Source organism: Acinetobacter sp. YH12096 (genome assembly GCF_013419215.1).
In the GTDB taxonomy this organism is placed as follows: Bacteria; Pseudomonadota; Gammaproteobacteria; order Pseudomonadales; family Moraxellaceae; genus Acinetobacter; species Acinetobacter amyesii.
On the sequence record NZ_VPAM01000011.1, the window covers coordinates 1 to 57,671 of the forward strand.

The window sequence follows — 57,671 nt, forward strand, 5'->3', positions numbered from 1 at the left end:
TGAGGATCAGAAAGCTTGTTTGAATCGATGTATTTCATCCGCAGATTATGCACGAATGCTAAGAAATCCGGAGTGCAAATATTAACCAAAAAGAAGATCGTTTTTTGATTTATGAAAGAGATCTAATGATGAAGAAAAAGCGAAACAATGGTTCAAACTTGCAAATTTCAATGGCGTGAAAGAAGCTAAAGTGGCACTTGACGAGTTGGCTAAAAGTTGAATTTAGTTTTAGCAATTATTATAAAAATAAATTCAACTTTTAAAAAAGCTCCTCAGGGCTTTTTTTAATATAAATTAAGTCATCTAGGGAAATGGGAACACAAAGTGCATTTTTGGCTTCTCAGTCTCGCTTGCATATTGAGACTCTTGTTATGAAAATTAATGGAAAGATATGCGTTGGCCAATTTCATCGTGTTTTATTACAACAGAATGAATATGTAGTTTGTGTTGCGAAAAAAATTGAAGAAAATGTTTATGAGTTATTTTCTGTTCTTAGCCCTTCAACAGGCATCCTACACATGCAAGTTGGAATGGGGCCTCGATAACAAATTTTAAAAAATCCACAAAAAAGGGGGGGTATGGTTTACAATAACTTGTGTTATTGCGTTCATTTTTATAATTGTACTCCCTCAAAATTTTGATCTAGTAAATTTTTTAATATTCTTTTCTGCGATTTTTACTTTTTATTTTTTATTTATGTATATTATTAAAAGTTCCGCAGCTTCGTTAATATATCTCAGTGAAAACTCTGAACAAGTTTTTGATCTGTATGGCTTTAAAAATCCTCAAGAAATATATCTATTTACTGCACGACATGAAGATACATCAGAGAAATTAATTTTAGAGTCTATTTACGATTATCGAAAAGTTATTAAAGATGATCCTTATCCTGAGGATTATTCTGATAAGAAATGAAAAAGTCTATTTTATCTTTAATTGCATATTTTGCCCAAGATAATGATATCCAAAAATGGATTCGTAAATGTTTACTATCTACAGATCGGAGTATATCTAGATTCCAAACGATTGGAGAACAAATGTTAGGCCTTAAGTTAGTATATAGTTAATATGAAAAGTAAAGTTAAAAAACACGTCTTTGGTTATGATGTTTTTGAGCAGAATATTTCTTTTTCTCATTTAGATGAAGGGGATATTCTACTCAAGGTTGATAATGATTCTAAAAAAAATCATAATTGGTCATTCTTAAAAATGAATGATGATTATATTGAATTAATCGATCAATCTTATGCGAGGTTGGGAAAAGGAGTAAGTATTTTAATTTTACTTCTTCCTATCTTTTTAATCTCTTTTTATTTTATATATTTTATTTTTACTACAGGAGAGGGTGATTTAGGATTTTCCATTTTTTTTATGTTCTTAATTTTGGGAATTCTTGCTTTTCCACTTATAGGATTTTTAAATCCTTACTTTAAATATGATCATAAACAGCCTATTTGTAAACCTATTCTTTTTAACCGAAAAACAGGCAAGGTATTTTTCTATATCAATGATCAAGAATATATAGAAAAAAAATGGACGGATGTAGTTTATATTATGGGCAGTAGTTTTGGGCTGTCAGGTATTCCACTACGTGAACTTCGGGCACATATCGTTGAAGACGGCATATTGAAACATACCTTTGTGATTGGCTTTCCAATGATTGGAATATTCCGCACCCAAGGTTTATGGGCTTTTATTTGTCATTTTATGATGAAAGGACCAGAAGAGCTTTATCCGAAACCGCATCCTATGTATGGTACCATCGATCCGTTTACCCAACTAACCTATTGTCAAAAGGTCGTGGGTGCAAAAGAAAGTTGGAGAGATACATGGAAATCATTTCGAATCATTTATCATTATAATTGGGTTCCAGCTTTATTTGCTTATCCATTTGATGTGTGTAATTTCATCGCAAGAAGAATCTTACTTCATATCAAACCATTACCTGTTTGGCATGAAGATGTAATTAAGAAAAACAAGATGGATCAGGAGCGCCCAGAGGAAATCAGCGCAAAAGATAATTTTGAATTTACGATGTTTAAAATGATGGATAAATAAAAAGCCCTTTCGGGCTTTTTTATATGTAAAGGGTTTAAGGCAATTGCTTAATCGGACTTCCACCCAAAGCTTGCATTAACGTCACATAAGCATTGTATTGACTCTGCTTGGTCTGAACCAAAGACAATCGAGCATTACGTGTAGTTTCCTGTGCATCTAACAAGTTTTTCAACGCAATTGCACCATTACGATAACGAACTTCAGTCAAACGCTCAGTCTTTTCTGCAAGCTGTACATTACGCTCTTGCAAAGCAACTTGTTGACTTAACTCAGTGCGGTTGGATAGCGCATTTTCCACATCGGCAAAAGCCTGATACAAGGTCTGACGATATTGAATAATAGATTTTTCATAATCTAAATCACTAATCGCAAGGTCTTTCTTCATATCGTTATATTGCAAGAAAGGTAAACTTAAACTTGCACCCAAAGCCAAAGCAGGGTTTTGTAATAAATTACTCAAAGAGGTACTACTCGAGCCTAAACTGCCAGTCAAACTAATTGAAGGGTAGTAACTCGCTTTCGTTGCATCTTTATTTGCCAAAGCTTTACGTAATCTTAACTCGCTTGCTTGTAAATCTGGACGGCGAGACAACAACTCGGCTGGTAAACCCGCTGCAATCGTCGGTAATGCAATTCGAGGTAAACGCTGCGGCTCTGAAATATTCAGTTGTTGCACAGGTTGATGTAATAACACAGCCAATGCAGTACGTGTTTCCACTTTTTGTTGGGCAATTTGGCTTAAGGTTGCTTTTTGACTTTGTACAGATTGTTCCGCTTGCGTTAGATCTAAACCTGACACAGCACCGGCTTTATATTGCACCTTGACCAAGTCATAGGTTTTTTGCGTACTGGCCAAATTTTGCTGCGCAATACTGTAGCGCTCATTTAAATAGCCAAGTTGCCAATATAGGTTTGCTGTTGTTGCAATCAAGCTTTGGGCCGTGGCTTGCAGGTCTTGTTCAGTCGCTAAAGCTTCCCACTTTGCTGCCTCAGTTTGGCTGGCCAAGCGACCAAATAAATCTACTTCATAACTAACGCCACCGCTGAGTGATACACCTTTTGATGAGTCATCACCTGAGTTAAGGTCAAAGTTATGTCCAGTTGAAACACTTGAACTCACGCGTGGCCCTTGTTTATTTTCAGCTAAACCTGCTTGTAGTCGAGCTTGCTGTAAATTAATACCTGCAACAGCGAGGTCTGTATTCGCAGCTAAAACTTGATTCACTAACTGGTTTAATTGAGCATCATTAAACAATGTCCACCATTGGTCAGCATACGTATCTGCATGAACTTGCTGACTCATGGCTTTCGCATTTTGAAATTGCGTCGGGATTTGTGTTGCAGGAGCTTCATACGGCGTCTTAACCACAGCGGCACAGCCGACTAAGCTACTTCCAAGAATGAAGGCACTTGCAAGTTTAGTTAAGGTCATTTGCATCATTATTTCCTTATTCGCGAGAAAGCGCATCGACAGGGTTCAGCTGTGCGGCATTACGTGCAGGAATAAAGCCAAACACAATACCAATCATACTTGAGCAGACAAATGCAGCAACGATAGACGTTGTTGAATAGGCCATTTGGAATGTTCCACCGGCAAAATGACTAATCAATTGTCCAATACCTAAAGATAATAAAACCCCAAGCACACCGCCTAAGATACACACCAACACCGCCTCAATCAGGAACTGTTGCAAAATATCACTTTGACGGGCACCCACGGCCATACGCACACCAATTTCTTGAGTACGCTCAGTCACAGAAACCAACATAATGTTCATGACCCCAATACCACCGACGATCAATGAAATCACCGCAATCGCAGATACCAATAAAGTCATTGTTGCAGTGGTTTGTTGAATGGTTTCACGGATACTATCGGAGTTCTGTGTAAAGACATCTTGCGCGCCATGACGTTGCACCAATAAGTTTAATATGGCGTTCTCAGCAGCAGCACTTGGGTATTCATCTTTCACTCGGACAATAATGCTGCGCACATTCGACTGACCTAGCATACGACTCATGACCGTTGAATAAGGCAAATACACATTCAGGCTATCTGAGTTGCCCATCATGCTTTTTTGTTCTTCGATCACGCCAATGATACGGCTCGGCACACTGCCTAATAAAATCACTTGACCCACAGGGTTGGTGCCATCGGCAAAGAAGGTATTTTTAGTATTACTATCAATCACCACATCTTGCGCTTGCTCATTCACACTTTCTTTATCAAAAGGCTGACCCGAAGCGAAGTTCATTCCTTTGACATAGAAGAAATCTTCACTCACGCCATTCACTGTGGTCGACGCTTCTGTGTCTTTAAAACGTGCTGTGACAGATGAATTGACCGAAGGACTAACGCCATCGACATAAGGCTGCTCAGCAAGGGCCGTCGCATCGGCTGGAACCAATGTTTTTACTTGGGAGGATCTGGAATTATCACCAAAGCCTCGACCTTGATACACCGTGATGGTATTGGTACCTAAACTGCTGATATTTTCTAAAATTTGCTTTTGTGAACCATTCCCAAGAGCCACAACAGAAACCACAGAAGCGATACCAATAATGATCCCGAGCATGGTTAAAAATGTTCGCATACGGTGAGCATTCATGGCTAAAATCGCCATACGGAAGGCTTCACCTAAACGGTCAACGGCAGAGCGCCAGCTTGAGGTTTTTTTCTGTGTGTTTGGAACGAGTTGTTGTTTTTCTAAAGGTTCATCATCTGTTTCAGGTACATTGGGCTGATCTGAAATGATGTTACCATCTGAAATTTCAATAATTCGAGTCGCATTTTTTGCAACATTATGGTCGTGCGTGACCAAAATAATGGTATGACCTTTGGCATTGAGTTCGCGCAAAATCCGCATCACTTCAATACCACTATTCTTATCTAGTGCACCGGTCGGTTCATCGGCAAGAATAACATCGCCACCATTCATGAGGGCACGCGCAATCGACACACGTTGTTGCTGACCACCCGAGAGTTGGCTCGGACGGTTTTGGGTTTTTTCACCCAGTCCAAGATCGGTTAGTAGTTGCTTGGCACGTGCATTGCGTTCGGTTGCATCTGCACCGGCATAGATTGCAGGAACTTCGACGTTACCAGCAGCATTCAAATCACCGAGTAAGTGATAGCGCTGGAAAATAAAGCCAAAATATTCACGGCGTAACTGTGCCAGTTCATCTGGTTCAAGTTCACGAGTTTCACGCCCTTTGACTTTGTAGCTGCCATTGGTTGGCTTATCTAAACACCCCAAAATGTTCATTAGGGTTGATTTACCAGAACCGGACTGACCTACAATCGCCACCAGTTCACCTGGGTAAATCTCAAGATTGACCCCTTTTAGAATCTGGACTGTGCTTTCACCAGCAGGGAATTCACGAGTCAGATTCTTGACCTCGAGTAGAGGCGTCTGATTTCGACTCATCATTACATTCTCATTGGGCCGCCAGCACCACCACGGTTGCTGCGTTTCGCTGAATCATTAGAGGTATCTGAACCGTCGGCAATCACGACTTTGTCACCCTGTTTTAAGCCACGGATCACTTGTGCGGTCACACGGTTATTTAAACCGAGTAATACCTGTTGTGGTTGAGCTGAACCATCGGCTTGTAGTACACGAACCATCGCAACACTGGCTTTACCTTGTTTGACCAATGCTTTTTCAGCTTCAGTCAGTTCTAAACGTTTAGGACGGTTTGGATTGTCTTTGTTCGATCTAGCTTCTGCGCTGGCTTTTTTATCAGCAGATTCACCATTTGCAGATGCATTATTACGGCTACGTTGTGGACGGTTCGAGGTTTGAACGGCTGCGGCAGGTACAGTCAAGACATTCTTGGCTTCATCTAAAATGATATACACCTGAGCAGTCATATCGATACGCAATTTACCGTCTTCATTTGGGACATCAAATAACGCATTGTAGTAAACCGCAGTACTTGAAGGCGAAGAGGTGTTGTTGTTACTTTCGGTGTTAATTGAGTTTGGCGCAGGTTCAACTTGGCGCAGGGTAGCATAGTGTTTTGTTTCACTGTCGCCCAAGGTTGTAAAATAAACGTTTTGACCTTCTTGGACTTTCATCACATCTGCTTCAGAAATTTCAGCTTTAATGGTCATGGTGTCGAGTTTTGCCAATTTCACAATGGTTGGCGCACTTTGGTTGGCATTTACGGTTTGGCCTTCTTCAGTCACAATCGCCACGATGGTTCCATCCATAGGTGCAACAATTTGTGTATAGCCTAAGTCTTCTTTTGCAGTCGCTAAAGTTAAACGTGATTGTTCAATTTGTGCATTAATGGCTGCAATATCAGCTTGCGCAGTTTTATAACTTGCTAGCGCAGATTCAAGTTCTGCACGACTAGTCGCGTCTTGAGCGTACATTGCTTGTTGACGATTATATTCAGCTTGGACTTTTGCAAGATTTGCTTGTTTAACTGCCAATTGCGCTTGTTGGTTTTTGATGCTAGCTTCTGCAGTTTTTAAATCATTTTCCTGACGTACCGAGTCAATACGGGCAATCAGCTGACCTTGTTTAACTTCATCGCCGAGCTGCACATACATCTTTTTCACCTGACCAGAAACCTGTGCACCAACACTCACCATTTTGGTTGCTTCAAGTACACCTGTTGCAAGCACAGAGTTTTCAATGTCACCACGACTCACTTCAGCAGTAATATATTGCGGCTGAGTTTCTTTAGGTTTTAGGAAATGCCATGCAGTGACAGCGATTGCCAAAGCAACGATGATGGCTACGATCAATTTTGCTGGTTTTATTTTTGGCATGATTGGCAGTTAAAAGTTTATAAAGATGATTGAATTATAAGATTTAAATACGGATAAATTGTGAACTTTTTGAACAAACAGTAATGATAATTATTCTTTTATACTGGAATGCAAGTTATTACAGCCTTTTATTAGACTAGAAGAGTCTGCGCCCACACAAGCTGGCAATAGCTTGTTGTACCAAGTGCTCAGGATTTTCATGACCTAAACCTTTTATTGACGCGTCTAAACGAAGTAATAGGGCAGGCCAAGTCAAAAAATCGTTGGCATTTAAACGGCGTAACGCTTGTTGATACAGCCCGACTTTGGTTTTCCAAATACCGATTTGCAAGGCATTTTGTGGCTGCTCAAACAGTTGCATCAGCAAACGCATTTCCTTACTGATACTCCATAAAATCAGCGACATCGGCTCGCCTGAAGCGATTAAGTATTGAAAAATTTTAATTGATTGCGCCAAATTGCCTTGCAGCATGGCATCATTTAAATCATAGGTGGTGTAGCGTGACTGATCTTGTAAGCAAGAGTACAGATGATCAATCTGAATCATTTCAGCTTCAGGAAAAGTATCTGCAACACGCATTAAACTATTTTTTGCAGCCAGTAAGTTGTGCTCATGATGCTGTTCTAGCCATTGCCAAGCATCATTGGCGAGTTGAATGCCGAGCTTTTGTGCTTCAACGGCCAAAATTTGCTGACGATCTTTAGGGTAGTTTGCAGTCAGTGCAACATTGACTCCATTGGCATCAATCGTTTGGAAAAAACTGGTCTTTAAACTCGCACTGTCTTGCTTTGGCATGACCACGAGCAGCAAGTTGCTTTCATTTTGCTGCAAATAGCTTTTTAACAGTTTTAGTCCATTGGCATCGGGTTTAATGCTGCCATGTGCCTCAATTGCCAGTTGACTGGAAAATAATGACAAGCTATTTAAAGCATTAAAGACATTTTTCCAATCAGCAGCAGAGCTAATGTCATACCGTTGACGCTCGACTTCTCGAGTGTTCCAACTCTTACGAAATGCATTCAGGAGATTTTGTTCAAGTAATGGCTCTTGACCATGTAGCACCCAGGCACCTTGCGCTTCATCTACACGTTTTAATGCCTGAAGATAGTCAAGTTTCATAAATCAAAATTACTCAGCTTTGGTTGGTGCAGTTAGTGGGTTCGCTTTTGGTAAGCGGTTTGATGAAATTTGGCGCACGATCTGTTGTGCAATGTCATCAATAATCACTTGTTTTAAATATTTTTCTTCTTGGTCATCAGTGTTCACGGTTGCTACGTCGTATTGGTAGCTACGTGTTGCCATCAATGTACGTGGTTCTGTCACAGGGTTACCTTGAGCATCTTCAATTTGGAACGTCACATTCAGGCGCAGTAAAGTTTCAACCAATTTACCATTGAGTTCTAAACGTCGCGGAGTGTAATCCAACACATGTAAGACATAGGCATTTTGATTATTGCTCAATTGCACGCCTGCAGAACCTAAATAAATCGCTAACTTTTCATGTAAGTCATCCGTATCTTCAGGAAGTGCCAATCGCATATTGGAATAGGCTACAGGTACAGCAGCAGGGTTGGTGCCTTTTAAATGAAAACCACAACCGACCATGCCTGCGCTCAGGCCCATAGTTAATACAATTGCAGCAACACGTTGAACCAAGTGCATAAAGTGTCCTCTGTTTCCCGAAGGGATAATGTTGAAATCCTGTGTGGATTGTAAAGTCAAAGCCCGTTGACTCGCAACGGGCTTTGTTTGGGAATTGTGAAATCCTTTTGTTCCCTCTCCTCATAGGAGAGGGTTAGGGAGAGGTTAATTACCCTCATCCCAACCTTCTCCCAAAGGGAGAAGGAAATATAAGGAATTTAAACCACCAAATTCACTAATTTATTCGGCACCACAATTTCTTTCTTGGTTGGACCAGTCAAGAATTGCTGAACTTCAGGTAATGCTTTTGCTTGTGCCAAAATGTCATCTTTAGAGGCATCGACAGACACTTCTAATTTGCCACGAAGTTTACCGTTCACTTGCACTACAATCGTTTGTGTATTGCGAGTCAGCGCAGATTCATCTACCGCAGGGAAGCGTGCTGATGTTAATTCGATACCAAACTCAGCCAATAAGGTTTGGCTTAAATGTGGTGCAAACGGAGCAAGTAAAGTTAGAAGGGTAATGATTGATTCACGTGCAACAGCGGCATCGTTATCATCTTTTACTTCAAACTTATTGTTTGCGTTTAGAAGTTCCATCATCGCTGCAATAGCAGTGTTGAAGGCATGACGACGTGCAATGTCATCACCCACTTTTTGAATGGTTTCGTGTGTTTTACGACGTAAGTCTTGTGCAGCGGTAGATAGTGCCGCTTTGTCGATGTTTGCAGCAGAGTTGCCTTGTTCAAGGAAACCAGTTGCTAGGCGCCATACACGTTTTAAGAAACGGTTTGCACCTTCAACACCTGCATCTGACCATTCAAGTGATTGATCTGGTGGAGCTGCGAACATCATGAATACACGTGCAGTATCTGCACCGTATTGGTCAATAATCGCTTGCGGGTCGATACCGTTATTTTTCGATTTCGACATTTTTTCTTGACCACCCACCACGACGTCTTGACCATCACCTTGATATTTCGCAGAAATGATGCGGCCTTTTTCATCACGTTCTAAGTCGATGTCGGCAGGGTTAAACCATGTTTTCTTGCCTGACTCAGATTCACGGTAGTAAGTATCCGCAAGCACCATACCTTGAGTTAAAAGGTTAGTGAATGGTTCGTTACCTTGAACGACGCCTTCATCACGCATCAATTTGTGGAAGAAGCGTGCATAAAGTAAATGAAGAATTGCGTGTTCAACACCACCGATGTATTGGTTCACAGGTAACCAAGTTTGACCCGCTTCAGGTTTCACCATACCGTCAGTGAAATCTGGAGATGCATAGCGTGCATAGTACCAAGATGATTCTACAAAGGTATCCAAAGTATCTGTTTCACGACGAGCATCGCCACCACAGCATGGGCAAGTGGTTTCATAGAACTCAGGCATTTTGTTGAGTGGATTGCCTGAACCGTCTGGAACCACGTCCGTTGGCAATACAACTGGAAGTTGTTCTTCAGGTACTGGAACCTGACCACATTTTTCACAGTTGATCATAGGAATTGGACAACCCCAATAACGCTGACGAGAAACACCCCAGTCACGTAAACGGAATTGAACTTTTACATTTGCAAGCTTTTGAGGCTCAAGTTTTGCAAGGAATGCATCGAATGCGCCTTGGAAATCTAAACCGTCAAATTCGCCTGAATTCACCAGTTTGCCTTCTTTAGAACCGTACCATTCTTGCCAAGTGGTTGCGTCAAAGTCTGCATCGTCTGCACCTTTGGCATCAATCACTTGCTTGATGGTTAAGCCATATTTGTTGGCAAATTCGAAGTCACGTTCATCGTGTGAAGGCACTGCCATCACCGCACCTGAACCGTAAGACATCAAGACGTAGTTTGCGATCCAAACAGGAACTTCTTCACCTGTAACTGGGTGCTTCACAGAAAGACCAGTTGCCATGCCTTTCTTTTCAGCAGTCGCAAGATCAGCTTCTGCAACAGAACCCATACGGCACTCTTCGATAAATGCAGCAAGCTCAGGATTGCTTTCCGCAGCTTTAAGTGCCATCGGATGTTCTGCTGCAACCGCAACATAAGTCACACCCATGAGTGTGTCAGCACGAGTGGTAAATACAGTTAAACCATCTGCATAAACGTCTGGATTCGCTGAAGGGAAGGTAATTTCCATACCCTGTGAGCGACCAATCCAGTTACGTTGCATGGTTAAAACTTGCTGTGGCCAGCCGTCTTTTAATGTTTCTAAATCGTCAAGTAATTCTTGCGCATAGTCAGTGATGCGGAAGTAGTACATTGGAATATCACGTTTTTCGACCAATGCACCAGAACGCCAGCCACGACCATTTTCAACTTGTTCGTTTGCTAAAACAGTTTGGTCTACTGGGTCCCAGTTCACTGTTGAAAGCTTACGGTAAATTAAACCTTTTTTATAAAGCTGTACGAATAACCATTGTTCCCAGCGGTAGTATTCAGGTGTGCAAGTTGCAAATTCACGATCCCAATCTACAGAAAGACCTAACTTTTTAAGCTGATTACGCATGTAATCAATGTTTTCAAAAGTCCATTTTGCAGGAGCGACTTGATGGGCAATTGCCGCGTTTTCAGCAGGCAAACCGAAAGCATCCCAACCCATTGGTTGTAGTACAGTTTCACCTTGTAATCGGTGGAAACGGCTGATCACGTCACCAATGGTGTAGTTACGCACATGACCCATATGCAGTTTGCCACTTGGATAAGGGAACATAGAGAGGATATAACGACGTGGTCCTTCTACTTGGTCGGCAACTTTAAAGGCTTTGCGATTTTCCCAGTCTTGTTGGACTGTAGGTTCAATCGCACTGGCTTGATATTCAGGGTCAATGTGAGTAGTCATAAACGTAAATAGAAATAACGGTTAAAAAGTTTGTGCTACAGCATAGCGCAAAATACGCCTAGAGTGAATTTTGCGATGCTGTGTAGATGTAAATAATTTAAGTCAAAATTGAAGGCTTTGGCGTAAATTATTGTGGTGCGGAGGCTACGGCTTGACCTTGGCGGAGCGCTGCATTGGCTTCGCGTTGTTGTTCTGCCAGTTGCTCATTTTGCTCATTCGACTTTTCGGCTTCACGTGAAACCTCTTCTTGGTTTTTTGCTGGAGTTGATTGCGTAGTCGTTGTTGCACCATAGGTATTCACTTTACCTTTACGCTGCGCATTTTTTGGCGGTGGCGTGGTGGTGTAATGCGTTGAACCTTTTGCATCCACCCACTTGTAATATTCTTTCGCTGAAAGGTCCAAACTGGTCAGGCAAAATGCCATGCTAGATAAAATACAGGCAGTGCGAGCAATCGTCTTCTTCATCATAAATTCAGTCCCATAGTTAGAGTGATCATGCAAAATTATGCTGAAAATTTTGCGCTTTTTTGACAGTAGAATCTATGCATTTTTTAGCACAAAGGATAAAAGGGACATCGCGTGGGATGAATAACTTTGTGAATGATGAATTGTGGAATTAATAAGCAATCAAAATATTGTGTTTTTATCATTTAATCCATGCCTTAAGTTGAAAGTGAGGCAATTGAATTAAAAACCCACAGCAATTTATTTAATTTATTTATTAGATTTATAAAAGTATTTTATTAAATACATGCTAACTGGTTATAAATAAACAAACTACAAAGAATGCAAAGAACGGGAGTGTGCTTAAAAAACAAACGGTCTGTAAGTAATCAGAAAAAAGCCCATTTTTAAACTTGACTTTAATGGTTGAAACTACAAAAATGCTGTCTTTAGTTTTATATGCCTTAGATCGATCACCCTTCGAATGAGTGCATTTTAGCAATGGACTTCTTCTCTAGCCGAGAGGTTGAACAAAGCCAACAAAATATGTTTATCCCAACATGTTTTAGACCCCATATTGCTCAAACAGCAAGCAGGTCAGATTTTTTTCTTATTGCTATGAAAACTATGAAATTTGTGTGCTATAACAGAGCACACAGTTAATGAATTAACCACGACAAATGCCCTCCATTTGTGCGTGAAAAAAGATTAGGGTGAATCACGTTGGAACTTTTATCTGGTGGTGAAATGCTCGTACGCGCTTTAGCGGACGAAGGCGTTGAACATGTTTTTGGATACCCAGGCGGCGCAGTACTGCATATTTATGATGCGCTATTTCAACAAGAAAAAATCAATCATTACCTAGTGCGCCACGAGCAAGCTGCTGGTCATATGGCTGATGCTTACTCACGTGTCACAGGTAAAACAGGTGTCGTATTGGTGACATCTGGTCCTGGTGCAACAAATACCGTAACTCCAATTGCAACTGCCTATATGGACTCAATCCCAATGGTGATTTTGTCAGGTCAGGTTGCAAGCCATCTTATCGGTGAGGATGCGTTCCAAGAAACGGATATGGTCGGTATTTCGCGCCCAATCGTAAAACACAGCTTCCAAGTACGTCATGCAAGCGAAATCCCTTCGATTATTAAGAAGGCATTTTATATCGCTTCAAGTGGTCGTCCGGGTCCTGTTGTCGTTGATATTCCAAAGGATGCGACGAATCCTGCAGAGAAATTTGCTTACGAATATCCTGAAAAAGTGAAAATGCGTTCGTATCAACCGCCGCATCGTGGTCACTCAGGTCAAATTCGTAAAGCAATTGATGAATTGATTCATGCTAAACGCCCAATTATTTATTCAGGCGGTGGTGTGGTTCAAGGCAACGCTTCTGCACAGTTGACAGAACTTGCACATTTATTGGGTTATCCAGTAACCAGTACTTTAATGGGTCTTGGTGCGTATCCGGGCAATGATGAACAATTCATTGGTATGTTGGGTATGCATGGTACTTATGAAGCCAATATGACGATGCACAATGCAGATGTGATTTTGTGTGTAGGTGCGCGCTTCGATGACCGTGTAACCAATAACCCAGCGAAATTCTGTCCAAATGCGAAAGTCATTCATATTGATATTGACCCAGCAACGATTTCAAAAACAATTATGGCGCACATCCCAATTGTGGGTGCAGTAGAGCCTGTATTGACTGAAATGTTGGCGCAATTAAAACAATTGAATGTGTCTAAACCAAATCCTGAAGATATCGGGGCTTGGTGGAAACAAATCAATGAATGGCGCCAAGTTCATGGTTTGAACTATGACAAACCAACTGATGGTTCGATGAAGCCACAGCAAGTTGTTGAAGCGTTGGATAAAATTACCAATAGTCAAGCCATTATTACTTCAGACGTTGGTCAACACCAAATGTTTGGTGCGCTTTACTACAAATACACACGTCCACGTCAATGGATCAACTCAGGTGGTCTAGGAACCATGGGTGTAGGTTTGCCATATGCTATGGCAGCTAAACTTGCCTTCCCAGATCAACAAGTAGTGTGTATTACTGGCGAAGCATCGATTCAGATGTGTATCCAAGAACTATCTACATGTAAGCAATATGGCTTGAATGTAAAAATTCTATGCTTGAATAACCGTGCATTAGGTATGGTTAAGCAATGGCAAGACATGAACTACGAAGGTCGTCACTCAAGCTCGTATGTTGAGTCACTTCCAGACTTCCCTAAATTAATGGAGGCGTATGGTCATGTAGGTATTCAAATTGACCATGCAGATGAACTCGAGTCGAAGCTTGCTGAAGCGATGGCGATCAATGACAAGTGCGTGTTTATTAACGTGATGGTTGACCGTTCAGAGCATGTATATCCAATGTTGGTTGCTGGCCAGTCAATGAAAGATATGTGGTTAGGCAAAGGAGAGCGCACACAATGAGACATATTATCTCTGTACTTGTAGAAAACGAAGCAGGTGCGCTTTCACGTTTGGTAGGTTTATTCTCTCAGCGTGGTTATAACATTGAGACATTAAACGTAGCGCCAACAGAAGATCCGACGCTTTCGCGTTTGACTTTAACCACGTATGGCGATGAGCATAAAATTGAACAAATCACCAAACAACTCAACAAGCTTGTCGAAGTTGTTAAAGTTGTTGATTTGTCTGAAGGTGCTCATATTGAACGTGAATTGATGTTAATTAAAGTCAAAGCACTTGGTTCAGCGCGCGCAGAAATTAAACGTACTGCGGATATTTTCCGTGGACAAATCGTAGACGTAACACCAACGACATATACCATTCAAATCGCAGGTACAACTGAAAAGATAGATGGTTTTATTGATGCCTTAGCTGAAAATACAATTCTAGAAGTTGTACGTTCAGGTGTTTCAGGTATCGCACGTGGCGAAAAAGTTTTAACTATCTAATTTTATATATTCACCTCACTCCTATGGGTGAGGTACTTGAAACGTGAATAATCAAACAGAATCACGGTATCAAGTTAAAGGAAACAAAAGCATTTTAGCGGAGACAGCAATGCAAATTTTTTACGATAAAGACACAGACTTATCTATCATCCAAGGCAAAAAAGTAGCAATCATTGGTTATGGTTCACAAGGCCATGCTCATGCGCTTAACCTTAAAGATTCAGGCGTTGACGTAACTGTAGGTCTACGTGCTGGTTCTACTTCTTGGAAAAAAGCTGAAAATGCTGGTCTTAAAGTTTCAGAAGTTCCTGCTGCTGTAGCTCAAGCTGACTTAGTTATGATTTTGACTCCAGATGAGTTCCAATCACAACTTTACCGTGACGTAATTGAGCCAAACATCAAGCAAGGTGCAACGCTAGCATTTGCTCATGGTTTCTCTGTTCTTTATAACCAAGTTGTTCCACGTGCTGACCTTGACGTAATCATGGTTGCTCCAAAAGCGCCTGGTCATACTGTACGTTCAGAATTCCAACGTGGTTCAGGTGTACCTGATCTTATCGCTGTTCACCAAGATGCTTCTGGTAATGCACGTAACGTTGCGCTTTCTTACGCTTCAGGTGTGGGTGGTGGTCGTACTGGTATTATCGAAACTTCATTCCGTGAAGAAACTGAAACTGACCTTTTCGGTGAGCAAGCAGTTCTTTGTGGTGGTGCTGTTGAATTGGTTAAAATGGGCTTCGAAACTTTGGTTGAAGCTGGTTATGCACCAGAAATGGCTTACTTCGAATGTCTACACGAACTTAAATTGATCGTTGACTTAATGTTCGAAGGCGGTATCGCGGACATGAACTACTCAGTATCAAACAATGCTGAATATGGCGAATACGTAACTGGTGTTGAAGTAATCAACGAACAGTCTCGTGAAGCTATGCGTAATGCGCTTAAACGTATTCAATCTGGTGAATACGCGAAGATGTTCATCCAAGAAGGTGCGTTGAACTACCCATCTATGACTGCTCGTCGTCGTCAAAACGCGGCGCATGGTATCGAAGTAACTGGTAACAAGTTACGTGCGATGATGCCTTGGATCCAAGCGAACAAAATCGTTGATAAAGAGAAAAACTAATTTCTTGAATCAATTGATTTGAATACGAAGACCCACTCATTTTGAGTGGGTTTTTTAATATCTAAAGTTACTTGCCTTAAAAATAGAAAAGTAGTGCTCTCATTCCTTACGCGTCACTCAAAACAGTGTGCTGCCTCGTTGTACTTCGTACAAAACAATGTTTTGTACTCGTTCATACTTTGGATCCAAGCGAACAAAATCGTAAGCAAAGAAAAGAATTTATTTAATTATCTTTTGAGTTTTATGCTACAAGGAACCCAATATTAGCGTGGGTTAGAATAATGATTTTATATAAATATGTGAGTTTTGAAGCTGCTTTAACGATTTTAAAAACAAAATCTCTAGGTTTTTCACATTTAGAAGATTTTAATGACCCATTTGAATGCACTGGTTTTGGTTTTTATGATTTGGATGTACCGACATCGGTAGCAGTAGGGCATTCCGAAATCAGTTTTCTAGAAAATATGTGATTTTAAGTTTGACTAGAACTGCTTTAAATCTACTCATCTGGCCACATTATGGGGATAGTTAAAAAAGGTGTCGTGATCGGAATAGACACATGCAAAGCAGGTTTTGAAGATGGTGATCAATTTATTATTTCTTCAACAAAAGGAGAGTTGAGATATTTAAAAACAGCGCCGAAGCAGGCCAATGTGGCAAGTGTTGAAAAATTAATGTCTGTAGGAAATTCAAATATTTTAAATTGGGATAATGAAGAAGTTTTAATAAAGCATGGTTTGCTTTATAAAATGCAGGAATGGGCATACGAAGAGGAAGTACGTATTGTAAAGAATATTAGCGATACTCAATTCGGGTATCACTTTTCTGCAAAAACACATGCATATATCAATGACCAACTTTGGCAAAGAGTACAATTGCAAACGCGTCCAATTTATACGTTAAAATTGCCTGAAGAAGCCTTTTTTGAAGTATATGTTGGGAAAAATGCATATATTGATCTTAGAAGAAAGCAAGAGCTTGTGAAGCCAGTAATTGATCATAAGAGATCAGTGTGAATTGCTGAAAGATCTATGTGTTGAATCTAATATTAGTTTGAAATGCATTTCATTAGATTTGGAAACATGGTCTTTAAAAGTGAATCAAATTTAATTTGATGGTTTTGAGTCATGGGTGGTTTCAAAACTCCTATATTTGTGTCAGCTGAGTTGAATTTAGGTTGTGATAGAGTAGGCATTATTCATGCTGCATGGAGTGTGTAATTGCAATGAAAATATCAAAACTCTCTCTTACTCGCTCTTTGTCTACCTGTGGTGAGTTTTGCACAAGTTTCAGATATAGCACAGTCTGAGTTAAAGCCTTTACCTGATGTTCGGATATCCATGCAGCGGATGCTTCGCTCTACTGAAGGGCGTTATTTCTTAGATTTGTATGCTGGCATATGGAATCCGCACGGGACTTTGACTGATTTGCAAGAGCCCAAACAAATTAACTTTAAAGGGACTCAAAAAGCAGATTTTATTGACTTGAACTCAGTCAATGTTGGGACGGAACAAAATGCGGTAACAGCTTATCGATTGGCAGGAACATTGAATGCAAATACAGGATCGTTTAAAGCTGAACTGACGGAACAAACGGCACCACCATCTACAAGTTATCTACAGTTTGAGCCTGCGTTTAAAGCTGTAGATAAACCTATCCTGCTGTTTAAGTTCTATGGGGTGCAATCCGCAGACCAACCTTATGGGAAGTCTCTAAAACGCGTAGATGTCATTAATAAGTCAAATGACAAAGTCTTGCAGTCATTACAAGGCTTTAGTGCATTTGGTAATAGTATGGGATTCTTAGATGTAAACTTTGATGGATACTATGATGTTGTACTTTCAGATACCTCTGATGGTCGAAAAATAGAAGATAAGCGATTTATTTATTGGATGTACAATCCTAAAACGAAGAATTTTCAACGCTCACCACAATTGGAAAAAATTGCTGGCTTCCCAAAATTAAAAGGAGAGTTGCAGCAGATCGACTTTGGATCAGGTCAAATCTTTCGAGTCGATCAAGGATTGCTTTATCCAGTCAGTGAGTAAGTTAAATTTTAAAAAGCCCCATAACTTGGGGCTTTTTTTATTTATAGAATTTTCTAAAGATGAATGTAGATACTTTTAAATGAGGTAGTCAGTATTTTGAATAAAAAATCAAAGTAAAAAGAGGGTTGAAAGAGAGGGACTGAATTTTAACATACATGATATTTCATGTAATAAATGAGATTCTAAAAATTTGAAAAACAAAAAACTGAAATTTAAAGAAAGAAAATATGATTTACAAAAGCTTAACATTGGAAACTAAGACGTGTTTCAAAACCTGTAATTTAATACAAAGGCTCAGTATTTGGTGACGTAATTCTTGTATTGCGTTTCAAAAGACATACCTGAAAGTAGTGATTATACATTCGAGATTCTATTTAAAAATAAAATTTAATCGGCCTTTACTATTAATATAGTTGAATATTCAAATATTATTGGTTTGTTTGAAAATTATTTTGAACTATTTCACAAATATTTGGTGAAATATGTAACAGCCTATATTATTTTTAATGTTACTAAATTTAATAAAAACAATAAGATATGTTATACCAAAAAATAGGGATATGAAAAAAATCCCCAAAATTTGGGATAAAGAGAAAAATTAAATAAAAATATAAAAATTAAAAATATTTAATATATTACAACCACATAATTTAAATATTCGTAAAAAATAATATTACATGAATATTCGTGTGAATATTCCGCATTAGGTTCTTTTTTTCTCCACATGATTAAGAATGAATCAGCACCTAGGGAAAGTAAGATTAATTAGTTTTTCTTAATAAATATCCTTTGATGCACATACTAATAAATCTCATATGAGAATGGAGAAGTGAAATGTCTACATCTAAAATTTTAACCGCAGTACTATCTGCAACATTGTTCGTAGCACTTCCAGCAACATCTGCAATCGCTGGTGGTAAAAAAGAATCTAAACAATGTGGCGGTGCGCCGTGTGAAGGCGAAATCGACATAAAGTTACAGATTCTTAAAGCATGTGAGCTTTTGGTAGGTAAAGACATCAAACTCGTTGAAGACAGTTATACGGGTGCTAGTGGCTTTACAGTTACAACGAACACTCCATATACATTAAATCTATCTACGCTAAACGCGGGTTCAAGTGCAGATACTTTTGTAAAACATGAAACCACTAGTGATAAAGTATTTACAAAAATCACGACTTCAAAAGGTGGTGTGAATTATCCAATCGGTTCTACACCTGTAGCTGGTATGAGCGTTGATAACTTTGCTGTATCTGTAGCTCCAAAAAATACAATTTCAGGTACTCAACGTGCTGGTACATACAAAGATACTTTATATATCAAAGTAGCTTACTAATCCAAATTTAGGGAGTTGATTCTACACAGTTAGGGTCAACTTCTTTTTATTTTTGAATTGATAATAATATTTAAATGTACTGGGGTGGGTATATGAAAAGTTTATTCAAAGTCGTTTCATTTAGTTTAATAACTTGCTTATTGAGTCCTCAAATATTTGCAGGTATTTCAATTAGCCCTGTGCAGTTATATTTAACCGATAAATCTAAACAACGCAGTGCGACATTTACTTTGGAATCGAAAGGGGATGATGAGACACCACGTATTTTTGAAGCTCAAGCATTTAAATGGACTCAAAATGCCGCAGGGGAAGATGTTCTTTCACCTGAATCCAATATTATTATCAATCCGAAAAACTTTATTTTAAAACCAAATTCAAAACAAATGGTTCGTGTGGGTTTTACTCAATCTGTAGAAAGTATGAATCTACAACAAGAAGAAGCATGGCGTATTATTTATACTGAGCTACCACAAGTGACGAACTCTGAATCGAAAATTGCACTGTTATTAAGTATTAATGTGCCATTTTTTGTCGGCAAACAAGAACCCGCTTATTTGAAATTTATTGCCAAAAAAACGAATGGTCGCACCATTATTCAGGTTGAAAATTTAGCAAAATCACACATTCAAATCCAAAAACTTTATGTCATCGATAAAAGCAAAAAAACAGTCGCTGAATCTTCCGATATGAAATATTTATTGGCATTAGGTAAAAACCAATACGACATCGGGAATGTTTCTTTACAAGGCGCTAGTAATTATAAAGTCGTTGTGGAAACAGATAAAGGTGACACTCCTTTGGAGTTTAATTTAGTTGAGTAGTGGCTATGAACAGAATTACATTGCTTCTATATTGTATTTTATGTGCTAATTCTGCTCATGCAGAAGCCGTTGATATGCCTGATGATTTATTTCCAACCAGTATTTGGGTAAACGAAGTAGACCGCAAGAGCGAAGTATTATTACTGACTGAAAATAACAAGTTTTATATAGAATGCGCAGATCTTGATAAGCTGCAAATCAAAGTAGAAATTCTGAAACGACATGCAACTAAAAATTCATTTTGTTTGGTAACGGATCAAGATATTCAGTCTGGATTTGATCCTCAATTGCAAGCCGTCAAAATTAATCTTCCATCAAAATATTTCTTTGGGCTAGAAACTGATACCTTAATCAGCCAGCCGATGCCTGCAAATTTTGGTGCATTTCTTAATTATGAAATGCATTTTGAAAATAATACTCAACATAATAATTTTGGTATGCTACCTGAACTGGGCGTGTTTAAAGACAATTGGATTTTAAGAAATAATGCCTTTTATCGAAATAATAAAGGTGATGATTATCGTGAAGAAAAATTCGTCAGGTTAAATAGTAGTCTTGAGTTTGATTTTTCTAAAAGTGCGACCAAACTGGTTATTGGTGATACGACCTCTGCATATAGTGCATTAATTCATGGTGTGCGATTTGGTGGTTTGAGTTTTGGTACAGACTATACGTCACGCCCAGATTTCGTGTATTGGAATATTCCAAGTCTAAAAGGCAGTGCGGTTTTACCTTCGACTGTTGATTTATATATTGATGGCGTAAATATTTATCAGAAAAAGATTTCACCTGGAGATTATAACTTACAAACAGGTGCCAATATTGAAAGTGCCGGTACAGCGCAAATGGTTGTACAAGATGTATTGGGGAATACCACTGTTCGAAGCTTCCCGGTATTAATTAGTAGTAAATTGCTCAAAGAAAATTTAAATGATTACAACATATCATTAGGGAAACTACGCTTCAGTTATGACGAAGAAAATAGCGATTATCGCGATTTTTTCAGTTCAGCCTATTGGCGTAGAGGTGTCACCAGTCGTACCACGTTGGGTGCAAGTGCTACCTATAGTGACAAAGTAAAAAATGCAGGACTGCTATGGACGCAAGCGGTCAATCGATGGTTTGTTTTAGACAGTATTTTTTTAGGCAGTAAAACCGATAATGACGATGGCTATTCTGCAGGTTTGGCTATCAGTCGTAATTTCGGGAAACTTAATTTTGGTGTGAGTTCACGCTACGCTACAAATGATTATCGGGCGTTAGGTTATGAAGATAATCATATTTTTCCAAAATTTGAAAATATGGCGTATTTGAGTTTTGCTAATTTTCCATTCTTTCAAAATTTAAATCTGAACTATATCGAACAAACCCAGTATGAATCTAATGATCCTTTATTTGAGTTAGAGGATCGCAAAATGCTCACTGTGGGTGTGAGTCGCGAAATTACACCGAATTTAATGTATACCGCCAACTATTTCCAAGAATTTGGAGATAGCGATGACTCAGGTGCCTTTATTACATTTTCTTATAATTTTGGTGGTGGTAAGCGTATTCAGGCTGATGCGGGTACCAATAAATCCGGCGGTGTCCGTTTCATTCAAAATGCATTCGGTGAATATGGTGCAAATTATGCGCTCGGTGTGGATTATCGTAATGATGAAACGGTATTAAATGCCTATGGTGGTTTGTCCACTGATGTTGGTGATTTAACCTTAAGTCATCTCTATAGTGAAAATGATTCAACAACACAGGTTGGCTACCGTGGCGCTATGGTGTGGTTGGGTGGTCAATACGCATTGACCAGTTTTGTCGATAATGCCTTTGCTTTAGTGAATGTTGGTGGTCGTGAAGATATTGATGTCATGCGTTCAATGTCTCCAGTCGCGAAAACCAATAAAAAAGGCTATGCCTTTGTACACGATATCGTTCCTTATATTAATTACGATATTTCATTTGATGAAAATCAATTACCGATCGAAAGCAAAGTTCCAAATGCTGCACATCGTTTAGTCGCATTAAGACAGCGTGGTTATAACATTAATTTTTCAGTATTTGATACACAACAAATATTGGTCAAAATATTGGATGAACAAGGTCATCAATTTGTTGCAGGAAGTGAAGTTGCAATTGATACCCCAGAAGCTGATGTTTATCCAGTGGGTTCAGATGGCACGGTAATGTTATATGGTTTGGTTGAAGGTTACTACAAGTTGACGGTGAGGACCAGTGGTGGTCGATCTTGCCAAACAGCATTAACAGTGCCGAAAAAGGTAGAAAACCAAACTCCTGAATTAATTACATTGCAGTGTAAATAAAGGAGTATTTCCAATGAAAAGTATTTTACTCATCTCAGCAACGTTATTTAGTTCAATAACATTTGCTGCACCGAGTCGTTGTGAAATGGGACGAATCAGTGAAACCAATATGCGCTTGGCGAATTACTATAATAGTCAAGCGGCGAGTTCATTTAGTGTCGATTGTTCCGGTAAATACCGCATACGCTTTAATAGCCGTAATTTGCAGGATACTTCGGGCAGTAGTTTTGTGACGAATGGCCCGATTAAGCTCAAAACACGAATGACTGTTTCAGGTGCGATGGAAAATCTGTGGAATGTTTCTACAGAGCAAGGCGCTGGCAAAAATAACTATGTGATTGCTGTGCGTTTGGTGGAGCGAGTGAATGCAACGACACCTGCAGGAATCTACCGCGATACAGTCTTTGTAAATATGGTGTTTTGAGAGGCTTAGCGAGTGATTTTATTTCATGGTTAAGGTGATTATATGCAGAGTGCTAAGTTCATGTCGCTAGATTGAAGCTTGAGTATAGATATTTAGGTGAATCTTGGGCTTCAATCTAAGAAGCTTAATTTTCTGTTATGCGTATAAAGTCAGAAATGAAGGAAATTTGATTTCAGCATATGCTTCCCCGATAACAACCTTGGGTGTGGCGATTATTTTTGCACTACGCTTGACTAAAAGTGTGAGACGAATTGAAAAGTTTAATCAAACGTTGGCAACAACGGTCACTCAAGTAAAGGAAGAGTTGACGCATACCCTACAAAATCATTATCAGTTAGAAATGGAAAATACCCGCTTGCAAGAGCGTATTCAAATTGCACATGAGCTACATGATGGCTTAGGTGGCTCCTTGGTTCGTTCAATGGCATCGGTTGAGCAGAGTTCCAAAGATCTGACCAATTCGCAATTTTTATCGATGTTGAAAATTTTAAGAGATGATTTACGACATATCATTGATAGCGGTTCAAGTTTAGGCACCAAACTGCCTGAAACCCCATTGTTATGGATGGCACCCTTTAGGCACCGTTTTAATCAGTTATTTGATTAGCTCGATATACACGCTAAATGGTCAGTTCCTGCAAAATGGGAAGTGGATGTTACTCCAATGGAATGTTTAACCCTACAGCGTGTAGCCGAAGAAGCATTAACCAATATTGTGAAGCATAGTCATGCGACCGTGGTGCAGATTCGGATTTATTATGAAAACTCGGCATTGATAATGGAAGTAGAAGACAATGGTGTGGGGTTTGATGTGAATTTGGTCAATCAAGCCGGTTTGAGTGTGGGGCTTCGTAGTATGAGTGGGCATTTAGAGCGGATGAACGCAGATATGCAAATCACTTCTCGTGCGGGTCAGACGATTTTAAAAGTGATTAAAAATTACGGATAAATCATGATTTTGTAGAAGAAATTAGTCAATTTTTTTCAATAAACTGTCATCAAATAATCATCAAAATGCAAAAAACTGCTGCTTAAACTGTGACTATACATTTATAAGAAGCATGTAAGATCATGACAGAATCGGCTATTAATTTAGGGCGTATGCAGGATGAACCTGCGCGATTTCAGTTCCAATTTAAGCATATGCAATCACGAATGGATGTGCAAACGGTCTCAACATTAATCCGTCCAGGTCTAAAAATCGCCATTGTTACAGATACGTGGGCGCCAGAAATTAATGGTGTTGCACATTCTTTATTACAGCTGTGTAAGGGCTTGCAGCAACAAGGCAACTCAATATTTTTAATACGTCCTGAACAGTCCGAAAGTTGTCAGGATTTCAAACCTGATCAAGAGTGTTTGGTTCGAGCGCAGTCGATTCCTAGATATTCAGGTTTACAATTTGGCTGGCCGCAATTGATCAAGCTGAGTAAAGCTTTAAAAAAAGCCCAAGTCGACATTGTGCATATAGTCACTGAAGGGCCTTTGGGATTTGCTATGCTTCAACTGGCGCGTTCTTTACAGATTCCTGTGTCCAGTGGTTTTCATTCGGCCTTTCATGATTTTAGTCGTTTCTTTGATTTAGCGTTTTTAATGAAGCCTGTACAACATTATTTACGATGGTTTCATAACAATACTCAACTCACCTGTGTCCCGAGCCAAGATACTGCGGATGCCTTGCATCGATTAGGTTTTAGTTGTCCATTGGTGGTGGTGGGGCGAGGTGTGGACCATAGTCGATTTTCTCCCTCACATTATCGAGCAGAACTGAGACAACAGTGGCAAGCAGATGAACATACCCGCGTGATGCTGTATGTCGGTCGGCTATCTCCTGAAAAAGAGGTGGATGTTTTAATTTCAGCCTATCGTTCGATGTTGGCCATGGATGCACGAACGAAATTGGTCATTGTGGGGGATGGGCCAGATCTTGAACGATTAATGCAACTGGCAAAATTCCTAGATGTTATTTTTATGGGAAGTTTAAGTGGTCAGGCTTTATCGGAAGCCTATGCCAGTGCGGATGTTTTTGTTTTCGCAAGTCAGGTTGAGACCTTTGGTAATGTGGTTTTGGAGGCAATGGCCAGTGGATTGCCGGTGATTGCATATAATGCCGCATGTGCCCAATTGCACGTGAGAAATCAGCAAACGGGATGGTTATGTCACTTATCTCGAACCGATGAATTTATTCGGCTTATGCAGCAATTGCCGCAACGCTCTAAATTAAAAACAATGGGCATCGAGGCGGCAAAAGACGCTGCTAAAATCGGATGGCAATATCCTGTACAGCAATTTGAGCAAGCGCTATATCGCGTGGTGGATCAAGCCATGATGAGCCAATGGAGCTAGCGCTATTGGTTGTATAGAGAAGTTGAGCATCTTCAAAAATTAATATTCATCGAACTGTCATCAAAGCATCATTGCACTGTCAAAAATAGAACCTAAGCTGAGTCAAACACAGATCTAAACTTGTAAAAATAACAACACAAATCTAGCTCAACCCCAACACAGTCAGGCTTTGACTGTAGATAGGAGATTAGCGATGAATTTAAAAAATGCAAAAACAAGAATGCTGCATCTCGATTTAAAAGGCTGTATTTATCTCAATCATTTTTCACATCAACAAGTTGTTGCTGACATATTTAAAATGGTGAGTCGACTTGGTGATGGTGTGTTTTGGTATGTCATGTTGGCGACGGTTTGGATCGTGCAGGGCATCTCCTACAGTGTACAAATCGTCTATGTATTACTGGGTGGTTCCGTCGGCACCTCGATCTATAAACTCCTCAAAAAGAAAACTGTGCGCCCAAGACCATACCAAGTGCATCAAGTGATTCGCTTAGGTGAACGCCCACTAGATCATTTTAGTTTTCCATCGGGGCATACTCTACATGCGGTCATGGCAACAACAGTGCTGGGCTATATTCAACCCATGCTGTTGGTCTTAATGTTGCCCTTTAGCTTATTGGTGGCATTATCTCGCATGATCTTAGGTTTGCATTACCCGAGTGATGTTGCTGTCGGTGCTGCTATAGGTGCTGCAGTGGGTGCGGCGATTATTCTCTGTGCACCTCTTTTGGGTTTGGTTTTATAGTTTGATGTGGAAATCACAATTGCAAAATCTGGTAATAAAAAAATTAAAAGGGTTTATCACGTCGAATTGCTGAAATTTGTTAAAGTAAGCCATCATTCTATAGACGATGTTAGGAAGACCCCATGGGTTTACGCTGGACAGATACCATTGATATCGCAATTGAGCTGTATGAAGCTCACCCTGATGTTGATCCGCAATGGATTCGCTTTACTGACCTACATGCATGGGTATGTGCATTGCCAAATTTCACTGATGACCCTGAAAAGTCGACTGAAGGTCTGCTTGAGGGAATTCAGATGGCCTGGATTGATGAGGCAAGTTAATCCCTACATCGAAAAAAGCAATTTTTTTTGTATAGCAAAAGCAGAAAATAGCGCATTATTCGGTATAATGCGGCAAATTTTTCACGTCAAATTGACTTAAGGAGCCTCTCATGGCTATTGAACGTACTTTATCTATCGTTAAACCAGACGCAGTTGCTAAAAACCACATCGGCGACATCTTTGCTCGTTTTGAAAAAGCGGGTCTTCAAATCGTTGCAACTAAAATGAAACACTTGACTCAAGCTGAAGCTGAAGGCTTCTACGCTGAGCACAAAGAACGTGGTTTCTTTGGTGACCTAGTTGCATTCATGACTTCTGGTCCAGTTGTAGTTTCAGTTCTTGAGGGCGAAAACGCAGTTCTTGCTCACCGTGAAATCCTTGGCGCAACTAACCCTAAAGAAGCTGCTCCTGGTACTATCCGTGCAGACTTCGCTGTAAGCATCGACGAAAACGCTGCTCACGGTTCTGACTCTGTAGCATCTGCTGATCGTGAAGTTAACTACTTCTTCGCTCAAACTGAGATCGCTCCACGTACTCGTTAATTCGCAGTATTCAAACCAGATAAGTGGTATACTGCTTGTCTGGTTTTTTTATTTTTATTCTCTGAATAATTCTTTGCTCAATAACTGAGCTTCTCCTTTGATCTTTAGACATGGTTTAGGTAATTACACATGAGTACTGAAGTAGTCGCTACATCAGCTGTTTCTGATGCACAGCAACAATCTCCATCCGCTCCGACGCAGCAAAATACTGTGGAGAAAGTGAATTTACTGGGCATGTCACGTCCGCAAATGGAAAAATTCTTCGAAGATATGGGGGAGAAAAAGTTCCGTGCTGGGCAGGTGATGAAATGGATTCATCAGTTCTTCGTGACTGATTTTGCTGAAATGACCAATATTTCTGGAAAATTGCGTGAAAAACTAGAAAAGATTTGTGAAATTAAAGCGCCTGAAGTGGTGCATAAAAATTACTCAAAAGACGGTACTCGTAAATGGGTGTTCCGTGTAGGTGAAGGTGCAGGTTCATTGGTTGAAACTGTGCTCATTCCTGCAGAAGATAAAACCGGCGCACGTAAGACCTTGTGTATTTCATCACAAGTGGGCTGTGCTCTGGACTGTTCATTCTGTTCAACTGGTAAACAAGGCTTCCAACGTGACTTGAGTCAAGCTGAAATTATTGGACAGCTTTGGGTGGCGAACTTCTCTTATATGGAAGATGTGCCAGTTGCGGATCGTGAACGTTCAGTGACCAACGTAGTGATGATGGGCATGGGTGAGCCGCTGTTGAACTATGACGCCGTATTGAATTCAATGCGTATCATGTTGGATGACTTTGCGTATGGTATGTCGAAGCGTCGTGTGACTTTATCAACCTCAGGTGTAGTGCCTAAAATTGACCAATTGGCACAAGACATTGATGTAGCCTTGGCAATTTCACTCCATGCGCCAAATGATGAACTACGTAACGAACTAGTTCCGATCAATAAAAAATATCCGTTGGAACAGTTGATTGCAGCGTGTCAGCGTTATATCGCAAAAGATGGTAATGAAAGTTCGCGTAAACACGTGACCATCGAATACGTGATGTTAGATGGTGTAAATGACCATCCTGAACATGCACAGCAAATGTTAAAGCTGTTGAAAAACTTACCAAGCAAAATTAATTTAATTCCGTTTAACCCGTTCCCGCATGCGCCATACGGTCGTTCAAGCCGTAACCGTATTATTTCTTTCCAAAAAACTTTGTCTGATGCCGGTTTTGTGTGTACGATTCGTCAGACACGTGGTGATGATATCGATGCTGCGTGTGGACAACTCGTGGGGCAAGTTGCTGACCGTACTCGTCGTGCGGAGCAATGGAAAAAGAAAGTTGCGCAGCAAAATGAGATACTGCGCTCACAAGGATAATAAAGAGGCAGCCAATTGAAAAAGTTAACGTATAAGTTCACTTTCGTTTCAGCTTTATGTGCATCGGTTTTGGCATTAACAGCATGTCAAACGCCTGAGATTGGGAAAAAAGACCCAGAGAAAGCCGTAAAAATCAGAACGCAATTGGCTGTTGAACACCTGAAAGCAGGGGATTTGGACTCTGCTAAACGCGCATTAGATCAGGCTTTAGAGGTGGATTCTCGCGATTCTCAGGCCAATATGATGATGGGTGTCTTACTACAACGAGAAGGCAGTCCAGCCAACTTAGAAAAAGCAGATAGTTATTTTAAGCGTGCAATTTCAGCAGACTCAAAAAATTCTCAAGCACGTAACAACTACGGTACGTATTTATACCAAGTTGAGCGCTATAATGATGCGATTGAACAGTTCAGCATCGCAGGTTCAACTTTAGGTTATGATCAACGTTTCAAAGCATTGGAAAATTTAGGTCGAATTTACCTGAAAGTGGGTGATGTGGCGAATGCTGAAAAATCATTCAAACAAGCTTTGCAGGCTAATCGTGATTCCTATGTTTCAATGTTAGAGTTGTCTGAAATCTTTTATTTGAATCAGCAGTTCCCTGCTGCCACACAAATGTATGAACAATTTGTACGTGCAGTAGGACAAAAAAATCAGGGTGCGCGTGCACTCTGGATTGGCATTCGAACAGCGCGTGCCAATGGCGACAATTTGGGTATGCAAGTACTGGTCAATCAGTTACGTGCTTTGTTCCCAGAAAGTCCTGAATACCAACGCTATTTGCAATTACAGTACAGTACTGAGGCCGTATGGAAGTAAATCCTAATTCACCGCAATCGAATGGTTCGAGCGTAGCTCCAAATGCATTAGGAAATGTACAACGCCCAGGTGAGTATTTACGTCAAGTACGTATTACGCAAAAACTGGAACTTGAAGCTGTCGCATCAGAACTCAATATTCCATTAAAAACACTGACTGCACTCGAGCAAGATGATTATAAGTCATTGCCTGAAGCGACCTTTATTAAAGGTTACTACCGCACTTATGCCAAATATTTAAAAGTTGATGCCACCAATATCATTCAACGTTTTGATGATATTTATGCCAACGATACGGGATTGTTGCCAAATCACGCGTTAAATAATTCACCGATTAAAATTATGGGTAAATTACCCGGGTCTAACCGTGACCGTAATCGTAAATGGATCAAACGTGGTCTGATTGCATTGGCGGTGTTGGTGGTCATTGGTGCGATCGTGGCGGCGATTCAGGGCATGACCTCGGGCAGCGATAATGAAGACGCTGTGACCAATGATGTCGCTTCAGAAGTTCAAGTCCTCGACATGAATGGCGGGAATGCAACAGTCAGCGGTGATCAATTGACATTGACCTTTAGTAGCCCGACTTCAGTACATATTGTTGATTCGACGGGTAAGGTGTTGGCGACAGGTCGTCAAGCATCGACGCTCAACTTAAACGGTGAAACACCATTCCAAATTCGTTTGGATGATGCAACAGCAGTGTCATTAAGCTTAAATAATGAAAATATTTCATTGTCACCATATACCGTAAACGGCAAAGCAGATTTCCGTTTATCACGTTAAGGGACAACAGAGCAGACTGAACAATGATTGAAAATCCAATTAAGCGCCGTCCAACGCGTAAAATTAAAGTAGGTTCGGTGTATGTCGGTGGTGATGCGCCGATCAGCATCCAAAGTATGACCAATACTGAAACCTGTGATGTCGAAGCGACCGTGGCACAGATTCAGCGCTGTGTAGACGTCGGTGCGGACATCATGCGTGTTTCTGTACCGAGTATGGAAGCTGCTGAAGCTTTTGGTGAAATTCGTAAACGTGTGCAAGTGCCATTGGTTGCCGATATTCACTTTGATTATAAAATTGCTTTACGTGTTGCAGACCTTGGTGCAGATTGTTTGCGTATTAACCCGGGTAATATTGGTTCTGAAGCCAAAATTCGTGAAGTGGTTGCGGCAGCGAAGCACAATGACATTTCAATGCGTATTGGTGTCAATGCAGGCTCACTGGAAAAAGATATTCAAAAGAAATATGGTGAGCCTACAGGTCAGGCTTTGCTTGAATCTGCAATGCGCCATATTGATATTTTAGACCGTTTAAATTTCCATGAATTTAAAGTGTCAGTCAAAGCATCCAATGTCTTTCTGACGATGGATGCTTACCGATTACTTTCTGCACAAATTGATAACCCATTACACTTAGGTGTGACTGAAGCAGGTGTCTACCGCACGGGTTCAGTCAAATCTGCTATCGCTTTAGGTGGTTTGTTAATGGAAGGCATTGGTGACACCATGCGTATTTCATTGGCAGCAGAGCCTGAAGAAGAAATCAAAATTGGCTTTGATATTTTAAAATCATTGGGCTTACGTTCAAACGGCATTAACTTTATTGCATGCCCAAGTTGTTCACGCCAAGAGTTTAATGTCATCAAAGTCATGCAAACATTGGAAGAGCGTTTAGAAGATATTCGTACCCCAATGGATGTATCGGTGATTGGTTGTAAAGTGAATGGTCCGGGTGAAGCCAAAGAAGCCGATATTGGTGTAGTAGGTGCAAGTCCGCGTTCACTGGTGTATCGTAATGGCGAAAAGAGCCATTTAATTGACACAAATCAGTTGGTTGACGAAATCGAAGCGATGGTTCGTCAACGTGTTAGCGATCTTGAAGACGCTAAAGCTAAAGAGATTATTCGCACAAGTTTTTCTGAGTAGATCATGAGTTCAATCGTCGCAATCAAAGGTTTTAATGACATTCTCCCTACGCAAAGTCCTGCATGGAGACGTCTAGAACAGCATCTATCTAGCCTGATGGATGCTTATGGTTATCAGCAAATTCGCTTGCCGATTGTGGAGCAGACTCATCTGTTCAAACGTTCTATTGGTGATGCAACGGATATCGTTGAAAAAGAAATGTACACATTCTTAGACAAAGGTAATCCGCCTGAGTCTTTGACTTTGCGTCCAGAAGGAACAGCAGGGTGTGTACGTGCAATGCTTGAACATAACTTACTTCGTGGTGCTACACCGCGTGTATGGTATGTCGGCCCAATGTTCCGCTATGAAAAACCACAAAAAGGTCGCTACCGTCAGTTCCATCAATTTGGCGTAGAAACCTTTGGTGTTGCAACACCAGATCAAGATGCAGAATTGATTTTAATGACTGCGCGTTTGTGGAAACGCATGGGCGTTGCAGATAAAGTTCAATTAGAACTCAATACATTAGGTGAGTCTGATGAACGTGCAGCTTATCGTGCGGCATTGGTTGAATTCTTAGAGTCACATAAAAATGACTTAGATGAAGATTCTCAGCGACGTCTAACTACGAATCCACTGCGTATTTTGGATTCTAAAGATGCAAAAACACAAAGCATTTTGGAAAATGCGCCAAAACTTCACGACTTTATGGGTGAAGAAACGTTGGCTCACTTTGCTCAATTGCAGCAGTATTTGACAGACGCTGGTATTGGTTTTGTGATCAATCAAAAGTTGGTTCGTGGTCTCGACTACTACAATAAAACGGTCTTTGAATGGACAACTACACACTTAGGTTCTCAAGGAACGGTATGTGCTGGTGGTCGTTATGACGGTTTAGTCGGTCAGCTTAAAGGTAAAGCAGACCAGTCTGTGCCTGCTGTTGGTTTTGCAATGGGTATGGAGCGTTTGCTTCTTCTACTTGAACAAGTGGAAGACAATACCCCAGTGCGTGACTGTGAGCTATTCTTGGTTTCAGATCCTGCAACTCAAGGTAAGGCATTGGTACTTGCTGAACAAATTCGTGATCAACTTGAAGCAGCGGGTAGCAACATTCGCTTAAAAGTTGGTTCACAAGGTTCAATGAAATCGCAAATGAAAAAAGCCGACCAATCGGGCGCTTTATTTGCTGTGATTTACGGTGAACGTGAGCAAGCAGCAGGGCAAGTGCTGGTGAAAGAGCTAGCTATTGCAGAACAACACGAAGTGAATGTGGCAGACTTTGTTGCCTTCATTATCGAAAAAATTTCTTCAAAATAATCCCTATAACATAAGGAAAAAGGTAATTTCATGAGCGCATTGAGTGAAGAAGAACAACTTGATAATTTAAAATCGTTTGCTAAAAAATATGGCTCTGCCATTGTTAGCGGCATTTTAATTGCGTTGATTGCCTTTTTCGGATGGGAATACTGGCAGAAGAAAACTTTGGCTGAATCGCAAATGCAAACAGCCAAAGTACAGCAGTTAATGGATGATGCTCAGTCGGCGACTGGCGACGCTTTTACACAACTTTCTGCGACTGCAGATAAAATTGTAAAAGAAGCGCCAGATTCGCCACAAGCCATCCAAACTCAGTTGCTTATGGCAAAATTGGCATATGATAAAGCCGATTATGCCAATGCTGAGAAAGCTTTGAAAAAAGTTGAAAATTCAAAAGTTGATGATGCAGGCTTAATTCAATTGGTGAAATTACGTTTGGCGTATGCACAATTGGCGCAAAAGAAATTTGATGAAGCATTAAAAACCTTAGAAGCAGTTAAAGAACCTGCTTTTCAAGCGACTGCAGATGAAGCCCGTGGCGACGTCTATGTTGCGAAAAATGATATCGAAAATGCAAAGAAAGTTTATCAAAGTGCATGGGATGCTTTGGTTGAGCGACAAGAAGAACGTCAAATTTTACAAATTAAACTCGAAAGTGTAGGCGTTTTAGTTGATGATCCTGAAATTGAACGTCCGATTATAGATACACAAGTGGAAGCAACTGAATGAATAGAAAATACAAAATTACCTGTGCGCTGACAGTTTTAACACTTGCTTTGGCTGGTTGTGCAAATAAAGGAAAAGTAGAAAAAGTAAAACCAAATCCTTTACCAAAATTGGAACAGGCAAAAACTTTAGCACCTGTATTTTCAAACAGTGTGGCTTCAACTGAAGAAGCAGATCCACTGCGTTTACGTATGGATGCAGATAATGGCGTTGTTTTTAGCGTAAATCCTAATGGTGAAGTTCAAGCCTACAAAGGCAAAGAGCGTTTATGGCAGAAGAAAATCTCTAAACAAGGTTTGACTGCAGGTGTAGAAGCAGCTGACGGAATTGTGGTTGTTGGTAATGCAAAAGGTCAATTATTTGCATTAGATCAGGCAACAGGTGAACAAAAGTGGACTGCGCAATTAACCGGCGCGTTACTTTCACCGTCGTTGATTCAAGCAGGTCGCGTTATTTCAGTCACCAATGATGGTACGGTATACGCAAACGATGTGGCAACGGGTCAACAAACTTGGACCTATAACTTGCCAAATGTGCAGTTTAGTTTACGTGGTATGGCAGCACCGGTATCACTCGATGCGCGTCATGTTCTCATCGCTTCTTCAAATGCCTATATCTATGTGATTGATGCATTGAGCGGTATTCCGAAAATGCAGCGTCGTGTTGCAGTGTCAGACGGTCGTTCAGATGTACAACGTCTCATTGATATTGACGGTGAACCGACTGTAGCAGGTCAATTTTTAATTACCACCAGTTACCAAGGCCAAGTGACAGCGCTTGATCTTGCCTCACAACAAGTGATCTGGAGCAATGATGCGAGTAGCATTCAGCGTCCTGAAGTTGCGGGCAATGGTGTCTTTGTGACACAAACTGATGGTAAAATTGTGGCTTATGAAATTACCACTGGTCAAACATTGTGGGAAAATGACCAATTGCTTAATCGTAATTTGAGTAACCCAGTGATGTTAGGTCAAGACCTTGTGGTTGGTGATCTGGATGGTGTACTTCACTTAATCAACCCAGCGACAGGCGAGTTGGTTGGTCGTTCTAAAACCAGTGGTGAAGTACGTTCACTACGTGTAATTGACAACCAATTATATGTGTCGACACGTAAGGGTGCATTAAGCATTTGGCAGAACCGTTAATTTTTCTGCGGCTTATGTTAAAATAAGCCAAACCGTATTTTTAACGCGGGGGATTGAATCATCAATGCCCCGTGTTTTTATTTATTTTAGGCATTTATCCTATTTCCATTCTTCCTAAGCTTTCTGATGTTCAGACCAGACCAAACTGGCTGATCTGGAATAAAGGTTAATCTATGAAACCCGTAATTGCGCTCATTGGTCGTCCGAACGTCGGAAAATCAACGTTGTTTAACCAGATAACCAAGAGCCGTGATGCTCTCGTTGCTGACTTTGCAGGTCTGACTCGTGACCGTAAGTATGGTGACGCGACTTATCAAAATAAATCCTTCATCGTCGTTGATACTGGGGGTATTGGCGAAACTGAGGGCGGTATCGACTCGTACATGGCAGAACAGTCAAAAACTGCCATTAATGAAGCAGATATTATTGTTTTCGTTGTTGATGCTCGCGCAGGCTTATTGGCATCTGATGAGCAAATTGCACGTGACTTACGTACGCTGGGTAAAAAAGTTTATCTTGTTGCCAACAAAGTTGATGGTGTACATGCCGAAGCAGCTTTAGTTGAATTCTTTAAATTGGGTATGGGTGAACCACTTCAAGTGGCTGCCAGCCATGGTCGTGGTGTTCAGCAAATGCTTGAAGAAGTGTTAGCTGAAGTGCCTGAAGATGAAAGTGAAGAACAACACGATAAAGACACAGGCTTACGTTTAGCGATTATTGGTCGTCCAAACGTGGGTAAATCGACTCTAGTGAACCGTTTGTTGGGTGAAGACCGTGTGGTTGCATTTGACCAGCCGGGTACTACACGTGACTCGATTTATATCCCATTTGAACGTGATGGCCGTAAATACACATTAATCGATACTGCGGGTGTACGTCGTAAAGGTAAAGTGGACGAAATGATCGAGAAATTCTCGATTGTGAAAACTTTACAAGCGATGAAAGATGCGCATGTTGTGGTTATTGTTGTCGATGCACGTGAAGGGATCGTTGAGCAAGACTTGCATTTGATCGGTTATGCGCTTGAAGCAGGCCGTGCGATGGTGATTGCCATCAACAAATGGGACAACATGTCTGACTACGACCGTAAACAATGTAAATTAGATGTTGAACGTCGTTTTGACTTTATTCCATGGGCAAAAATTCACTTAATTTCTGCACTTCACGGTACAGGTGTTGGTGATCTTTATCCATCGATCCACCGTGCTTATGATTCTTCGCATTTGAAAGTATCACCTGCGAAAATCACTCAGATCTTGAATGATGCAACGGATGCGCACCAACCACCAATGGTTCAAGGTCGTCGTATCAAAATGCGTTATGCGCATATTGGCGGACAAAATCCACCGACGATTGTAATTCATGGTAACAAGGTCGATAAAACGCCAAATGACTATCGTCGTTACCTAGAAAACGTGTTCCGTAAAGTTTATAAACTTGAAGGTACGCCAGTCAAAATTGAATTTAAAACCTCTGATAACCCATTTGAAGGTCGTAAGTCGCAAATCGATGAGCGTACGGCGGCACGTAAACGTCGTTATGTTCAGAAGTTCAAAAAGGCGGAAAAGAAATTCAAACGCTAAGTTTAGATGAACAAAAAAAGCCTGCAGATATGCAGGCTTTTTTATTTCACTTTATTTATCTAAAAAGATGTAGAAATTAGTTTTTACACTTTTTAGCTTGGCGGTAAATATCAATATTATCCAGATTAGTTTGAGCAATTTCCATGGCTTGCTGTGCACTGCTGCTATCCTGTTGTGTATTTTTATTGCCAGAAAAAGCTGTCGCAAATTGTCCCATACGCGCGGCTGTTTCAGATTGACCTGAAAATGCGGATAGCGCGTTGCCAGCAAGACCAGCCCATTTTGAAACTTGATTATTTTGCTGTGCAGACGCTTGGCTTAATGCCAGTTGCGATGCTTCCAATGTGCGTTCGAAAGTTTTACGTTCAACGCTCAGATCAGTGCAATCTAAGGTTTTTAAATAACTGGTGCTATAAACACTATTGTTGGTTTGGTTAGCTTGATTGAAATTTGAGGCATAGCCACGGTCTGCTTGAGCTACAGCATTGGCAGCTTCTTGACGGCTTTGATTCATACGCGCTTCAGCTTGGTCCATAATCGCGCCATTTTTGGCACCCATTACTGCAACGGCTGCATCCAATAATCCTGCCTGAGCGAAACATGGTAGGACGCAAAGTGAACTGATTAAGGTGATTTTTCTTAGCATCTGGTTTACCCCGAGTTTTAAATTAAAGTTATAAGAATCTAGAGTATTTTATCTAATTAAAGATGTATTTGAAATATTTATTATACTTAAGTATTTGAATATATTTATAATATTAAGTATTTCTTAAGTGGTTTGAAATATTTTTAAACTGAGTTTTAAAATCTCGATGAGTCAAAGGACCGATGCGCTCATCTGTATTATGGTGTATTTTGTGTCGGAGAGTCGCATAAAATATAGCGTTATGGATGTAGTGTAAAAGATATTGGATCAATAACTTATGGCGAAAATTCAGCTTGAATATAGCGCAATTACTGACTTCTTTGTGGAGCCGCATGGCTTGAGTCGTCAAGAGGTAATTGCTGTGCGTAAACAAGCCATTTACCAATATCGCAATCAATTACTTGCGCAGCGGCTTAATAGATCATTTGAAAATTCAGATTTTTCAAAGTCTGCGTTTGGTAAGCCTTTTCTTCCTGAGTTTCCACACTTTCATTTTAATCATAGTCATAGCCAGCAGCATTATGTTTTGGCCAGTAGTGAAAAAATCGCCAATATTGGTGTGGATATTGAGGATTTAAATCGAAAAGTCCGTTTTGAAGCGATGGCTCAACACAGCTTTCATCCCGAAGAATTGCTCAATTGGGAGAACTTTGAGCATGATCCTGATTTTTGGTTTAAAGTTTGGACCACCAAAGAGGCGGTACTTAAAGCATCAGGTTTAGGGATTCGAGTGAACCTGAATGAACTGAATACACAGTGTCATCCTGAGCAGAATGGTGGGATGTGTAGCCATCCCGCAATTGGCACTTTTGCTTATCAGAATATTCAACTGCCGCATGTGATGTTGACGGTGGCATGGCAAAGTGAACAATCTTGCCGAGGCTTTCATTTGCCTAATATTGAGTTGAATGTCTTATAAATCGGTATGACATATAAATCACCATGAAAAAAGCCCTGTTCTGGCTGAACAGGGCTTTTTTTAAATCAATCTAAACTGGCTTTAGATTAGATTTTGCATTTTTTAGAACCTTGGTAGATACCAATGTTGTCGATGTTTGCTTGAGCAGCAGATTTGTTCGCTTGTTGAAGTTCAAGATTACCTGCATCAGAAGTATCTTGCTCACCAGCCAAGCTGTTTGCAATGTTGCCTGCACGAGCAGCTTTTTCAGAGTTACCACCGAAAGCAGCAAGAGCGCCACCCGCTAAACCAGCAAATTTGCTTAATGATTTGCCTGGCGCTTGAGCAGATGCTTGGATGTTTGCAATGTTTTTGTCAGCAGCTTCTAAAGAGCGCTTAGCATTCGCTTTTTCAACAGCAAGAGTTGCACAATCCATCGCTTTTAATTCTGAAGATGCGAATTGAGTTGTAGCAAAAGCAGAAATTGAAATAGAAGTAACAGTTGCAAGAACAAGTAATTTTTTCATGAAATAATTCACTTTTATTGTTAGAAAATAAACGCCCGAAAGTAATGGGCGGGTGAATATTATTCAAAAAAAGGAATTTTGTCCTGTTAAAATGTGACAATTGTGTAACTTTGTGTAATTTACGTACAAATATGATTGCAAAATTAAATGATTAGTAACACGTTGCTATTTGGTTTTTTGTGCAATCCAAATATTACTTAAGCGGTTGACAAATTGCGGGCTAAACTTCGATAAATTAAATAAAAATTTAGCTTTCATCCCCACAGGTGTATGTGTGGCCATTAAGACAGTATCCTTTTTTTGTACCAAGGCATAAATTTGCTGAGCGACATCGCTCGGTTGAAGATTGACGCCCATTTTCTTAATGCTTTGGGCATCAATGTCTTGCACCATCGCGGTTTGAACAAATAAAGGCATCACATCTAAAACGCGAATATTGTATTTTTGCCATTCAATATCCAAACTTTCAGTGAACCCGCGGACAGCAAATTTAGATGTGGCATAACTGGCTAAATGGGCTTGTCCATAAATTGCTGAAGCCGAAGAGAGGTTAATCACACGAGCAAAATTGCTTTGTTTTAAATAGGGGAATGCCGCATAGCAACCGTTTATCACCCCTTTGACATTGATATCAATTGTTCGGTGGTGTGCAGACAGTTCCGTATGTTCAAAGCTGCCTGAATGCAGAATTCCGGCATTATTGACTAAGATATTCAGCTGACCTGCCCATACAACAAATTCAGCTAAAGCGCTTTGCCATTGCTCTGGTTGTGTTACATCTAAATGTCCAGCTTTGGCATGGCTACCGAGTTCGGCAGCTAAGGAGGTAACTTGAGATTGGTTAATGTCGTAGAGCCCAACTTTATATCCTTGTTGTATGAACAGTCGTGCAATTGCTGCGCCAATCCCTTGTCCTGCACCGCTAATAAAAATACTTTGCATGTTATGCTTCCCTGAATTGAGTTGCTCATTCCTTGAGTGAATTTTGAGCATATCAAATTCTGTAATCGAAACAATGTACTGATGAGTAAATAGCTGGAGTTCACATGGAACAATTATTAGCAGTGATGAAAGAATTACGTGAAAAATGTCCATGGGATCAAAAGCAAACCCCAGAAAGTTTGACTCGTTATGCCATCGAAGAAGCCTATGAAGTTGAAGCGGCAGTTCGTTCAGGTCAGAGTGATGATGTACGAGATGAACTGGGGGATTTATTACTACAAGTGGTTTTTCAGTCGCAGATGTATAGCGAACAAGGCGCATTTGATTTTCAAGATGTGGTGCAAGCCATTACAGATAAATTAATTCGCCGTCATCCCCATGTGTTTCAGGCAGAGCAATTCTCAGCACTCAATGCGGATGATGTGGCAACACTATGGAAACAGATTAAACAACAAGAAAAAGCAGGGAAATCAGTATCTAGATTAGATGAAGTTAAACATGCTCCTGCATTAAGCCAAGCAGATGAAATCCAAAAAAATGTGGCGAAAATTGGCTTTGATTTTCCAGATATTGAAGGGGCTTATGGCAAGCTTGAGGAAGAGCTAGGGGAGTTAAAAGAGGCCTTAGCAGGCAAAAAATCCGACGAAATATTTGATGAATTTGGTGATTGCTTATTTTCTCTGGTGAATGTTGGACGTAAGATTGGCATCTCAAGTGAGATGGCACTTTTAAGTACCATTCATAAATTTAGAAGCCGCTTTGCTTATATTGAAGCACAAGCCACATTACAACAAAAACATGTAGAAGACTTGTCCCTGACTGAAATGGATCAGTTATGGGAACAGACAAAACAACAATTAAAACAACAGGCTGAATATGCACTACATCCTAAAGAATAAATGCTTTGCACAACTACTTGTCTTGGTTTTGAGTTTAATGGCAGATTTAACTTTTGCGCAAAGCCCTTCGGGCTACGCGGAATGGAAAGCCATGCAGCAAGCTCAAGATCAGCAATTAAAAAAGCAATCTGAGGCCTCGAAGTCCAAAGCGACAACTGCACCGAGCAATACCAACTATTATTTGTCACGACCCAGCACTCAGCAAAATAGCCGATCAGATCAAGTACGCTTAAATACAGCCTCAGTTGATGAACTGCAAACATTACATGGGATTGGTCAGAAAAAAGCAGAAGCCATTGTGCAATATCGTAAAAGTAATGGCTTATTTAAAAGCATTGATGATATTCAACAGGTTAAGGGAATCGGTCCTGCGCTGTTTGCTAAAAATAAAGCAAAATTGGCACTTTAAGTGAAGTGTAAAAAAAAGAATTAGGTTAAGCTCAGCTTGAGCATCGAGATAATCAAATTGCCCTTTGATTGTGTTAGAGATATCATTAGCGACATCTTAAGAATTTTACGTTCAGACGTAGGAGACAGCGTCTTTTGCAAACTTTGCGCGCGTCCAAATGTGGTTTATCAACCGCACAATTACCTTCTTCCATTTTAGATGTGATTGATGCCTTAACTAAGGCAGGCTATGAAGCTTATATCGTGGGTGGCGGTGTCCGCGACCTAATGTTGGGTCATGCACCTAAAGATTTTGATGCCGTAACTAATGCGACACCAGCTCAGGTGAAAGAAGTCTTCGGGCGACGTTGCCGAATTATTGGTCGTCGTTTTGAGCTGGCGCATGTCTACTCAGGACGTGAACTGATCGAAGTTGCGACCTTCCGTGCGCCGCCTAAAAAAGCCGTGACTTCTGCTGCGGGCATGATTTTACGTGATAATAATTGGGGTACGATTGAGCAAGACTTTGCACGTCGTGACTTCTCGATCAATGCAATGTATTACCAACCACGCAAAGGTGAAGTGCTAGATTTTTGTCATGCAGTAGATGACATTAAGCATAAAACGTTGCGTTTATTGGGTGATCCACAACTACGTTTTGAAGAAGATCCTGTGCGGATGCTTCGGACTTTACGTTTTGCAGCCAAATTAAACTTTAATATTGATGAAAAAATTCTGGATGTCTTTACCCCAGAACTTACTCAATTGCTGCGTGATGTGTCTCCACATCGTTTATACGACGAGTCACAAAAACTCTTTACTATGGGGCATCTCAATCGCGTCTTACCGATGCTGATCGATTTTGGTATTTGGTATCAGTTATTTGCAGATATCAAACCGGTCGTAACGCCATTTATTGAGTTGGCAGCAAAAAATACCGATCAACGTATTTCGATTGGGAAAACCATTAACCCTGCATTTTTCTATGCCGTATTATTGTGGATTCCGTTCCAAGAACGTTGTACGTTCTATCTGAATAAAGGTGTTGTTCCAGCTGAAGCACGTGCTCAAGCGGGCTTAGATGTATTGAAACGTCAAGCTACACGAACCATTATTCCACGCTTTGCCGAAACGTTTATTCGTGAGGTTTGGGAAATGCAAACCCGTTTGCTGAATCCAAAACCACAGCAAATTGAAGCACTTTCAGGTCATGCACGTTTCCGTGCAGGCTTTGACTTCTTGCTGCTGCGTGAAAAATCGGGTGATACAAGCACGCAAGGTATGGGCCAGTGGTGGGATGCTTATCAGCAGATGAGCACTGACGAAAAAGAACGGGCAATTAGCCAATACAATCGTCAACGTGCCAAGAGTCGTCGTAAAGCGGCGCATGAAGATGTGGAAACGAAAACTTCTGCACATCAGCAAGTTGAAATTGAACCACTTGTGAATGAACCAGAAAGCAGAAGTCGCCGTCAACGTAAGCCTAAATCACATGCCAACAGTCCAGCGACAGTATCAATTGTTGCAGCGTCAGCCAGTGGTGAAATTGGTGCAGATCATCCGATTTTAAAACGTAAACGTGTGAAACGAGATCTGACTCAGGTTATTTTTGGGCCAACACAATGACGCTGACATATATTGGTTTAGGCAGTAATTTAGGTGATTCTCTACAGATCCTCAGTGAAGCGGTGCATAAACTTGCGACACTCGGTACTGTAAAAGTCTCACAACTGTATCAAAGCCCACCAATGGGGCCACAAGATCAGCCGAATTATTTAAATGCAGCGGTTGCATTAGAAACTGATCTAGCACCTTTGGCTTTGTTGGATGAATTGCAACGCTTTGAACAAGAGTCGGGGCGTGTACGCCTACGTCATTGGGGGGAGCGTACACTGGATTTAGATTTACTGATTTATGGTGAACAGCACATTCAAAATGAACGTTTGACGGTGCCTCATGTTGGTGTTTTAGAACGTGATTTTGTGTTGAAACCTTTGTTGGATTTAGATGAGAATCTACAGATTAAAGGACAACCATTAAAAGATTTACCTATTTTGAATAATCCAAATTTAACTGTATTGGATGCAGGAAACTGGGCCCATCTTTAATTTTTGTATGACCACTTGAGAAAGCCGTCATCTGAGGAATATTGAAATGATTAGTCTAAGTGACTTGAAAAAATTTAAAGCGGAAGGTCGCAAATTCTCCTGCCTGACTTGCTATGATGCGAGCATGGCAAAAGCAATGGAAGTTGCTGAAGTCGATAGTATTCTGATTGGTGATTCATTGGGGATGACCATTCAAGGCAATGACTCGACTTTACCTGTCACTGTTGAAGATATGGTATATCACACTGCAGCAGTGCGTCGTGGCAATAAACATGCGTTTATTTTGACTGATTTGCCATTTATGACCTATGCCACTTTGAATGACGCTTTAGTGAATTCAAAGATCGTGATGCAAGCAGGCGCACAGATGGTCAAATTGGAAGGTGGCGCATGGTTGTCAGAAACAGTTGAAGTATTGACCCGTAATGGTATTCCAGTGTGTGTGCATTTAGGGTTAACTCCGCAATCGGTTCATGTGTTTGGCGGTTATAAAGTGCAAGCACGTACACGCGAAACCGCGGATCAACTCATTGCAGATTGTAAAGCTGTGGTTGATGCAGGTGCAGCAATTTTACTTTTGGAATGTGTTCCTGCCCAAGTGGGTAAAGAAATTAGTGAATTATTCCCAAATACACCTGTGATTGGGATCGGTGCCGGTGCAGAAACGGATGCTCAAGTCTTGGTTCAACAAGATATGTTGGGACTGACGTTTAGTCACGTGGCGAAATTTGTTCGCAACTTTATGAAAGAGCAAGCAGGGGAAACAGCAATTGTGGATGCGTTTAAGGCGTATCATGCTGCCGTACTTGATGGTAGTTTCCCTGCCAAAGAACATACATTCCAAATTGAGCTGTAAGACATGAAAACTGAAACAACGATTCAAGGTTTAAGTGCATCGCTAAATCCAGCACGTGCTGCGCGCAAAATCATTGGTTTTGTACCAACGATGGGGAACTTGCATGAAGGTCACCTTAATTTAGTTCGTGAAGCACGTAAACTGTGTGATGTCGTGGTGGTGAGTATTTTCGTTAACCCAATTCAGTTTGGTCCAAATGAAGACTTTGACAACTATCCACGTACTTTGGAACAAGATCAGCACTTATTGGCTGAAGTGGGTTGTGACATCGTGTTTGCACCGACTGTTGAACAAATGTATGGCAACAAACCGCGCTTAACCAATATTAGCGTGGGCGGTATTACCAATGATTTGTGTGGCGAACAGCGTCCGGGTCATTTTGACGGTGTTGCTGTTGTTGTGACAAAACTCTTTAATATTGTTCAACCGAATTTTGCATTCTTTGGGCAAAAAGATTACCAGCAACTTGCAGTGATTCGTCAGTTTGTACGTGACTTAAATATTCCACTAGAAGTGATTGGTGTGCCGATTACTCGTGCTGAAGATGGTTTGGCATTGAGCTCACGCAATGGTTATTTAAGTGCGGAAAATCGTGCGATTGCACCAACGATTTACCAAAGCTTGAAAACGGCTGAGGCAGAATTACATGCTGGAACTCGACTGGCAGATGTGTTAGCGAATATTAAAGCAACATTGACAGCAGCGGGTTTTGTTGTGGACTATGTTGAAGCACGTACACCTGAATTACAGAAAATTGAAGAATTTGATCAAGACGTGGTGTTGTTTATTGCGGCTAAATTAGGCGCAACACGTCTTATTGATAATATGCAGGTTAAATATACTGCAGTTTAAAACGGCTATGGGGTAGCAAGCGATGAAGCGCATTTTAATTGTTACAGGACAATCTGGATCTGGAAAGTCATCTGCATTACAGATACTTGAGGATTTGGGCTATTACTGTATCGATAATTTGCCATTGGCCTTACTCCCCGAAATTGTTGAAAAACTCGATTCAGAAAATAATCTTGAACAATTGGCACTGGGTGTGGATGTCCGCAGTACACGTGCAGATTTACAAGAGTTCGATTTGGTTTTTCAACAGCTACAACGCCATGGCTCAGTCGATATTATTTATTTGACCACGCGTGATCAGGAATTGATTGCGCGATTCAGTTCATCTCGACGTCCCCATCCGTTGGCAAGTCGTTTCAAAAGTTTAAATGAGTGCATACAGGAAGAAAAATCTTTACTGTTGCCGATTCAATTACGCTCGACAGTACATATTGATACTACAGACAAGAGCGTACATGATTTAAAACATACCTTGCTGTCTAAACTCGGACAGGCAGATAATTTAATTTTGATCTTACAGTCTTTTGGCTATAAGCATGGTATTCCACTCGATGCAGATTATGTTTTTGACGTCCGTCATTTGCCCAATCCGCACTGGGATATGGAATTACGTAAGTATTCAGGATTAGATGAGCCAGTTCGTCAATTTTTACAGCAAAGTGAACAAACCAATGAAATGTTCCAAGATATTTATAATTTCTTGGATAAATGGCTGCCGGCATTTGCCGAAGGGCATCGTCATTACATGACGGTGTCGATCGGTTGTACAGGTGGGCAACACCGTTCGGTATATATCGTAGATAGACTAAAAAAAGCACTTGAGGCAAAATGGTCTATTCAGGTTCTACATAGAGAAATGAAGCACTGGTCATGATCGACACAACTGTTGACGTAATTAATAAACTGGGTTTACATGCGCGTGCATCTGGCAAGCTAATCGAAGTCACGACCAAATTTCGCTCGTCGATTCAAATTGGTAAGGGTGGAAAATTAGTAGATGCCAAAAATATTATGTCTTTGCTGATGCTTGGTGCAGGCAAGGGCACAACTTTACGCTTAGTGATTGAAGGTGCAGATGAAGAAAAAGCTTTATCTGAAATTCAAGCACTGTTTGCGGCAAAATTTTACGAGGCAGATTAAACGTGGCACGTCGACCGAACCGCTATACCGAAGAAGACTTTGAATCCTTAGAAGGACGTGCAAGTAAAACTGAGCAAAAGAAAGCTGTACAACGTATGGCTGCTTTGGGCGAGGAACTTGCAAAACTGAATCCTAAACAGATTAAAAATCTTCCTGTTGAAGAGCGTCTGATCGAAGCACTACTAGATGCACAAACAATTACTTCACATGAAGCGCGACGCCGTCAGTTTCAACGTGTAGGTAAATTACTGCGTAATGAAGATGAAACCATGATTTTATCTTACTTAACCCCGCAGCAAGGTGCGAAAAAAACAGCGCAGCTTCAACGCTGGACTGAACGTATGATTGCCCAAGGTGATCCCGTCATTAAAGAGTTCATGAAAGCACATAATGCTGCTGAACATCATCCTATTCGTCAGCATATTTTGCGTATTCAACGTGATATAGCAAAAAATGTAAGCGAAGAAGAACTGACTGCGTCAAAGTTGAAATTGTTTAACTACATTCAACAAGTGGCTTTATTATCTGATAACTAATGCATGATTAGATAGCCAAGTACTTAGATAGCTCAATGATCAGAGAATTCAACATGATCTGATCATTGAAGCAAAACGTGAAGTTATAGACTTCACATCAAAAAAGCGACCTGATTAGGTCGCTTTTTTTGCTTAAATGATTGAAAAAATCATGCTTGGCTTTTGAGTTTTAACATTAACCAAATTCACCAACAGCGCGCTCTTTAGCCCATTCACGGAGAACGAACTTCTGAAGTTTACCTGTCGAGGTTTTTGGAATTTCGGTAATCACTACATCTTTAGGTACTTTGAAACGTGCAAGGTGCTGCTTACAGAATTCGATCAGTTCTTCAGGCGTTGCTTCTTTACCTGCTTTTAATTCAATAAAGGCACAAGGCACTTCTTGCCAACGAGGGTCAGGTTTTGCAACCACTGCAGCTGTCAGTACAGCAGGGTGTTGATATAGAATTTCTTCTACTTCGAGCGATGAAATGTTTTCACCCCCTGAAATGATCACATCTTTAGAGCGGTCAGTAATTTTGGCATAACCGTCAGGTTGGCAGACTGCTAAGTCGCCGGTATGGAACCAGCCACCGGCAAAGGCTTCAGCCGTTGCTTCTGGGTTTTTCAAATAACCTTTCATTACGATGTTGCCACGGAACATGATTTCACCCATGGTCTGGCCATCATGCGGAACAGGTAACATGGTCTCAGGATCAATGACTTTCATGCCATCTTGAAGCGGGTATGGCACACCTTGGCGAGAATGCAACTGTGCTTGTTCTTGAATGGAAAGATCAGACCAACCAGCTTGCGATGCGCAAAGTGCCGATGGACCATATGTTTCAGTCAAACCATAAACATGTGTGACATTGATACCAATATTACGCATCCCTTCAATAATCGCTGCAGGTGGCGCTGCACCAGCAACCATCACTTCAACGCGATGGTCAAATTGTGCTTTTTTCTCTTCAGGCGTATTGATCATCATTGAAAGTACGATTGGCGCACCGCAGAAATAATCTACTTTGTGTTCTGCGATCAGTTTGAAAATCAGTTCAGGGTCGATTTTACGTAGACAAATATTGGTTCCACCATTGGCTGCCATTGTCCAAGCAAAGCACCAGCCATTACAGTGGAATAGAGGAAGCGTCCACAGATACGTTGCACGTGGCGTCATGCCGCAAGCAATGATGTTACTCGCTGCATTGATATATGCGCCGCGGTGATGATACACCACGCCTTTTGGATTCCCTGTGGTACCCGAGGTATAGCTTAAACTAATCGCATCCCATTCATCTTGAGGTAAGTGCCACTCAAAGTTGGCATCGCCTTGCGCCAACCAGTCTTCAAATTCAATTTGTCCAATCGGTTGTGCTGTGCCTTCAAATTCAGCATCTGCAACATCAATGACATAAATCTCTTGATCGATTAAAGCTAAAGCTTCGGTGGCAACTTGAGCAAATTCAGGGTCAACCAACAGGACTTTGGTTTCTGCATGTTCCAGCATGAAGGCAATGGTTTTCGCATCAAGGCGTGTATTTAGCGTATTTAGTACAGCACCCGCCATCGGTACGGCAAAGTGTGCTTCAACCATAGCCGGAACGTTCGGTAATAACACAGACACGGTGTCGTTTTTGCCAATGCCTAATTGTTGCAACTGATGTGCAAATTGACGACAGCGGTTATATGTTTGGCGCCATGAAATATGACGATTGCCATGGATAATGGCATCCTGATCAGGATAAATATAAGCTGCACGCTCTAAATAACGTAGAGGCGAAAGTGCCACAAAATTTGCCGGGGTCCGTGGCAATTCATCGTATGCGCTAACCATCGTGGTACTCCAAGTCCATGTCTATTTGTTTTAAATCTGACTTAACAATAATTCAGTCCGTAGCTTCTCTGCATTTATGCTTTAGTCGAGTATTTACACTAAATTCTTAAGTTATTGAAATTGAATAAAATAAAAACAGTAAAGTGACGAAAATGAACCCTGTGGTTCTCAAAATTGATTTTTTAGCATAAATAATTTAGTTGAAAAATATATAGGTGTTGTTGGTTTTTATACTGATTTGGCAGATATTTCTGTGTGTGATCTTTTTTATTGATTCGGTTTGAATGATGCTTAACGAATAATGTAGAGCGCCTTGAATAGTCTTTGTGGGGATATAAACGAATGATATTTTCTTTAATTGATCGTGGATTATTTGCTGTTTTATAACAATAAACTTAAATTTGAGTAGATGCTGAACTTCGTATAATCTAAGTAAAAAATCAAGATGGCTTGTGCATCAACATTGCAAAAGCGGAAATCAAAAATAAAACAATACGGCTGAATACAATAAAAAGTATGGCGATAAGGATGAATATGACAATTCAACACGACATTGCATGGGAAAATTGGTCAGGTGCTCAGAAGTCGATCCCGAAGTCATTTATACAACCGAAAAATCTTGAGCAGTTAATGGAGGTGGTTCAATCCCAACCTAAGATTCGTATGGTTGGCGCAGGGCACTCTTTTAGCCCTTTGGCAAAAACTACAGATACCTTAGTAAGTTTAGATCATCTCAAAGGTATTCTAGATATCGATGCTGAACGCTGCCAAAGTACCGTCCAAGCTGGCACACGATTATTTGATTTGGGCGAGAAGCTCGCGTCTTTTGATCAGGCACTGATCAATCAAGGAGATATTGATCGTCAAAGTTTGGCTGGAGCTATCGCAACAGGGACACATGGCACAGGACTCGAATTGCCGTGTTTATCGGCACTGGTTAAGGGGTTTGAGTTATTAACCGCGCAGGGCGAGTTACTACAATGCAGTGCTGAACAGAACAGCGAAATTTTCCAAGCAGGGCGTGTTTCACTCGGGAGTTTAGGCGTGCTGACGCATGTACAGCTGCAAAATCGACCGATGTATAAACTCAAAGAACAGACGCGATTATGTCCACTGAACGATGTCATGCAGAATATGCAGCAATGGCAATATGAACATCGACATATTGAGTTCTGGGCATTTAGTCATGCCGATCAGGTTATTTTAAAAACCTTAGATGAGACGGAAGATAACCTTCAACCTCGAAAAGAACAGTGCTTAGATGACGACGTATTACTCAAACTTTGTGCAGAATTGACGCGAATTTTTCCACCACTGAATCCATGGCTACAAAAATTATTAGGTGTTTTTGTCAAACCTTCGATCAACGTAGACTGGTCAAGTCGAATTTTTCCTTCTGCTCGAAGTACCAAATTTAATGAGATGGAATACCAGATTCCGCTGCAACACGGGATGAATTGTTTAGAAGAAATTTTGCATACCCTTCGACGACATAAGGTTCCGATGTTTTTCCCGCTAGAATATCGACTTGTACGTGGGGATGATATTTGGCTCAGTCCGTTTTATCAGCAAGATTCGGCCTCAATTTCGGTGCATCAGTTCTATAAGCAAGATTATCAAGTCATCTTTAAGCTCGTGGAGCCGATTTTTTTAAAATATGGCGGGCGTCCGCATTGGGGGAAATTGCATAGCCTAAATGCGCGGCAGCTTCAAAATGTGTACCCCAAGTGGCAAGATTTTTTGAATATTCGACAAGAATTAGATCCTCAGCAAAAGTGGCTCAGTCCAGAGCTACAGCAATTACTGATTGAATAAGCGTCGTGGAAGGTTAAACACTGAAGACCAATTGAACGATATGAAAAAGGGGATGGCATGGATGCATATTTTCAACAGTTGAATACGCTGTTAAAGCAAAACGGGACGGGGATGCCCCAGTTAATCGTGGATGTTGATGCATTAAATCACAACTTGGTGATCACTCAGCAGCAAATACCACATAGTCTGCATCCGCGCTTGGTAGTGAAATCCTTGGCGTGCATGGCATTGCTTCAACACTGTGCTACACAGCTCAAGACACAGCGTTTCATGCTATTTCATTTTGCACATCTGAAAACACTTTTCGAGTCGATGCCACAAGCCGATGTGTTGTTTGGAAAACCGATGCCAATTCAGGCCTTGAAGCATGCAGACAAGGCAGTTTTGCAGGCCACGCAATCGCAAGTGCAATGGCTGATTGATAGTGAACAGCGTTTAGCCCAATACCTCAAATTTGCTGAGCAGCATCAACTGTGTCTACGCATCAATATTGAAATCGATGTGGGTTTACACCGCGGTGGTCTGAAAACGATCGATGAGCTAAAGGCTATTTTGGATGTAATCGTTCAACATCCTCAACATTTAAAATTTTCAGGATTGATGGGCTATGACGCACATGTGGCGAAGATTCCACGACTGATTCAATCTGCTGAACAGACTTATCAACAATCCCAGAAAAGTTATCAACAATTCAAAGCTTATGTACAACAGCGCTATCCAACTTTATGTGATGAACACACCTGTTGGAATGGTGGTGGTAGTCCTAGTTTTAGTTTTCATTATCAGCAGAGCGTCTGTAACGAAGTCTCGTTTGGCTCGATGTTATTAAAACCCGCAGATTTTGAACTGAAAAATTTACAAGCTTTCCAAAGTGCCTTGTGGCTCGCCACACCAGTGTTAAAAGTGTTGCCGCGGACTGAATTACCACAGTTAGAATGGCTCAGTCGTTGGGCAAAATCTCAGGCTGTGTTTATTTATGGAGGCTATTGGCGAGGGGACTATGTTTATCCTCAAGGCAGTCAGCCCCATGCATTATATGGTCGAAGTAGTAATCAGGAACTTGTGCAAATTCCGCAGACAAGTAGCATAGACATAGATGATTATATTTTTTTACGCCCTGCGCAAAGTGAAATGATCATCCCTCAATTTGCACAGCTTTGGTTGTATCAATCAGATCAATTGATCGCCTTAGAGACATTCAGAGAATAAAAAAGCGTCCTTACGTTCTTTGGTTCAATTGTTTCGCAATTTTTTTTTACGTGCGTAACATCAGTTATAAATGAGAACGTGATTATTATGTTGACAGCATAAAGCGCATTTCAGTTGAAATCTGCTTGAATTATCAGGAGTCTTGTAAAAGGCGGTAGAAAAATCAACTTCCATGGGATTAGAGGTTTATTAAAGTTGGCAGGGCGTGTAAAATTTAGGTCGAATTTTATTTATCCACCGTTTTTATCTTTTGGGGGGTCTCCCTCGATCATAATCTCGCGGTGACATGCTCCATTGTACGGGGCATCACTCCTTAAGGATTTTTATATGCCAATTATCACTTTGCCAAATGGCGATCAAAAAGAATTTGATCATGCCGTGTCTGTGATGGAAGTTGCTCAAAGCATCGGTCCTGGTCTAGCAAAAAATACAGTTGCGGGTCGTGTAAACGATCGTTTAGTTGATGCGTGTGATTTAATTACAGAAGATGCAAGCCTACAAATTATCACGCCTAAAGATGAAGATGGTATTCACATCATTCGTCACTCTTGTGCGCACTTGGTGGGTCATGCCGTTAAGCAATTGTTCCCAGAAGCAAAGATGGTCATTGGTCCTGTCATTGAAGAAGGTTTCTACTATGACATCTGGATGCCACGTCCGTTTACTTTAGACGACATGGCAGCAATCGAAGAGCGCATGAAAAAGCTCATCGACCAAGACTACGATGTCATCAAAAAAATGACTCCACGTGATGAAGTGATTAAAGAGTTCACTGCACGTGGCGAAGAATACAAACTGCGTCTGATCGAAGACATGCCTGAAGAAACTGAAATGGGCTTGTACTACCATCAAGACTACTTGGATATGTGCCGTGGTCCGCACGTTCCAAATACCAAATTCTTAAAATCGTTCAAGTTGACTAAAATCTCTGGTGCTTACTGGCGCGGTGATGCGAAAAACGAACAGCTACAACGTATTTACGGTACAGCTTGGGCGGACAAAAAACAGTTAGCTGCCTACATCAAACGTATTGAAGAAGCTGAAAAACGCGATCATCGTAAAATTGGTAAAGCGTTAGACTTGTTCCATATGCAAGAAGAAGCGCCGGGTATGGTGTTCTGGCATCCAAACGGTTGGACTATTTACCAAGTGCTTGAACAATACATGCGTAAAGTTCAACAAGCCAACGGTTACCAAGAAATCCGTACACCGCAAGTGGTTGATTTCACGCTTTGGGAAAAATCAGGTCACGCAGCAAACTATGCTGAAAACATGTTTACGACTCACTCAGAGAACCGTAACTATGCAGTAAAACCAATGAACTGCCCATGTCACGTGCAAGTCTTCAACCAAGGTTTGAAATCTTACCGTGATCTTCCAATTCGTTTGGCTGAGTTTGGTTCATGTCACCGTAACGAACCATCAGGTTCATTACACGGCATTATGCGTGTACGTGGCTTTACGCAAGATGATGCGCATATCTTCTGTACCAAAGAACAAATCGGTACTGAAGTTGCAGACTTTATTAAACTGACATTAGATGTATATAAAGACTTCGGCTTTGAAGAAGTACAAATGAAGTTGTCGACACGTCCAGAAAAACGTGTGGGTGATGACAAACTTTGGGATATGGCGGAAAAATCTTTGGCAGATGCTTTAGATGCTGCTGGCTTAGAGTGGGAACTTCAACCGGGTGAAGGCGCATTCTACGGTCCGAAAATTGAATTCTCATTGAAAGACTGCTTAGGTCGTGTATGGCAGTGCGGTACAATTCAATGTGACTTTAACTTACCAGAACGTCTTGACGCATCTTATGTGACTGAAGATAACGACCGTGATCAGCCTGTAATGTTGCACCGTGCAATTCTTGGCAGTTTCGAGCGTTTTATTGGTATACTTATTGAACACTATGCTGGTTTCATGCCACCTTGGTTGTCTCCAATTCAAGCATGTGTGATGAACATTACCGATTCACAAGCTGAAGCATGTGAGTCAGTCGTCGCTAAACTTAAAGAAAGCGGTATCCGCGCGATTTCAGACTTGAGAAATGAGAAAATCGGCTTTAAGATTCGTGAACGTACTTTAGAGCGTATTCCTTACTTATTGGTTCTTGGAGACCGTGAAGTTGAGGAAGGTACTGTAAACGTCCGTACTCGCTCTGGAAAAAATTTGGGTACTATGTCAATTGATGCATTCGTTGACCTAGTAAAAGCAGCCGTAGCCGAACGCGGCCGGTACATTGTGGAGTAAAAGCGATTAAACAGCCTGACCGTAATCAACAGGGCGGAAAATCAAACCGTCCTGCCTTGAATGATGAAATTCGTGCAAAAGAAGTCCGTCTAGTAGACGAAAATGGCGAGCAAAAAGGGATTGTATCTCTTGCTGACGCTTTGCGTGCTGCAGAAGCAGTAGATCTTGACCTTGTTGAGATTGTTGCTAATGCTGAGCCACCAGTCTGCAAAATCATGGATTTTAACAAGCATTTGTTTGATCTAAAACAAAAGCAAAAAGAAGCGAAGAAAAAACAACATCAAGTACAGGTGAAAGAAATCAAGCTACGCCCTGGTACTGATGTTGGTGACTACAACGTTAAACTACGTGCCATTATCAAGTTCCTTGAAGAAGGCAATAAGGTAAAAATCACGCTTCGTTTCCGTGGTCGTGAAATGGCACACCAACAGTTAGGTTTGGCTCAATTGCAAAAAATTGAAGCTGACGTGGTTGACTATGGTGTTGTTGAACAAACACCAAAAATGGAAGGCCGTCAAATGGGTATGCTGCTTGGTCCTAAAAAGAAAAAGTAAGTATCCATTAAAAAAGCACTGCATTTGCAGTGCTTTTTTTGCCTATATTTTGGTTTTTTAATCTCAATGATGTTCAAGGGCACCAATAATTTTTGCTGCGTATTGATTGGAAAATAGAGCAAAATTCATGAATGCGAACTTATGTCTGAGGGTATTAAGTAAGTTTCTTTAAGAAAGACAAATTTGATTATATTTTAATAGATATTCAATCGTTGTTTCGATTCAGACGTTTTGAAATGCTTTAATTTAGTTTTAATGTAGGTATAAAGTGAGCAAAGCTTTTTATTGAGCTAACTATGTGAGATCTATTTACATAACACCGGCCGTGAGATGGGGATTTTCAGTACCCTCCAATAGATTTTCATCTTGGTAATATTAGGTCGTATATTCCATGTCATAAAAGCAATCAGAACAAAGTACATTTCATAGAAATAGATAGTAATACAAAGTAGGATTATTTTTTGCAAGATACGCCAAAATTGAAAAAGAGTGGATGAACAGTTTGTAAGCCAGACCCACCAAAGATTCATTAAAACACCTATAGGGAGTATTTAGTTTGGAATAAAAAATCAGAACATAAAATTTGCAATCGAGACACTATATTTTTGAGATGGGATGATTTTAATTCTTTTTTATCATGTTACGAATTTAACTATTTTTTTCAAAAAAAAGACCCCGAAGGGTCTTTTTTTATGAGAGTTTACTCAGCGCTATTTTCTTGGACAGGACTTTCTATCAATGCCTTTTTGCCAATTGGAATTTGGCGTGGTAGTTTTTCTTCAGGAATAATACGCTGTAAGTCCACTGTCAATAAACCATTTTCATATAGGGCTTGTTGCACTTCTATATGTTCATCTAAGCGTAAAGACAGTTTAAATGTACGACGAGCAATGCCTTTATGCAGGAATTCCACAGTTGTATCTTGCGCTTCAGTTGGTTTACCTGAAATGCTTAGCACTTGATTTTCTAAGTTTAGCGAAAGTTCATCTTCTGTAAAACCTGCGGTTGCCACCACAATGCGATAGCTATTTTCAGCCGTTTTTTCAATATTGTATGGCGGGTAATTTGGTGTGTCGCTTTGCATGGCATAATCAAATAAATCGTTGAAACGATCAAAACCAATGCTACGACGGAAAAGTGGGTTAAGATTTAAACTACTCATAATTAGAACTCTCTTTAATAAGCAAAGTTGTAACAATAAGAAATGTTCAGTGATGCTTGGCATCCACTGTTCACTAACAAGATCGTTTGATCCTTGTACATGTATCAATATCGGTCTGTGCTGATTTTTTTCAAGGGATTTTTATAAAAAAATTATATTTTTTGAATTTTTGTACCTTAAGTGATTTTAAAAGCAAAGTTATAATTCACATTTTAACGTTACTTTTCAGAAAAACTGACAAGCTTTCACTGGATTAAACATGTTATACATAAAGCAAAATGAGATTGCCTTACTGAAAATTAAAAAGGAATATAGATGATTGATCTCTACTATTGGGGTACACCCAATGGACATAAAATTACCATCGCTTTAGAAGAAATGGGTTTGGAATACCAAATTTTTCCGATTAATATCTTGGAAAATGATCAATTTCAGCCAGACTTTTTGAGAATTTCTCCGAACAATAAAATCCCTGCAATCGTGGATCAGAATGGCCCACGAGGAGAGTCGATTTCAGTTTTTGAGTCTGGTGCGATTCTGCAATATCTTGGACGTAAAACAGGTTTGTTTTATCCACAAGATGAGTTTGAGCGCGTTGAAGTTGAACAATGGTTGATGTGGCAAATGGGTGGTTTTGGGCCCATGTTAGGACAAAATCATCATTTTAGTCGTTTTGCACCTGAACGTATTCCGTATGCAACTGAACGTTATGTAAATGAATCTAAACGCTTATATAAAGTTTTGAACCATCAGTTGATTGGTCAAAAATTTGTGGCTGGAGAGTATTCGATTGCAGATATGGCTATTCTGCCTTGGGCACTGCGTCATGAATGGCAGCAAATTCAGCTGGAAGATTATCCATACGTGAAAGACTATATCGATCGACTGACGGCCCGTCCAGCGGTACAAAAAGCCTTAGCGATACAGGTTTAAAAAAAAGAGCATGGAAACATGCTCTTTTTTTTATGGAATGAATAGAAGCTTTTTCCACCAAGGTCTTTGGTTTTCTTTCAGTATCTTGAGTGAGAAGGGCTGTAAGGCAACAAAGGGGAGGCTACACCATTTTCGATATAAGGTTTGAACTTGGCACGTAAAAGTGACTGCTCAACCCGCTTATCAATGTGTGTAAGTCCAGAGCTTTTGATTAATTCAGCTTTTTGAACTTCGCCGGTGGCTAAAACATACAATTTAAAACTAAGGTCACGATTTTGATTGCCCAGATCGTCATTGTTGAAGTTAAAGAAAGGTCGCTTTTGCCAAATCATTTGATCTTGTGTAATCACGTGTTGTTTGGCAACTTCAGAAGGACTTTGTGCATATAAAGCGGTCAAAATTTGTAATAACACGATAAAACTTAAGCAAAGAATTTTTTTCATAAAGTGAGTTAAAATTATTCAATATTTGCGTGGCAGATTAGAAGTCTCATGTATAAAAGTAAAGTGCGGAAAGACTCCCCTTAAGATTTTAGATAGGACGGAAGAAAATTCTAACGCTGTGTTAGAATGCGGCGCTGCCGAAAAGAACGCGTTGTTGACGGCTTAGTTGGACGATTTTGCGATGAAAGACTTTTTCTTAAATTTTACCCGTATTGTTGAAAATAACCCAAGAATCTATTGGAGTATTATTTTTGGTATTGCAGGCTGCTTAGTGCTATTTGTCGCTGAAATTGTGCATGTTCAAAATATTCTTGCAGATTTACATACCAAAGATCAAAACTTGATGCGGGCTGCGATTGAACCGATTTCTTCACAATATAAATGGTCGAGAATCGTTGTAATTGTTGCAGCAGTGCTTTGGTCAAATTTTGAATATTTGAAGTCGAAGAAAAAATTAGGTCTCTAAGCATTCGTTTCGATGTGGTCATTTTTAGTTTTATTCTTCGCGGCATTTGGGGCTGCGACCTTACTTCCTTTACAGTCCGAAGCCGTATTGCTCGGCTTGCTGACCTATGGTCAACATAATCCATGGCTGCTGATTTTGGTGGCCAGTATCGGAAATATCTTCGGTTCCTGTGTAAATTGGTGGCTCGGTTTAAAAATAGAACATTATAAAAATAAAACATGGTTTCCCGTGTCAGAGCTGAAAATGCAGCAGGCACAGGGTATTTATCACAAATATGGTTATTGGTCTTTGCTACTGAGTTGGCTGCCGATTATTGGAGACCCAATTACTTTAATCGCGGGTTTAATGAAAGAAAACTTCTGGCGATTTTTCACACTGGTCAGTATCGCCAAAATTGGACGTTATCTGTTTATCTACGGGCTATTTTTTCAATTACATTGAATATTTTTCAGCTGAATGCGCTCTTTAAATTGAATTTTAAAGATCTGATAAAACTTACGTGGCGCTTCGATTTTTGCCAGTTCAAATTTCTTTAATAGCAAGCGGGCAATTGGATCACTTGGACTTTGTATTAAACGAATATCGGAAATTTGGTTCTTACGATCTACGCTAAAACTAAAATCTATGCTGAATTGTTTTGCTTCAGATTCCGTCATCGGCAGCTTCATTGCGGGGACGTCTTTGTATTGAAATGTTCTATGTTGGCCAGACTGTTGGAGCTGCAAGCCCTCGGGCTCAAAATCAGCCCAGCAGGTTTTGATGGGCTTTCTTTTTGGTGTTTTACGTGTCGATGAATAGTCATCAGCATTAAATTCAAATGGCTGCGTCGCTCGGAAGGGATAGCTGATGCCCGATTCTATATAAGGCCTGAAGCGTGCCTTTTTTACCGCGTTAATGACCATATCATCCAAATCTGGCAAGCCTGAACTGGTGATGATTTTGACTGCGGTAATGTTGCCCGAGTTGTCTGCATCAATTGCGACATTGACAAATCTAGGGCGTCCTTCCAGATCTCCTGGCTCAAATTTAACTTTGGGTGCGCGCATCCAGCTGACAGGTCTGTCTTGCAATATTTTTACTTCGCTGGCGGGCGCAGTCTCAGCGGCAGCATACTGCGTGCACATCACTGTGCTTGCACAGAGCATTAGACCTATTGCTGTATATTGTTTCAACATAGTCATTCCATCAGTGCGCGGCACGCCAATTCATTATTTTAATGCCGCTAAAAATTGAGATTATGAGCAGCCATTCACTTTAAATTGAATTTCATCTTTAAAGTTCGACTTTTTATAGATCCAAAGGGTGCTCGCAGTACGTTTAACCGAGATCTGACTATTTCTTAGTGCTTCAACGACTTTCTGATCGAGTGCATAAATGCCAGAGCCTTGCTTGATCTTGACCTTTTTTACTTGTCCGTGTTTATCCACTTTAAAGTTAAATTTGACTTTACGATCATGCTGTTTCAACTCATGACTAGTGAGATCTAATTTTGGTTGAGATACATATTGGAATGGCGTTTTCTTATCTGCACTTTGTGCATTCCAAACTTTTGAATCAAAGTTGAAATCACATTCAGGTGTATTGCCTTTAACTCTCAAATTAAACGCTTGATAGCCAATAATGGCTTTGGCTT

58 protein-coding genes (1 of these 58 running past the window's edge) are annotated in these 57,671 nt (G+C 40.5%); 43 read left to right on the plus strand and 15 right to left on the minus strand.

Annotated features, from left to right (window positions below; translation table 11 throughout):
• Positions 1–311 precede the first annotated feature (311 nt).
• Together FTU36_RS06510 and FTU36_RS06515 are read left to right on the plus strand one after the other, a co-directional pair.
• Positions 312–545 carry a hypothetical protein gene (locus FTU36_RS06510; RefSeq protein ID WP_180117139.1) on the plus strand — a complete coding sequence of 78 codons (234 nt, stop codon included), beginning with the start codon at positions 312–314 and terminating at the stop codon, positions 543–545.
• A 523-nt stretch (positions 546–1,068) separates the two neighbouring features.
• On the plus strand, positions 1,069–2,058 hold the full coding sequence (locus tag FTU36_RS06515; RefSeq protein ID WP_180117141.1) for a hypothetical protein: 990 nt from the start codon (positions 1,069–1,071) through the stop codon (positions 2,056–2,058).
• 34 nt (positions 2,059–2,092) lie between these two features.
• On the opposite strand, the gene FTU36_RS06520 is transcribed toward FTU36_RS06515, so the two are convergent.
• From FTU36_RS06520 to FTU36_RS06550, 7 genes are all read right to left on the minus strand, one after another.
• Positions 2,093–3,496 (minus strand): efflux transporter outer membrane subunit, encoded by a 1,404-nt coding sequence (locus tag FTU36_RS06520; RefSeq protein WP_180059701.1) that lies wholly within the window; start codon positions 3,494–3,496, stop codon positions 2,093–2,095.
• Positions 3,497–3,506: 10 nt separating this feature from the next.
• On the minus strand, positions 3,507–5,486 hold the full coding sequence (locus FTU36_RS06525; RefSeq protein ID WP_180117196.1) for a MacB family efflux pump subunit: 1,980 nt from the start codon (positions 5,484–5,486) through the stop codon (positions 3,507–3,509).
• Between the two features lie 2 nt (positions 5,487–5,488).
• On the minus strand, positions 5,489–6,841 hold the full coding sequence (locus FTU36_RS06530) for a MacA family efflux pump subunit (RefSeq protein WP_180117143.1): 1,353 nt from the start codon (positions 6,839–6,841) through the stop codon (positions 5,489–5,491).
• Between the two features lie 136 nt (positions 6,842–6,977).
• The gene (gene holA / locus FTU36_RS06535) at positions 6,978–7,961 is read right to left on the minus strand and encodes a DNA polymerase III subunit delta (RefSeq protein WP_180117145.1); all 984 of its coding nucleotides are present in this window, start codon (positions 7,959–7,961) and stop codon (positions 6,978–6,980) included.
• A gap of 9 nt (positions 7,962–7,970) precedes the next feature.
• Complete coding sequence (gene lptE / locus FTU36_RS06540; RefSeq protein ID WP_078192675.1) at positions 7,971–8,504, minus strand: LPS assembly lipoprotein LptE; 534 nt, start codon at positions 8,502–8,504, stop codon at positions 7,971–7,973.
• A 197-nt stretch (positions 8,505–8,701) separates the two neighbouring features.
• Positions 8,702–11,323 (minus strand): leucine--tRNA ligase, encoded by a 2,622-nt coding sequence (gene leuS, locus FTU36_RS06545; protein ID WP_180117147.1) that lies wholly within the window; start codon positions 11,321–11,323, stop codon positions 8,702–8,704.
• 127 nt (positions 11,324–11,450) lie between these two features.
• Positions 11,451–11,792 (minus strand): DUF4124 domain-containing protein, encoded by a 342-nt coding sequence (locus FTU36_RS06550; protein WP_257224798.1) that lies wholly within the window; start codon positions 11,790–11,792, stop codon positions 11,451–11,453.
• Between the two features lie 699 nt (positions 11,793–12,491).
• Here FTU36_RS06550 and FTU36_RS06555 point away from each other — a divergent pair.
• The 24 genes from FTU36_RS06555 (at position 12,492) to der (ending at position 35,599) form a co-directional block, all read left to right on the plus strand.
• Entirely contained in the window at positions 12,492–14,219 is a 1,728-nt protein-coding gene (locus FTU36_RS06555; protein ID WP_078192673.1) for an acetolactate synthase 3 large subunit, read from the plus strand.
• A complete protein-coding gene (gene ilvN / locus FTU36_RS06560; protein WP_078189625.1) occupies positions 14,216–14,707 on the plus strand; it encodes an acetolactate synthase small subunit in 492 nt (163 codons plus the stop codon). The genes FTU36_RS06555 and ilvN overlap by 4 nt, the downstream gene beginning before the upstream one ends.
• Before the next feature lie 109 nt (positions 14,708–14,816).
• Positions 14,817–15,833, plus strand: a complete 1,017-nt coding sequence (gene ilvC / locus FTU36_RS06565; protein WP_078192867.1) for a ketol-acid reductoisomerase — start codon at positions 14,817–14,819, stop codon at positions 15,831–15,833.
• Between the two features lie 281 nt (positions 15,834–16,114).
• Complete coding sequence (locus FTU36_RS06570; protein WP_257220830.1) at positions 16,115–16,303, plus strand: hypothetical protein; 189 nt, start codon at positions 16,115–16,117, stop codon at positions 16,301–16,303.
• A 48-nt stretch (positions 16,304–16,351) separates the two neighbouring features.
• Positions 16,352–16,849 (plus strand): DUF2971 domain-containing protein, encoded by a 498-nt coding sequence (locus FTU36_RS06575; RefSeq protein ID WP_180117149.1) that lies wholly within the window; start codon positions 16,352–16,354, stop codon positions 16,847–16,849.
• Positions 16,850–17,104: 255 nt separating this feature from the next.
• The gene (locus FTU36_RS06580) at positions 17,105–17,881 is read left to right on the plus strand and encodes a hypothetical protein (RefSeq protein ID WP_306785630.1); all 777 of its coding nucleotides are present in this window, start codon (positions 17,105–17,107) and stop codon (positions 17,879–17,881) included.
• A gap of 834 nt (positions 17,882–18,715) precedes the next feature.
• Positions 18,716–19,216, plus strand: a complete 501-nt coding sequence (locus FTU36_RS06585; RefSeq protein ID WP_180005392.1) for a hypothetical protein — start codon at positions 18,716–18,718, stop codon at positions 19,214–19,216.
• Between the two features lie 92 nt (positions 19,217–19,308).
• On the plus strand, positions 19,309–20,037 hold the full coding sequence (locus tag FTU36_RS06590) for a molecular chaperone (RefSeq protein WP_180062955.1): 729 nt from the start codon (positions 19,309–19,311) through the stop codon (positions 20,035–20,037).
• 5 nt (positions 20,038–20,042) lie between these two features.
• Positions 20,043–22,352 (plus strand): fimbria/pilus outer membrane usher protein, encoded by a 2,310-nt coding sequence (locus FTU36_RS06595; protein WP_180117153.1) that lies wholly within the window; start codon positions 20,043–20,045, stop codon positions 22,350–22,352.
• Positions 22,353–22,365: 13 nt separating this feature from the next.
• Entirely contained in the window at positions 22,366–22,776 is a 411-nt protein-coding gene (locus tag FTU36_RS06600; RefSeq protein ID WP_180117155.1) for a hypothetical protein, read from the plus strand.
• A gap of 166 nt (positions 22,777–22,942) precedes the next feature.
• Positions 22,943–23,383 carry a hypothetical protein gene (locus FTU36_RS16710; RefSeq protein WP_257224799.1) on the plus strand — a complete coding sequence of 147 codons (441 nt, stop codon included), beginning with the start codon at positions 22,943–22,945 and terminating at the stop codon, positions 23,381–23,383.
• A 57-nt stretch (positions 23,384–23,440) separates the two neighbouring features.
• Complete coding sequence (locus FTU36_RS16715) at positions 23,441–23,725, plus strand: sensor histidine kinase (RefSeq protein WP_168378455.1); 285 nt, start codon at positions 23,441–23,443, stop codon at positions 23,723–23,725.
• A 119-nt stretch (positions 23,726–23,844) separates the two neighbouring features.
• Positions 23,845–25,122 (plus strand): glycosyltransferase family 4 protein, encoded by a 1,278-nt coding sequence (locus FTU36_RS06610; protein ID WP_373686351.1) that lies wholly within the window; start codon positions 23,845–23,847, stop codon positions 25,120–25,122.
• Positions 25,123–25,315: 193 nt separating this feature from the next.
• The gene (locus tag FTU36_RS06615; protein WP_180117159.1) at positions 25,316–25,867 is read left to right on the plus strand and encodes a phosphatase PAP2 family protein; all 552 of its coding nucleotides are present in this window, start codon (positions 25,316–25,318) and stop codon (positions 25,865–25,867) included.
• Between the two features lie 122 nt (positions 25,868–25,989).
• On the plus strand, positions 25,990–26,190 hold the full coding sequence (iscX, locus tag FTU36_RS06620; protein WP_078189615.1) for a Fe-S cluster assembly protein IscX: 201 nt from the start codon (positions 25,990–25,992) through the stop codon (positions 26,188–26,190).
• A 110-nt stretch (positions 26,191–26,300) separates the two neighbouring features.
• Positions 26,301–26,732, plus strand: a complete 432-nt coding sequence (ndk, locus tag FTU36_RS06625; protein WP_078189614.1) for a nucleoside-diphosphate kinase — start codon at positions 26,301–26,303, stop codon at positions 26,730–26,732.
• A gap of 129 nt (positions 26,733–26,861) precedes the next feature.
• Positions 26,862–28,097, plus strand: coding sequence for a 23S rRNA (adenine(2503)-C(2))-methyltransferase RlmN (rlmN, locus tag FTU36_RS06630; RefSeq protein WP_180117161.1), 1,236 nt, complete (start codon positions 26,862–26,864; stop codon positions 28,095–28,097).
• Between the two features lie 15 nt (positions 28,098–28,112).
• Positions 28,113–28,916, plus strand: coding sequence for a type IV pilus biogenesis/stability protein PilW (gene pilW / locus FTU36_RS06635; protein WP_078189612.1), 804 nt, complete (start codon positions 28,113–28,115; stop codon positions 28,914–28,916).
• Positions 28,907–29,701 carry a RodZ domain-containing protein gene (locus FTU36_RS06640; protein ID WP_180106349.1) on the plus strand — a complete coding sequence of 265 codons (795 nt, stop codon included), beginning with the start codon at positions 28,907–28,909 and terminating at the stop codon, positions 29,699–29,701. The genes pilW and FTU36_RS06640 overlap by 10 nt, the downstream gene beginning before the upstream one ends.
• Positions 29,702–29,724: 23 nt before the next feature.
• Entirely contained in the window at positions 29,725–30,846 is a 1,122-nt protein-coding gene (gene ispG, locus FTU36_RS06645) for a flavodoxin-dependent (E)-4-hydroxy-3-methylbut-2-enyl-diphosphate synthase (RefSeq protein ID WP_180007218.1), read from the plus strand.
• 3 nt (positions 30,847–30,849) lie between these two features.
• Positions 30,850–32,145: a histidine--tRNA ligase gene (gene hisS, locus FTU36_RS06650; RefSeq protein ID WP_078189609.1), complete on the plus strand. Its 1,296-nt coding sequence runs from the start codon at positions 30,850–30,852 to the stop codon at positions 32,143–32,145.
• A gap of 30 nt (positions 32,146–32,175) precedes the next feature.
• Entirely contained in the window at positions 32,176–32,874 is a 699-nt protein-coding gene (locus FTU36_RS06655) for a tetratricopeptide repeat protein (protein WP_078192660.1), read from the plus strand.
• Positions 32,871–34,016, plus strand: coding sequence for an outer membrane protein assembly factor BamB (gene bamB, locus FTU36_RS06660; protein WP_078189607.1), 1,146 nt, complete (start codon positions 32,871–32,873; stop codon positions 34,014–34,016). The genes FTU36_RS06655 and bamB overlap by 4 nt, the downstream gene beginning before the upstream one ends.
• A gap of 173 nt (positions 34,017–34,189) precedes the next feature.
• The gene (der, locus tag FTU36_RS06665) at positions 34,190–35,599 is read left to right on the plus strand and encodes a ribosome biogenesis GTPase Der (protein WP_078192658.1); all 1,410 of its coding nucleotides are present in this window, start codon (positions 34,190–34,192) and stop codon (positions 35,597–35,599) included.
• Positions 35,600–35,675: 76 nt separating this feature from the next.
• Here the strand turns inward: der and FTU36_RS06670 are convergent, their stop codons facing one another.
• Positions 35,676–36,245 carry a hypothetical protein gene (locus FTU36_RS06670; RefSeq protein ID WP_180117163.1) on the minus strand — a complete coding sequence of 190 codons (570 nt, stop codon included), beginning with the start codon at positions 36,243–36,245 and terminating at the stop codon, positions 35,676–35,678.
• A gap of 277 nt (positions 36,246–36,522) precedes the next feature.
• On the opposite strand from FTU36_RS06670, the gene FTU36_RS06675 reads away from it, so the two are divergent.
• Positions 36,523–37,164, plus strand: a complete 642-nt coding sequence (locus FTU36_RS06675) for a 4'-phosphopantetheinyl transferase superfamily protein (protein ID WP_180117165.1) — start codon at positions 36,523–36,525, stop codon at positions 37,162–37,164.
• Between the two features lie 86 nt (positions 37,165–37,250).
• On the opposite strand, the gene FTU36_RS06680 is transcribed toward FTU36_RS06675, so the two are convergent.
• Both FTU36_RS06680 and FTU36_RS06685 read right to left on the minus strand, forming a co-directional pair.
• The gene (locus FTU36_RS06680) at positions 37,251–37,670 is read right to left on the minus strand and encodes a hypothetical protein (protein ID WP_078192655.1); all 420 of its coding nucleotides are present in this window, start codon (positions 37,668–37,670) and stop codon (positions 37,251–37,253) included.
• Between the two features lie 165 nt (positions 37,671–37,835).
• Positions 37,836–38,612, minus strand: a complete 777-nt coding sequence (locus FTU36_RS06685; RefSeq protein ID WP_180117167.1) for an SDR family oxidoreductase — start codon at positions 38,610–38,612, stop codon at positions 37,836–37,838.
• Between the two features lie 104 nt (positions 38,613–38,716).
• Between FTU36_RS06685 and mazG the strand changes: the two genes are divergently transcribed.
• From mazG to yjgA, 9 genes are all read left to right on the plus strand, one after another.
• A complete protein-coding gene (gene mazG / locus FTU36_RS06690; RefSeq protein ID WP_180117169.1) occupies positions 38,717–39,511 on the plus strand; it encodes a nucleoside triphosphate pyrophosphohydrolase in 795 nt (264 codons plus the stop codon).
• Positions 39,489–39,920: a ComEA family DNA-binding protein gene (locus FTU36_RS06695; protein WP_180117171.1), complete on the plus strand. Its 432-nt coding sequence runs from the start codon at positions 39,489–39,491 to the stop codon at positions 39,918–39,920. The genes mazG and FTU36_RS06695 overlap by 23 nt, the downstream gene beginning before the upstream one ends.
• Before the next feature lie 134 nt (positions 39,921–40,054).
• The gene (gene pcnB / locus FTU36_RS06700; RefSeq protein ID WP_180005385.1) at positions 40,055–41,524 is read left to right on the plus strand and encodes a polynucleotide adenylyltransferase PcnB; all 1,470 of its coding nucleotides are present in this window, start codon (positions 40,055–40,057) and stop codon (positions 41,522–41,524) included.
• Positions 41,521–42,006, plus strand: coding sequence for a 2-amino-4-hydroxy-6-hydroxymethyldihydropteridine diphosphokinase (gene folK, locus FTU36_RS06705; RefSeq protein ID WP_180005386.1), 486 nt, complete (start codon positions 41,521–41,523; stop codon positions 42,004–42,006). Before pcnB ends, folK begins: the two co-directional genes overlap by 4 nt.
• 46 nt (positions 42,007–42,052) lie before the next feature.
• Complete coding sequence (gene panB, locus FTU36_RS06710) at positions 42,053–42,862, plus strand: 3-methyl-2-oxobutanoate hydroxymethyltransferase (protein WP_180005387.1); 810 nt, start codon at positions 42,053–42,055, stop codon at positions 42,860–42,862.
• 3 nt (positions 42,863–42,865) lie between these two features.
• Complete coding sequence (gene panC / locus FTU36_RS06715) at positions 42,866–43,714, plus strand: pantoate--beta-alanine ligase (RefSeq protein ID WP_180093389.1); 849 nt, start codon at positions 42,866–42,868, stop codon at positions 43,712–43,714.
• 22 nt (positions 43,715–43,736) lie between these two features.
• Entirely contained in the window at positions 43,737–44,588 is an 852-nt protein-coding gene (gene rapZ / locus FTU36_RS06720; RefSeq protein WP_078189595.1) for an RNase adapter RapZ, read from the plus strand.
• Positions 44,585–44,854 carry an HPr family phosphocarrier protein gene (locus FTU36_RS06725; protein WP_067763492.1) on the plus strand — a complete coding sequence of 90 codons (270 nt, stop codon included), beginning with the start codon at positions 44,585–44,587 and terminating at the stop codon, positions 44,852–44,854. Before rapZ ends, FTU36_RS06725 begins: the two co-directional genes overlap by 4 nt.
• Before the next feature lie 2 nt (positions 44,855–44,856).
• Positions 44,857–45,390 carry a ribosome biogenesis factor YjgA gene (yjgA, locus tag FTU36_RS06730; RefSeq protein WP_078189593.1) on the plus strand — a complete coding sequence of 178 codons (534 nt, stop codon included), beginning with the start codon at positions 44,857–44,859 and terminating at the stop codon, positions 45,388–45,390.
• 175 nt (positions 45,391–45,565) lie between these two features.
• Here yjgA and FTU36_RS06735 read toward each other — a convergent pair whose 3' ends face one another.
• Positions 45,566–47,206, minus strand: a complete 1,641-nt coding sequence (locus FTU36_RS06735) for an acyl-CoA synthetase (RefSeq protein ID WP_180117173.1) — start codon at positions 47,204–47,206, stop codon at positions 45,566–45,568.
• Positions 47,207–47,740: 534 nt separating this feature from the next.
• Here FTU36_RS06735 and FTU36_RS06740 point away from each other — a divergent pair.
• From FTU36_RS06740 to infC, 4 genes are all read left to right on the plus strand, one after another.
• Positions 47,741–49,021, plus strand: coding sequence for a D-arabinono-1,4-lactone oxidase (locus FTU36_RS06740; RefSeq protein WP_180040930.1), 1,281 nt, complete (start codon positions 47,741–47,743; stop codon positions 49,019–49,021).
• Positions 49,022–49,078: 57 nt separating this feature from the next.
• Positions 49,079–50,230, plus strand: coding sequence for an alanine racemase (locus FTU36_RS06745; RefSeq protein WP_168378469.1), 1,152 nt, complete (start codon positions 49,079–49,081; stop codon positions 50,228–50,230).
• Positions 50,231–50,557: 327 nt separating this feature from the next.
• The gene (gene thrS / locus FTU36_RS06750; protein ID WP_180065882.1) at positions 50,558–52,480 is read left to right on the plus strand and encodes a threonine--tRNA ligase; all 1,923 of its coding nucleotides are present in this window, start codon (positions 50,558–50,560) and stop codon (positions 52,478–52,480) included.
• Between the two features lie 5 nt (positions 52,481–52,485).
• Entirely contained in the window at positions 52,486–53,034 is a 549-nt protein-coding gene (gene infC / locus FTU36_RS06755) for a translation initiation factor IF-3 (RefSeq protein WP_078192643.1), read from the plus strand.
• A gap of 700 nt (positions 53,035–53,734) precedes the next feature.
• On the opposite strand, the gene FTU36_RS06760 is transcribed toward infC, so the two are convergent.
• The gene (locus FTU36_RS06760; RefSeq protein ID WP_168378471.1) at positions 53,735–54,196 is read right to left on the minus strand and encodes an Hsp20 family protein; all 462 of its coding nucleotides are present in this window, start codon (positions 54,194–54,196) and stop codon (positions 53,735–53,737) included.
• A 315-nt stretch (positions 54,197–54,511) separates the two neighbouring features.
• On the opposite strand from FTU36_RS06760, the gene FTU36_RS06765 reads away from it, so the two are divergent.
• A complete protein-coding gene (locus FTU36_RS06765; RefSeq protein WP_180020979.1) occupies positions 54,512–55,129 on the plus strand; it encodes a glutathione S-transferase N-terminal domain-containing protein in 618 nt (205 codons plus the stop codon).
• 77 nt (positions 55,130–55,206) lie between these two features.
• Here FTU36_RS06765 and FTU36_RS06770 read toward each other — a convergent pair whose 3' ends face one another.
• Positions 55,207–55,542 (minus strand): energy transducer TonB, encoded by a 336-nt coding sequence (locus FTU36_RS06770; RefSeq protein WP_180117175.1) that lies wholly within the window; start codon positions 55,540–55,542, stop codon positions 55,207–55,209.
• 211 nt (positions 55,543–55,753) lie between these two features.
• Here FTU36_RS06770 and FTU36_RS06775 point away from each other — a divergent pair, with 211 nt between their 5' ends.
• Positions 55,754–56,038 carry a hypothetical protein gene (locus FTU36_RS06775; RefSeq protein WP_078192639.1) on the plus strand — a complete coding sequence of 95 codons (285 nt, stop codon included), beginning with the start codon at positions 55,754–55,756 and terminating at the stop codon, positions 56,036–56,038.
• A gap of 12 nt (positions 56,039–56,050) precedes the next feature.
• Positions 56,051–56,479 carry a YqaA family protein gene (locus FTU36_RS06780; RefSeq protein ID WP_180062965.1) on the plus strand — a complete coding sequence of 143 codons (429 nt, stop codon included), beginning with the start codon at positions 56,051–56,053 and terminating at the stop codon, positions 56,477–56,479.
• On the opposite strand, the gene FTU36_RS06785 is transcribed toward FTU36_RS06780, so the two are convergent.
• A complete protein-coding gene (locus FTU36_RS06785) occupies positions 56,467–57,213 on the minus strand; it encodes an energy transducer TonB (protein WP_180020973.1) in 747 nt (248 codons plus the stop codon). The two genes, FTU36_RS06780 and FTU36_RS06785, sit on opposite strands and share 13 nt — an antisense overlap.
• Positions 57,214–57,273: 60 nt before the next feature.
• Positions 57,274–57,671, minus strand: partial view of an energy transducer TonB gene (locus tag FTU36_RS06790; RefSeq protein WP_180062967.1) — the 3' portion only. Its footprint extends 337 nt past the window's final position; the window shows 398 of its 735 coding nt (coding positions 338–735); the start codon falls outside the window, past its right edge — the gene reads right to left on this strand; its stop codon occupies positions 57,274–57,276.

What these genes read in the sequence shown, in the direction of transcription:
- FTU36_RS06510 (WP_180117139.1), top strand. Translation starts at nt 312, where the DNA reads ATGGGAACACAAAGTGCATTTTTGGCTTCTCAGTCTCGCTTGCATATT.
- FTU36_RS06515 (WP_180117141.1), top strand. Translation starts at nt 1,069, where the DNA reads ATGAAAAGTAAAGTTAAAAAACACGTCTTTGGTTATGATGTTTTTGAG.
- FTU36_RS06520 (WP_180059701.1), bottom strand. Translation starts at nt 3,496, where the DNA reads ATGCAAATGACCTTAACTAAACTTGCAAGTGCCTTCATTCTTGGAAGT.
- FTU36_RS06525 (WP_180117196.1), bottom strand. Translation starts at nt 5,486, where the DNA reads ATGAGTCGAAATCAGACGCCTCTACTCGAGGTCAAGAATCTGACTCGT.
- FTU36_RS06530 (WP_180117143.1), bottom strand. Translation starts at nt 6,841, where the DNA reads ATGCCAAAAATAAAACCAGCAAAATTGATCGTAGCCATCATCGTTGCT.
- holA (WP_180117145.1), bottom strand. Translation starts at nt 7,961, where the DNA reads ATGAAACTTGACTATCTTCAGGCATTAAAACGTGTAGATGAAGCGCAA.
- lptE (WP_078192675.1), bottom strand. Translation starts at nt 8,504, where the DNA reads ATGCACTTGGTTCAACGTGTTGCTGCAATTGTATTAACTATGGGCCTG.
- leuS (WP_180117147.1), bottom strand. Translation starts at nt 11,323, where the DNA reads ATGACTACTCACATTGACCCTGAATATCAAGCCAGTGCGATTGAACCT.
- FTU36_RS06550 (WP_257224798.1), bottom strand. Translation starts at nt 11,792, where the DNA reads ATGATGAAGAAGACGATTGCTCGCACTGCCTGTATTTTATCTAGCATG.
- ilvN (WP_078189625.1), top strand. Translation starts at nt 14,216, where the DNA reads ATGAGACATATTATCTCTGTACTTGTAGAAAACGAAGCAGGTGCGCTT.
- ilvC (WP_078192867.1), top strand. Translation starts at nt 14,817, where the DNA reads ATGCAAATTTTTTACGATAAAGACACAGACTTATCTATCATCCAAGGC.
- FTU36_RS06570 (WP_257220830.1), top strand. Translation starts at nt 16,115, where the DNA reads ATGATTTTATATAAATATGTGAGTTTTGAAGCTGCTTTAACGATTTTA.
- FTU36_RS06575 (WP_180117149.1), top strand. Translation starts at nt 16,352, where the DNA reads ATGGGGATAGTTAAAAAAGGTGTCGTGATCGGAATAGACACATGCAAA.
- FTU36_RS06585 (WP_180005392.1), top strand. Translation starts at nt 18,716, where the DNA reads ATGTCTACATCTAAAATTTTAACCGCAGTACTATCTGCAACATTGTTC.
- FTU36_RS06590 (WP_180062955.1), top strand. Translation starts at nt 19,309, where the DNA reads ATGAAAAGTTTATTCAAAGTCGTTTCATTTAGTTTAATAACTTGCTTA.
- FTU36_RS06595 (WP_180117153.1), top strand. Translation starts at nt 20,043, where the DNA reads ATGAACAGAATTACATTGCTTCTATATTGTATTTTATGTGCTAATTCT.
- FTU36_RS06600 (WP_180117155.1), top strand. Translation starts at nt 22,366, where the DNA reads ATGAAAAGTATTTTACTCATCTCAGCAACGTTATTTAGTTCAATAACA.
- FTU36_RS16715 (WP_168378455.1), top strand. Translation starts at nt 23,441, where the DNA reads ATGGAATGTTTAACCCTACAGCGTGTAGCCGAAGAAGCATTAACCAAT.
- FTU36_RS06615 (WP_180117159.1), top strand. Translation starts at nt 25,316, where the DNA reads ATGAATTTAAAAAATGCAAAAACAAGAATGCTGCATCTCGATTTAAAA.
- iscX (WP_078189615.1), top strand. Translation starts at nt 25,990, where the DNA reads ATGGGTTTACGCTGGACAGATACCATTGATATCGCAATTGAGCTGTAT.
- ndk (WP_078189614.1), top strand. Translation starts at nt 26,301, where the DNA reads ATGGCTATTGAACGTACTTTATCTATCGTTAAACCAGACGCAGTTGCT.
- rlmN (WP_180117161.1), top strand. Translation starts at nt 26,862, where the DNA reads ATGAGTACTGAAGTAGTCGCTACATCAGCTGTTTCTGATGCACAGCAA.
- FTU36_RS06640 (WP_180106349.1), top strand. Translation starts at nt 28,907, where the DNA reads ATGGAAGTAAATCCTAATTCACCGCAATCGAATGGTTCGAGCGTAGCT.
- ispG (WP_180007218.1), top strand. Translation starts at nt 29,725, where the DNA reads ATGATTGAAAATCCAATTAAGCGCCGTCCAACGCGTAAAATTAAAGTA.
- hisS (WP_078189609.1), top strand. Translation starts at nt 30,850, where the DNA reads ATGAGTTCAATCGTCGCAATCAAAGGTTTTAATGACATTCTCCCTACG.
- FTU36_RS06655 (WP_078192660.1), top strand. Translation starts at nt 32,176, where the DNA reads ATGAGCGCATTGAGTGAAGAAGAACAACTTGATAATTTAAAATCGTTT.
- bamB (WP_078189607.1), top strand. Translation starts at nt 32,871, where the DNA reads ATGAATAGAAAATACAAAATTACCTGTGCGCTGACAGTTTTAACACTT.
- der (WP_078192658.1), top strand. Translation starts at nt 34,190, where the DNA reads ATGAAACCCGTAATTGCGCTCATTGGTCGTCCGAACGTCGGAAAATCA.
- FTU36_RS06670 (WP_180117163.1), bottom strand. Translation starts at nt 36,245, where the DNA reads ATGCTAAGAAAAATCACCTTAATCAGTTCACTTTGCGTCCTACCATGT.
- FTU36_RS06675 (WP_180117165.1), top strand. Translation starts at nt 36,523, where the DNA reads ATGGCGAAAATTCAGCTTGAATATAGCGCAATTACTGACTTCTTTGTG.
- FTU36_RS06680 (WP_078192655.1), bottom strand. Translation starts at nt 37,670, where the DNA reads ATGAAAAAATTACTTGTTCTTGCAACTGTTACTTCTATTTCAATTTCT.
- FTU36_RS06685 (WP_180117167.1), bottom strand. Translation starts at nt 38,612, where the DNA reads ATGCAAAGTATTTTTATTAGCGGTGCAGGACAAGGGATTGGCGCAGCA.
- mazG (WP_180117169.1), top strand. Translation starts at nt 38,717, where the DNA reads ATGGAACAATTATTAGCAGTGATGAAAGAATTACGTGAAAAATGTCCA.
- FTU36_RS06695 (WP_180117171.1), top strand. Translation starts at nt 39,489, where the DNA reads ATGCACTACATCCTAAAGAATAAATGCTTTGCACAACTACTTGTCTTG.
- folK (WP_180005386.1), top strand. Translation starts at nt 41,521, where the DNA reads ATGACGCTGACATATATTGGTTTAGGCAGTAATTTAGGTGATTCTCTA.
- panB (WP_180005387.1), top strand. Translation starts at nt 42,053, where the DNA reads ATGATTAGTCTAAGTGACTTGAAAAAATTTAAAGCGGAAGGTCGCAAA.
- panC (WP_180093389.1), top strand. Translation starts at nt 42,866, where the DNA reads ATGAAAACTGAAACAACGATTCAAGGTTTAAGTGCATCGCTAAATCCA.
- rapZ (WP_078189595.1), top strand. Translation starts at nt 43,737, where the DNA reads ATGAAGCGCATTTTAATTGTTACAGGACAATCTGGATCTGGAAAGTCA.
- FTU36_RS06725 (WP_067763492.1), top strand. Translation starts at nt 44,585, where the DNA reads ATGATCGACACAACTGTTGACGTAATTAATAAACTGGGTTTACATGCG.
- FTU36_RS06735 (WP_180117173.1), bottom strand. Translation starts at nt 47,206, where the DNA reads ATGGTTAGCGCATACGATGAATTGCCACGGACCCCGGCAAATTTTGTG.
- FTU36_RS06740 (WP_180040930.1), top strand. Translation starts at nt 47,741, where the DNA reads ATGACAATTCAACACGACATTGCATGGGAAAATTGGTCAGGTGCTCAG.
- FTU36_RS06745 (WP_168378469.1), top strand. Translation starts at nt 49,079, where the DNA reads ATGGATGCATATTTTCAACAGTTGAATACGCTGTTAAAGCAAAACGGG.
- thrS (WP_180065882.1), top strand. Translation starts at nt 50,558, where the DNA reads ATGCCAATTATCACTTTGCCAAATGGCGATCAAAAAGAATTTGATCAT.
- FTU36_RS06760 (WP_168378471.1), bottom strand. Translation starts at nt 54,196, where the DNA reads ATGAGTAGTTTAAATCTTAACCCACTTTTCCGTCGTAGCATTGGTTTT.
- FTU36_RS06765 (WP_180020979.1), top strand. Translation starts at nt 54,512, where the DNA reads ATGATTGATCTCTACTATTGGGGTACACCCAATGGACATAAAATTACC.
- FTU36_RS06775 (WP_078192639.1), top strand. Translation starts at nt 55,754, where the DNA reads ATGAAAGACTTTTTCTTAAATTTTACCCGTATTGTTGAAAATAACCCA.
- FTU36_RS06780 (WP_180062965.1), top strand. Translation starts at nt 56,051, where the DNA reads ATGTGGTCATTTTTAGTTTTATTCTTCGCGGCATTTGGGGCTGCGACC.
- FTU36_RS06785 (WP_180020973.1), bottom strand. Translation starts at nt 57,213, where the DNA reads ATGTTGAAACAATATACAGCAATAGGTCTAATGCTCTGTGCAAGCACA.